The organism is Arthrobacter sp. 49Tsu3.1M3, from assembly GCF_900168135.1.
GTDB lineage: Bacteria > Actinomycetota > Actinomycetes > Actinomycetales > Micrococcaceae > Arthrobacter.
Genome location: NZ_FUZD01000002.1, coordinates 282,884 through 340,554 on the forward strand (window position 1 = coordinate 282,884; position 57,671 = coordinate 340,554).

Sequence of the window (57,671 nt, forward strand, 5' to 3'; positions counted from 1 at the left end):
GGCATCGAATCCTCCTGCGACGAGACCGGCGTCGGCATCGTCCGGGGGACCACCCTGCTGACGAACACCGTCTCGTCCTCCATGGACGAACACGTCCGCTTCGGCGGCGTGATTCCCGAGATCGCCTCCCGCGCCCACCTCGACGCGTTCGTCCCCACCCTCGAGGAGGCCCTCGCGGAGGCGGGAGTGACGCTCGCGGACATCGACGCGATCGCCGTCACCTCCGGACCAGGCCTGGCAGGTGCCCTCATGGTGGGGGTGTGCGCGGCCAAGGCGCTCGCCGTCGCCACCGGCAAACCGCTCTACGCCATCAACCACCTGGTGGCGCACGTCGGCGTCGGGCTCCTGCAGCAGGGCGCCGGCGCGCCGTCGCCGCAAACAACGCCGCACGCCCTGCCGGAGAACATGGGCGCGCTCCTGGTCTCCGGCGGTCACACCGAGATCCTGCGGATCCGGAGCATCACCGACGACGTCGAGCTGCTGGGCTCCACGATCGATGACGCCGCCGGCGAAGCGTATGACAAGGTGGCGCGGCTCCTGGGCCTGGGCTACCCGGGCGGTCCGGCCATCGACAAGCTCGCGCGCACGGGCAACGCCAAAGCCATCCGTTTCCCGCGCGGGCTCACCCAGCCCAAGTACATGGGGACCGCCGAGGAACCCGGGCCGCACCGCTACGACTGGTCCTTCAGCGGGCTCAAGACCGCCGTCGCCCGCTGCGTGGAGCAGTTCGAGGCCCGCGGCGAGGAGGTGCCCGTGGCGGACATCGCCGCGGCCTTCCAGGAAGCCGTGGTGGATGTCATTACCGCCAAGGCGGTGCTCGCCTGCCGCGAGAACGGCATCACGGAGGTCCTCCTGGGTGGCGGGGTCGCCGCCAACTCGCGGCTGCGCCAGCTCACCGAACAGCGCTGCAGTGCGGCCGGGATCCGGCTGACGGTGCCGCCGCTGCCGCTGTGCACGGACAACGGCGCCATGGTGGCCGCGCTCGGGGCCCAACTGGTGATGGCCGGCGTGGAACCGAGCGGGATCGGCTTTGCGCCGGATTCCTCAATGCCGGTCACCACGGTCTCCGCCTGAGGCTTCGACAGACGGAGGCAGCGTCCGCCTGACGCCAGGACAGCCGGGGGCTTCGGCCGCCTGCGTGGCGGCTGTTGGGCGCCGGAGCTAGGCGTCCGGGCCCTGGCGCATCTGCTTGACCAGGTCCAGGACGACGGCGCGCAGGTCCCCGCCGTGCTCGGCTGCGACCCGGCGCTGCCGCTGGTAGCCGGCGCCGCGCTCGATGATCTTCTCGACGTCGGCCAGTTCGGCGCTGCAGCCCAGCTTCGCCGCCACCGGCTCAAGCCGCTTGAGCGTCTCGCGCAGGTGCTCTGTTACGAGCTGCTCGTTGCCGTCGGCGTCGAGGATGATGATCGCGTCCAGGCCATACCGGGCCGCGCGCCACTTGTTTTCCTGCACATGCCACGGGGGCATCGTGGGAATGGTGCCGCCGTTTTCCAGCGTGGTGGAAAATTCGTCGACAAGGCACTGCGTCAGCGCCGCGATCGCCCCGACGTCCTCGAGGGTGGCCAGGCCGTCGCAAATGCGCATCTCGATGGTGCCAAGCGCCGGGACGGGGCGGATGTCCCACCGGATCTCGGAGAGCGTGTCAATCACACCGGTGGTGAACATGTCCTGGACGTAGGACTCGTAGTCCTCCCAGCTGGCGAACTGGAACGGCAGCCCGGCGGTGGGCAGCTGCTGGAACATGAGGGCCCGGTGCGAGGCGTATCCGGTGTCCTCGCCGCCCCAAAACGGGCTGGACGCGGAGAGCGCCTGGAAGTGCGGGAAGTAGTTGACCAGGCCGTCCAGCACTGGAAGGACCTTGTCCCGGCTGTCCAGTCCGACGTGCACATGGACGCCGTAAATGACCATCTGCCGGCCCCACCACTGGGTCCGGTCAATGAGCTTGGCGTAGCGTTCCTTGTCCGTGACGGGCTGCAGCTGGGGCGGGCTGAAGGGGTGGCTCCCGGCGCAGAAGATCTCCACGCCCATCGGATCGGTCACGTCCCGGACAGCCGCGAGCGAGCTGTTCAGGTCAGCTTTGGCCTCCGCGACAGTGGTGCAGATGCCGGTGACGAGCTCCACGGTGTTCAGCAGGAGCTCCTGCTTGATGTGCGGGTGCTCGTCGTCCTCGTTGAGTTCGGGATGCCGGGCAGCGACGCCGCGCAGCACCTGGTTCGCCACGGAAGCCAGCTCGCCGGTCTCGGCGTCGACGAGCGCCAGCTCCCATTCCACGCCAAGAGTCGACTGCCTGGATGAAGCGAACTCGATCTTCATGTGGTCCCTTCACTGTTTTGCTGTCGCTGGCCGTGGTCCTGGTGGGGAAATGCGCGGGCAAACATCCGCGGACATGCCTCTGGACATGGCACCGGCGGTGTCACGTGCAATTTCCCACGCACCAGTGCGCCGGCCGGGCGGCCGGCAGGGCTACGGGTGGTCCAAGTCTAGTGCAGGGGCGGCCCCGGGACGGTGTCAAAGTTGCCGTTGGTGCGTGAGTGTATTCACAACGCCGCTGGTCAGCGACGGCGCGCGGTTGCGCGTGGAGCTGCGGGTGGCCGGAGCCATCCTGGCGTTTAATGGAGCTGTGCCCATTCTGAACAAAGACATGACCCTGTGTATCTCGCTCTCGGCCCGGCCCAGCAACAACGGGACGCGCTTCCACAACCACCTGTACGAACAGCTGGGCCTGAACTGGATCTACAAGGCCTTTGCCCCCACCGACCTCGCCCAGGCGATCGCCGGGGTGCGCGGCCTCGGCATCCGCGGCTGCGCGGTGTCCATGCCTTACAAGGAGGACGTGATCGCCCTCGTTGATGTCATGGATCCGTCGGCGAAGGCCATCGATTCGGTCAACACCATCGTCAACGACGGCGGCCGGCTCACGGCGTACAACACCGACTACACCGCAATCGAGCAGCTCCTGCAGAGCAATGCAGTCCCCACGGACTACTCGGTGCTGGTCCTGGGCTCCGGCGGCATGGCCAAGGCCACCGTGGCCGCGCTGCGGGATGCCGGGTTCAAGGACGTGACCGTCGTGGCCCGCAACGAGGGCTCCGGCCGCGCCCTGGCCCAACAGTACGGCTTCGCCTGGAGCGCGGACCTGGACTCTGCGGGATCCGGTACCGGCACGGCCGACATGCTCATCAACGTCTCCCCCATCGGGATGGCCGGCGGCCCGGACGCCGCCGCGCTGCCCTTCCCGCAGGAGGCCATCGACGCCGCCAAAGTGGTGTTCGACGTCGTCGCCCTCCCGGCGGAGACACCGCTGATCAAGGCCGGCCGCGCGGCCGGCAAGACCGTCATCACCGGAGCCGAGGTCGCCACGATCCAGGCGCTCGAGCAGTTCGTGCTGTACACCGGCGTCCGGCCGACCGACGAACAAATCCGGGCAGCCGAGGAGTTCACGCGGGCCCAGTAGCGCGACAGCCCAGTGACCGGCCGCCTCGCTGAGATCCGGCGCCGGGCACTGCGCCGCGGGGCACTGCGCCGGCGGGATGCCGCTGGCGGGGCTAGACGGGCTCCACCGAGATGGCCACCCGGTCCTCGCCGATCCTGGTGAGGACCAGGGTGGCCGATTTTTTGTCCTTGTGCTTTGCGCTGCCGCCGGGCAGGAGTTGCTTGCGCAGCTCTTCGGGCGTGACGGCCGTGCCGCGCTTCTTGATGTCCAGGACCCCGATGCCTTGATCCTTGACCCAGGCCTTGAGTGCCTTGACGTTGAACGGCATCACCTCCAGGACCCTGTACGCCTTGGCGAACGGGGTGTCATGCAGTTCCGGGGCGCAGATGTAGGCGATGTGCTCGTCCACCAGGTGCCCGCCCAGCTGGAGGGCGACGTCGGCCACCAGGCCGGCGCGGATCACGGCGCCGTCTGGCTCGTACAGGTACCCCTCCACGGGGCCAACGGGCGCCACCGGACCGGCACCGAAGTCCTCGCCGCTGGTGAGCTCAGCTGAACCAAGGGGTCCGAGTACGAGGGCGGCGCGCCGCACCCCGGGACGCCGCACCGCGTTGAACCACAGGGCCACCTCGGTCACGTCCCCGCCTACGGAGACCCACTGTGCCTCGCATCCGGCCGGCACGGAATCGTGCGGCATGCCCGGTCCCATCTTCACGCCGACGGCGCGGCCGGAGCCGGCGAGTGACTCCACGAAGGACAGCGGCGGGGAGAAATCCTCCGGATCCCAGATCCGTTTGGTTCCCGAGGTGGACGTCGTGCGCCGGGCCGGGTCGAGCCAGACGCCGTCGATCCCCTCGAGCGATACCGACGTGGCGTCGGAATGGACCACTGTGGCATTGCGGAAGGGGATCAGGTTCATCGTGGCGCAGGCGGCCGTGGCCTCGTCCATTTCCACGGCGGTGACCACCAGGTCCAGGGATGCCAGGGCCATGGAGTCCGCCCCGAGCCCGCAGCCAAGATCCGCGACGTGGCCGATCCCGGCCTCCGCGAACCGCTGCGCGTGCCGTGCCGCCACCGTGAGCCGGGTGGCCTGTTCCAGGCCGGCCTTGGTGAAAATCATCTGCCGGGCGAATTCGCCGAATTTGGCCTCGGCCTTGGTCCGCAGCCGGGACTGGGTGAGCACGGCCGAGACCAGTTCGGGGGAGTGGCCGGCCTTGCGCAGCGACGCTGTGAGGCGGAAGGCCTCCTCCTCGCGGTAAGGGCCCAACGACGCCAGCAGCTCCCAGCCCTCGGGGGTGAGGATCGGGGCAATATGTTCCTGCGGTGCGTCAGTCATGGCATCCAGCGTAGTTGAGGTCCGCGGGCGCGCTGTGACCGGACGGCGGGGGCTAGGCTTGATGGCATGGAAGACAGCGGCACAGGCGACAGCATCTCAGCGGACACGGCCGGGCAGGACACGGTCGGCGACGACGAGGCCAGGCAGGGGCGCAGGCACCCGCAGGGGCTGGCCCGCTACGCAAAACCGGCGCTGATCGCCGGCGCGGTCATCGCCGTCGTGGCCATCGCACTTTTGGTGATCATCTTCTTCCTCGACTCCTTCAACGCCACCGTATATTCCGTCGGCGGCAAGAACGTCCAGGACGCCACAGACGAGGCCCGGGCCATTCGCGAGACCTACACCGCGGCCCGGCTCGGCGGCATCATCTTCCTCATCGCCGGCATTCTGCTGGCCGCCGCCGGCGCCGTGCTGATGTTCCGGCACCGGAATGACGAAGGCCAGAACACGGACGAAGACGACGGCGAGGACGTGGACTTCGACGACCTCGCAGGCCAGTAGCCAGAGAGTAGGAGCGCCAGTAAGCGCCGCTGGTAGGCCCGCAAATGGGCTGGCGCCCGCACCGCCACGCAGTGCCAACGGCCACGGGCCACCGGACATGCCCAGCCTCCTGCGTCACGAATGGACATGTCCTCCCGGGCGGCCCACACGCGTTGGGCATGTCCATCTCTCAGCGCGGGCAGTGAGCATGATGCCCAAGTGTCCCCTGGCCGCGGCGAAAAATGGGCATGTCTTCCCCGGGGAAATGTTCACCCGAAACGAATTTCTGGCACTCGCCTTGACCGAGTGCTAACCATTTACATAGAGTCGTCATTAGCACTCTCCCTAGGAGGGTGCTAACACATGAAGCGCGTTCCGCCAGGCACGCTGCCGGCACCGCGACGACGGTCTGTGCGCCTTGGCATCACCGCTTCATAGTCCACAAATTTGCTGACGAAAAGGAGAGGTCCGAGTGTCGGTCTCTATTAAGCCTCTTGAGGATCGTATTGTTGTCCGCCCGCTCGAAGCCGAGCAGACCACGGCTTCCGGCCTGGTTATCCCGGACTCCGCGCAGGAGAAGCCGCAGGAAGGCGAAGTTGTTGCAGTAGGCCCCGGCCGCTTCGATGACAATGGCAACCGCGTTCCCGTTGACGTGGCCGTTGGCGACGTTGTCATCTACTCCAAGTACGGCGGAACTGAAGTTAAGACCGGCGGCACCGAGTACCTCGTGCTCTCCGCCCGCGACGTTCTGGCGATCGTCGTAAAGTAACTCTCTTGGACCCCCGCGCAGCAGATCCTTCGTCATGAACGGATCAGTTGCGCGGGGTTCTGTCTTGAAAGGACAAAACCATGGCAAAGCAGCTTGCGTTTAACGACGCTGCACGCCGGTCGCTTGAAGCCGGCATCGATAAGCTCGCCAACACCGTCAAGGTCACGCTGGGCCCGCGCGGCCGCAACGTCGTACTGGACAAGAAGTGGGGCGCCCCCACGATCACCAACGATGGTGTGACCATCGCTCGTGAAGTCGAGCTGGACGACCCCTACGAGAACCTTGGCGCTCAGCTTGCCAAGGAGGTCGCCACCAAGACCAACGATGTTGCCGGCGACGGCACCACCACCGCCACCGTCCTGGCCCAGGCCCTGGTCAAGGAAGGCCTGCGCAACGTAGCGGCAGGCGCCGCACCGGGCGAAATCAAGCGCGGCATCGAGGTTTCGGTCGAGGCCGTTGCCGCCCGCCTGCTGGAGAACGCACGCCCGGTTGAAGGCACGCAGGTCGCCAACGTGGCCGCAATCTCCGCCCAGAGCGACGAGGTCGGCGAGCTCCTGGCCGAGGCGTTCGGCAAGGTCGGCAAGGATGGTGTGATCACCATCGAGGAGTCCTCCACCACGCAGACCGAGTTGGTCCTTACCGAGGGCATGCAGTTCGACAAGGGCTACCTGTCCCCGTACTTCGTCACCGACGCGGAGCGCCAGGAGGCCGTCCTCGAGGACGCCCTGATCCTGATCAACCAGGGCAAGATCTCCTCGGTGCAGGATTTCCTGCCGCTGCTGGAAAAGGCTCTGCAGAGCTCCAAGCCGCTCTTCATCATCGCCGAAGACGTCGAGGGCGAGGCCCTGTCCACGCTGATCGTCAACCGTATCCGCGGCACCCTGAACGTCGTCGCCGTCAAGGCGCCGGGCTTCGGTGACCGCCGCAAGGCCATGCTGCAGGACATCGCGACCCTCACCGGTGCGCAGGTTGTCTCCGCGGAGCTGGGCCTGAGCCTGGACACCGTTGGCCTTGAGGTGCTCGGCACCGCACGCCGCATCACCGTCACCAAGGACAACACCACGATCGTCGACGGCGCCGGTTCGGCCGAGGACGTCGCCGCCCGTGTTGCCCAGCTGCGCGCCGAGCTGACCCGCACCGATTCGGACTGGGACAAGGAAAAGCTGCAGGAACGCCTGGCCAAGCTGGCCGGTGGCATCGGCGTGATCAAGGTCGGCGCTGCCACCGAGGTTGAGCTGAAGGAAAAGAAGCACCGCATCGAGGACGCTGTGTCCTCCACCCGCGCTGCCCTTGAAGAGGGCATCGTGGCCGGCGGTGGCTCCGCCCTCATCCACGCGCTGAAGGCGCTCGACGAGGACGCTGCCGTCCAGGCCCTCGAAGGTGACGCGGCTGCCGCCGTCGGCATTGTCCGCCGCGCCCTGACCCAGCCGCTGCGCTGGATCGCCCAGAACGCCGGCTTCGATGGCTATGTCGTCGTTGCCAAGGTCGCCGAATCCGCCGTGAACCAGGGCTTCAACGCCAAGTCCGGCGAATACGAAGACCTGATCGCCGCCGGCGTAATCGACCCCGTGAAGGTGACGCGTGCGGCTCTGCGCAACGCGGCCTCCATCGCGGCGCTGGTCCTCACCACGGAAACCCTCGTGGTGGAGAAGCCGGCTGACGAAGACGAGCACGCAGGGCACAAGCACTAGGCCCTGCCCGCAGGGGGACGGTCCGGCATCTGCCGGGCCGTCCCTTTTTCTGTCGAGTCACTGCTGCAGTTCTGCCGTGTTCGTGGCCGCAAATTGCCGTGATTCTGGCAGAGTTAACCCATCAGGCGCCGCTCCAGCGTCCCGGGTTCACTGGAAACTCCCACGTTGGCATGCCTCAATGGGGAGCAGTGGCCGCCGTGACGATTGGCCATCAAAATTACGTTTTGGTAACATGGAGGCTTTGGTTATCTGGTTGAGGGGTAGTTCTATGACACAGCAAGGAACCTTGCCCCGGCCTGCCCGGCCTGCCCGGCCTGCCCGGCACACTGCCGCGGCGGGGCACGATCCCGCAGCCAAGTCCGGCCGAAAATCCACCTTCAGGCCCGAAATCCAGGGACTCCGGTCCCTCGCTGTGCTGATGGTCATGAGCTATCACATCTGGCTGGGCCGGGTTTCCGGCGGCGTGGACGTCTTCCTGCTGATCTCGGCCTTCCTCATGACGCTGCAGTTCGTGGGCCGCTACGAGCAGGGCCGGTCCATGGCCCTCATCAAACACTGGCTGCACCTTTTCCGGCGCCTCGTCCCGGCCGCAGTCACCGCCCTGGTGGCCATCCTTGCCGCAACTGTCCTCTTCCTGCCCCGGACCCGGTGGATGGAAATCATCAACCAGGGCTGGGCCTCCCTGGGCTATGCCGAGAACTGGCTCCTGCAGACCCAGGCGACGAACTACTACGCCGCGGACCACAGCCAGGCCAGCCCCTTCCAGCATTTCTGGTCCCTTTCGATCCAGGGCCAGGTCTTTATCCTGTGGCCGCTCATTTTTGTGGGGGCAGCGGTCGTCGCCAGGCGCTTCAGGCTCCGCTATCGCGTGCTGCTGTGCTACATCTTCGCCGTGATTTTCGTTGTTTCGCTGCTCTACTCGATCGTCTTCACCCAGGCGAGCCAAACGGAGGCGTACTTCGACACCTGGGCCCGGCTGTGGGAGTTTGCCCTGGGCACGCTCGTGGCTTTGGCCCTTCCTGCCCTGCGGCTTCCGCGGGGCTGGCGGATCGGGCTTGGCTGGCTGGGCATTGCGGCCATGCTCAGTTGCGGCCTCCTGCTCAACGTCCAGGCCTCCTTCCCCGGGTTCGTGGCGCTCTGGCCCACCCTGGCGGCCGCCTGTGTCATTGCGGCCGGGCAGTCGGGCAGCAAGCTGGGCGTCGACCGGATCCTGAGTTCGAAGCCTTTGGTCCGGCTGGGCGACATTTCGTATGCCCTGTACCTGTGGCACTGGCCGGTTCTGGTCATCTCCCTTGCCGTGATGCACAGGGAAAAAGCGGGTCTGATCACGGGCGCCGTCATCGTCACTGTTTCGCTGGTGCTCGCCTACCTCACCACCCGCTTCATTGAGAAGCCCTGGCGTGAGTGGCAGTGGCCGGAGGTGCGGCGGCGCCGCGCCCTCGTTGCCATCGCCGTGGCCGTGGTCACCGCCGCCGTGCCGCTGGCCGGGATTCAGATCCAGCAGCACCTCGAAAGCGAAGCAGTCCTCGCCCAAGCCCCGAAGAACAACCCGGGCGCCTTGGCGCTGACGCCGGGCTTTGTGGACCAGGCCGACGCCAACGCCGTCCTGCTCCCCACCCCGCAGACGCTGCCGCAGGACTGGGCCAGCCTCCCGAATCCGTGCTCCGGTGACCTGCAGCCGCAGGACCCGGTCCTGCAGAAGGACTGTTTCCAGAACAATCAATCCGACGCAGGAGCGAAAAAGGTCCTCGTGATCGGGGATTCCCACGCACAGCAATGGCTGGGCTCGATTGGTCCCCTCAGCGATGAGAAGGGCTGGCGGCTCTACGCCATGCTCAAGGGTGCCTGCAAACCCAACATAGCGCCGCAGCACGTCTCGGCGGATTGCGACAATTTCAATGCGGCCGTCGCATCGGAAGTGAAGAACAACCCGCCGGACGCCATTATCATCGTGGGCACTGAGGCAGCGCCGTCGTCGCCACAGGAGAGCGTGATCCCGGGCTTCGAAGCCACCGCGAAGGCTTGGACGGACGAGGGCATCAAGGTCGTGGCCCTCCGGGACAATCCGCGCTTTACCTTCAACATGGCAGAGTGCGTAGCGACCAAGGGTGCCGACGCTCCGGACTGCAGGCCGCGCGAGCAGGGCCTCCTTGCGGCAACGAACCCCTTGGCCGCGCTGGATGGCAAGCTGCCTGGCGTCTCGTTCATGGACATGACTGACCTGATCTGCAACGGCACGGAATGCCCGGGTGCGGTTGGCAACACCTACGTCTACCTGGACAACAACCACCTCAGCCGGAGCTATGCGGCCAGCATGGCCCCCATGTTCAGCGAGAGGCTCCTCGCCGCGACCGGCTGGGGCCCCTAAGCCCCACGGTCCCCGGCCGCGCACGACGACGGTCCCGGGACTGCGGGCCGTGGCGGGCACCTGGGGCGCCCGCGGGTCAGGGCTGGGAGCGGTCCGCCCTGCGCCGCAGCTGGCGGGCGGTGTCCGGTGCCAGTCGCCTGGTCACCAGCCGGTAGAACAGCAGGACCCCGACGGCGGCCACCACGATTCCGACTAGGTTCAGGAACAGCTGCAGGGCGGAGCCGGCTGCCTTCTGGTACTCGCCCAGGACCAGTGCCACGGCCACGAAACCGGCTGCCGGCACCGTCGTGACGGAGATGAACACCCCGATCAGCGCCGCCGAGCGCCGGCTGATGACCGACAGCATCCCGGCTGTTCCGGCGAGGACGGCGACGATCAGGGAATAGGGGCCGGGGTGGTAGATGAATTCGACTGCCGAACCGTGGTCCAGCGCGTCCGCGGGGAACAGCCCGAGTGGCACGGAGAGCCACGCTGTCAGCGCGGCGGCCAGCATCGCGACGGGAAAACCGACGCCGAGGGCCAGCGCCGCGTCACGTCCGAGCCGCCGCTGGCGCCGGACCAGGGCCACGGCCAGGGCAGCCAGCGGGCCGAACTCCGGGCCCACGGCCATGGCGCCGACGATCGCAATGGTGGAGTCCGTCACGATGCCGATGGCCGCCAGCTGGGTCGCCAGGACCAGGAACGCCAGGAAGCTCCACGTGAGGCGCGAATCCTCGCCGGTCTGCCGCGATACCTCGTCCCAGATCACGGCGTCCGCACCCTCACCTGGAGCCTCCGCCTCCGCCTTGTCGGCGCGGTCCGAGAGCACAAGGTCCGGTGCGATGACCGTAATCGATCCCCGCTGCTGGACATCGAGGGCGTGCAGCTTCTCCACGAGCCCCTCCACGGATTCCCGGGCCAGCAGAACCTCGATAACGTCCCCGGGCGGCGTGACGGAAGAGGCCTTCGCGAGCGCCACTTCCGAGACGCCGACGTGGTTTGTACAACTTTCGAGAACAACTCCGGACAATTCACCCGGAACACAAATGCGCACCTGCACGATCACGTGGCGGCCTCCTCAGACTCCTACCAGCCTAGCTTCCGCCCCGCGGCCGAGGCGCCGGACGGCCCCCGGGTGCGCCGCCGGCCAGGCGCGTGAAGGACGCCGCCGGGCCCGTGTGATTGGCAAAGAAAGTTACGTTTCGGTAACATTGATGTTTTGGAAACGGCCGGAAGGGATCTTTGTGTCGAACGAGCGAACCACCGTCACCCCGCCGCGGGCGGATGCAGGTTCTCCGGCGACCCGAAAAACAAGCTACCGCCCCGAAGTCCAGGGCCTTCGCGCCCTCGCGGTCCTCATGGTGGTCACGTACCACGTGTGGCTGGGCCGGGTCTCCGGCGGCGTGGACATCTTCCTCCTCATTTCAGCCTTCCTGATGACACTCAGCTTCACGCGGAAAGTCGAGAGCGGCGCGCCGCTGCGGCTGCTCAGCCACTGGCTGCATCTGCTCAAGCGCCTGCTGCCCGCCGTCGTCGTGGTGGTCCTCGGCGTCCTCGCCGGCACCTGGGCCATCCTGCCGCAAAGCCGCTGGCCCGACGTCCTTGAACAGGCCTGGGCGTCCCTGCTGTACCGGCAGAACTGGCTCCTGGCCGACAGCGCCGTGGACTACTACGCCCAAGACCATTCGGGGGCGAGCCCGCTCCAGCACTTCTGGTCCCTCTCGATCCAGGGCCAGGTGTTCGTGCTCTGGCCGCTCGTCTTTGCCGGCACCGCACTTCTTTCCCGCCTGCTCCGCCGCCGGACCGGCCAGGGCCACCTCCTGCTGCGTTACCGCTCCCTGCTGGCCGCGGCCTTCGGCGCCATCTTCGCCGTGTCCCTGGCCTACTCGATCCAGCAGACCGCAACGAACCAGGCCCACGCCTACTTCGATACCGGCGCCCGGCTCTGGGAGTTCGCGCTCGGCTCGCTCCTGGCCCTCGCCCTGCCGTACCTGAAGCCGGGCAGGGTCCTGCGCGTCGTGCTCGGCTGGGCCGGCCTCGTGGCCATGCTCTCCTGCGGGCTCCTGCTGACCGTGGACCGTTCGTTCCCCGGGTTCATCGCGCTGTGGCCCACGCTGGCCGCCGCCGCGATCATCACCGCCGGTCAAAGCGGCAGCCGCTTCGGGGTTGACCGCTTCCTTTCCTGGAAACCCCTGGTGGCGCTGGGGGATAACTCCTATGCGCTCTACCTCTGGCACTGGCCGCTGCTGGTCCTGGCCCTCGCCGGGGCGGGCATCACTGCACCCAACCTGTTCCAGGGGCTGTGCATCGTTGCCGCGTCCCTCGTCCTGGCCGTGCTCACCACCCGTTTCGTCGAGAAGCCCCTGCGCGAATGGCACTGGCCCAAGCGCCGCGCCTGGCGGACCGCCGTCGTGATTGCCGCCTGTGGTGCCCTGCTGGCGGGACCCGTCGCCGTGTGGCAGAGCCAGCTCCTGGCCGACGAAGCCGAAGCGGCGTCCCAGCCCAAGGAACTGACCCCGGGCGCGGCCGCCCTGGCGCCGGAAAACGCCGGCAAGCCCACGCCGGAAGCCAAGATCATCCCCGCGCCGGCGGCGATGAAGAACGAGTGGGCTGACATCGACGGGCTGTGCACGGACGCCAACGTCCCGGCCGACCCCCTGCTGCAGGGCTGCCTGCAGAACAACAAGCCGGACAAAGTCACCAAACGGATCGTGGTGCTCGGTGACTCCCATGCCCAGCAGTACATGGCGGCGCTGGGCCCCATCGCGAAAAGCCACGGCTGGGAAGTTGTCACGCTCCTGAAGGGCAACTGCCGCTTCGGCGGGGAGTCCCCGGAGCGGGACGCGGACTGCAACGCCTTCAACCGGGCCAGCGCGCAGTACGTCCTGGACCACCGCCCCGACGCCGTTTTCACGGTTGCGTCCCTGACCCACAAGGAAGCGCCGTTCGAGACCGAAGTGCCTGAGTACCTGGCGGGCATCAAGCCCTTCACCGGCGCCGGCATGGACGTGGTGGGCATCCGCGACAACCCCCGCTTCACCATCAATATGCCCGAGTGCGTCCAGAAGAACGGCCCGGACGCCTCGGAGTGCAACGTGCCGGAGCAGGAATCTCTCGCAGGGTCCTCGCCGCTGGACGCATACCGCGGCCAGGTGCCCAGGCTGCACCTCATGGACATGAGCGATTTCATCTGCGCCAACGGAACATGCCCCGCGGTGGTCGGCAACGTGTATGTCTACAAGGACGACAACCACCTGACAAAGACGTACGTCCAGACCATGATCCCCATGTTCGAACGGCGGCTGCTCGCCGCGACCGGCTGGAAGTAGGCCGGCGCCCACCGGCTGGAAGTAGGCTGCTCGCCCACCGGCCGGAAGTAGGACCGGCCGGCGGGGGAGCCCTCCGGGCATGGGGCGGCTCACATTGAAAACCGGACGTTACCGCCCGGAATATGGCTATCGCCGCCAAGGTTCTACTATTTATTGAGGACTTCTGCACGAATCATCTGCACGAACCTTCTGCATGACCTTCTGCACAGGCCAGACCCGTAATGACGGGCTGGTCATCTGTTGCAACCCCTACCCGTGACCCCGTAACCCAAGGTAAGAGGCGCACTCATGACCCAGCCCGAACACGATCCCTTCGGCTTCATCGGCCTGACGTACGACGACGTCCTGCTCCTGCCCGGCCACACCGACGTGATCCCCTCGGAAGCGGACACGTCGTCCCGGATCTCCAAGCGCATCACGGTCCAGACCCCGCTGCTCTCCGCCGCGATGGACACCGTCACGGAGTCCCGGATGGCCATCGCCATGGCCCGCCAGGGCGGTCTCGGCGTCGTGCACCGCAACCTTTCCATCGCCGACCAGGCCGACCAGGTGGACCGGGTTAAGCGCAGCGAATCCGGCATGATCACCAACCCCCTGACCATCGGCCCCGAGGCCACGCTGGCCGAGCTGGACGAAATCTGCGCACGCTACCGCGTCTCCGGCCTGCCGGTCGTGGACGAGGGCAACAGGCTGCTGGGCATCGTCACCAACCGCGACACCCGCTTCGTGCCCGAATCCGACTTCCCGCTGCGGCTGGTCAGCGATGTCATGACCAAGATGCCGCTCGTGACCGGACACGTCGGCATCAGCCGCGAGGAAGCCTCGCACAAGCTGGCCACGAACAAGATCGAGAAGCTCCCGCTCGTTGACGAGCAGGGCCGGCTCAAGGGCCTGATCACCACGAAGGACTTCACCAAGGCCGAGCAGTACCCGCTCGCCACCAAGGACGACGAAGGCCGCCTGCGTGTCGGTGCGGCGATCGGCTTCTTCGGCGACGGCTGGGAACGCGCCATGGCGCTGATCGACGCCGGTGTGGATGCCCTCTTCGTGGACACCGCGAACGGCCACTCCCAGGGTGTGCTGGAAATGATCCGCCGGCTCAAGTCCGATCCCGTTGCCGCCCACGTGGACATCATCGGCGGCCAGGCTGCCACCCGCGAAGGCGCCCAGGCCCTGATCGACGCCGGTGCCGACGGCATCAAGGTCGGCGTCGGTCCCGGGTCCATCTGCACCACCCGTGTGGTGGCCGGCGTCGGCGTCCCGCAGATCACCGCCATTTACGAGTCGGCGAAGGCCGCCATCCCGGCCGGCGTGCCGCTGATCGCCGACGGCGGCCTGCAGTACTCCGGTGACATCGGCAAGGCGCTCGTCGCCGGCGCCGACACCGTGATGCTCGGCTCCCTCCTGGCCGGTTGCGACGAATCCCCGGGCGACCTGATTTTCGTCAACGGCAAGCAGTTCAAGAGCTACCGCGGCATGGGCTCCCTCGGCGCCATGCAGACCCGCGGCAAGAACACCTCCTACTCCAAGGACCGCTACTTCCAGGCCGACGTCTCCGGCGATGACAAGCTCATCCCGGAAGGCATCGAGGGCCGGGTCGCGTACCGCGGTCCGCTGTCGTCGGTGGCGTACCAGCTGGTCGGCGGGCTCCGCCAGACCATGTTCTACACCGGCGCCCCGACCGTGGCGGAGCTGAAGGCGCGCGGCAAGTTCGTCCGCATCACACCGGCCGGGCTCAAGGAGTCGCACCCGCACGACATCCAGATGACGGTCGAAGCCCCGAACTACGGGTCGCGCTAAGACCCGCCCGAACCGGGTGAGCCCGCCGAAACCACAGTTTCGGCGGGCTCACCCGGCTTAAGGGCGCCCCGATTCCCAGCGGCAGTGCCGCTCACGCCCCGGTTCCGGGTCCCGGAACTAGGCTGGAGGCATGTCCGAACTCCTGCCGGCACGCGCGCCCAAACGCAAGCTCGCGCTCAAGCCCTACGCCCGCGCCGTGGCACAGGTGCTGCGGGTGAGCTTCCGGGCCTCGCCCGCCGCCGTCGTCATGAAGGTCCTGGGCTCGCTGATCTCGGCCCTGCTGCCGCTGGTCACGACGTACTTCGCCGCCCTGACCACCACGGCGCTGGCCGCCGCCTACGCGGGCGACGCCGACGCCGGCGCGCAGGCCGTCGTGTACGTCATCATTACCGCGGCACTCGGGCTCTTCTGGGGATCGTTCAGCAGCGTGGACCGCTACATCCAGCAGCTCATGAGTTTCCGGGTCGGCGCGATCGTCGGTGACCTGATGTACGAGCGCTTCCTGACCCTGGACTTCTGGCGCTACGACGACAAAGAGACTGTGGACCTGTACGACCGGGCGAAGCGTTTCTCCGACTCCTACGCCCGCGTCCTGGACCGGATCGCCGCCATTTTCACCCAGCTCGTGTCCGTGCTGCTGGCGATCGGCGCGCTGCTGCTGGTCAGCTGGTGGATCGCCGTGATCGTCCTGGTTGCGATCGTCCCCAGCGTCTACCTGCAGTTCAAGCTCTCCCGCGAACAGATCGCGCACTGGAACACCCAGGTCGATTCGCGCCGGCAGCGCCGGATGATCGAAACCAACCTCCTGCGTCCGCAGCACATCGCCGAGATGCGGCTTTACGGGATTGTCGGCTACCTCATGGGCCTGCGCTCCCGGCTGCGGGACGCCGATGAAAAGCGCCGGCTGGACTTCCAGAAGCGCTACATCCCCAAACAGCTCGCGGCCGATGCCCTGCAGTACGGCGCCGAAGTAGTCTCGCTGATCTGGGTGGTGGGCCAGATCATCGCCCGGGCCCAGCCGGTGGGGCAGTTCCTTTATGTCCAGCAGATTGTCAGCCGCGCCCTCTCGACCGCCAACAGCCTCGTCTCCTCACTGAGCTCGATCGACGAGGACCTGGCAAACCTCACGGACTACGAGCTCTTCATGGCCCTGCCCGTGCCGTCCGGCCAGGCCCCGCCGCTGTTGCAGGCGCCGAAGACGGTCGAACTGCGGGACATCCGCTTCACCTACACCGGCAGCGAACTGGAGGTGATCCGCGGCATTTCGATGACCATCAGGCAGGGCCAGCACATTGCGATCGTGGGGGAGAACGGCGCCGGCAAGTCCACCCTGATCCGGATCCTGGCCGGGCTGTACCGTCCCGACTCCGGGCAGGTGATGCTCGACGGCGTGGACCTCGCCGCCGTCGACGTCACCTCCTGGCACCGGCACCTGGCGGTGCTCAGCCAGGAGTTCCTGAAGTATGAATTCGCCACCGCGGCGGAAAACATCTTCTTCGGCGACGTCGATTCGCCCCGCGACGACGGACGGGTCCGGCGCTCCGCCGCGGATGCCGAGGCCCTCGAATTCATCAACAAACTGCCCAATGGCCTGGACAACCACGTCAGCAACTGGATGGAGGACCCGCGCGGGCGGAAGGGCTCCGGCCTTTCCGGCGGGCAGTGGCAGCGGCTGGCGATGGCCCGGAACTTCTACCGCGGCGCATCGTTCATGGTGATGGACGAGCCGACGTCGGCCATCGACGCGCTGGCGGAACACCGGATCTTCACGCGGCTCTTCGCTGACCGCAGCAGCACCATCATCGCGATCAGCCACCGCCTGGCCACGATCGAGAAGGCCGATATGGTCTACATGCTCGAGGACGGCCGCATCGTGGAACAAGGCACCCACAGGGAACTTGTGGCGCGCCGCGGCCGGTACTTCAGGATGTTCGAGTCCCAGCTCACCGTGCCGGACACCGAGAACGTCAGCGGCGAGTAAGCGGAGCGCCCTCGATGGTCGTCCGCACCCGGGCCAGGCTGGGCTCGGGCGGGACGCTGCTGAAGCCGAAGCCGACGGCGGGGCGGACGGCGGCGAGCGGGCCGGCGTCGGCGCCGTCCCAGCTGACGGCCGCGGAGTCGATGCGGTGCAGATCCGTGACCCCGTAGCATTCCCGCCGGCCGCCCTTGGCCGTGCCCGCAGTGCGCACGCCGGGGAGGATCCTGCCGGCAACGGGACTGACCGCACGCAGCCAGTTCGGATGCACCGCCAGAGCCCCGGGAACCAGCCGCGCCAGGGCGCCCAGCCGGGTGCGGGACCCGAGCCGGGCGCGGATCCGCAGCGGCCCGGCGTCGACCGCGAGCTGCCCCGCCTCATGCTCTGATGCCAGGGGCACGATGCAGGTCTCGTCGAAGTTATAGACCGCGCCGATGAAGTCGGCGGCCTCGACGCTCGGTGCCAGCAGGATCCGGTGGCCGGAGGGCAGCTGGACCATCGCGTCAGTGAAGGACCCGAACGGGGACTGTGTCCACAGGCCCACTACCGCGCGCAGGCCCGAGCCCGTGCCGAGCCCGGCAATGTGTCCGTCGAATATCCAACGCTGTCCGTTACGCCAAAGCATGACGCCACAGTACGCCGAAGCGGCGCCCCGCGTCCGCTGGGATAACCTAGAGCAGTGACTTACGAGATTGAGATTGGCCGAGGCAAGCGTGGGCGTCGTGCCTACTCCCTGGATGACATTGCGATCGTCCCCAACCGGCGTACCCGTGACCCCAAGGACGTCTCCGTCTCCTGGCAGATCGATGCCTACAAGTTCGACATGCCGGTCATCGCGGCGCCGATGGATTCGGCCATGTCGCCGGAGACCGTCATCGCCCTGGGCCGCCTCGGCGGACTCGGTGTGCTCGACCTCGAAGGCCTGTGGACCCGGTACGAGGACCCGCAGTCCGTACTGGACGAAATCGCGGGCCTGGCCGACGAGACCAACAGCCCGGCCGTCACCCGGCGCATGCAGGAGCTCTACCAGGCGCCGATCCAGCCTGAGCTGATCACCTCCCGCCTTGCCGAGATCCGCGCCGCCGGCGTCACGGTGGCCGGATCCCTGACCCCGCAGCGCACGCAGGAACACTACAAGACCGTGGTGGCCGCCGGCGTCGACATCTTCGTCATCCGCGGGACCACTGTCTCGGCTGAGCACGTCTCCAAGGACCACGAGCCGCTGAACCTCAAGCAGTTCATCTACGAACTCGACGTCCCCGTGATCGTCGGCGGGGCGGCCGGCTACACCCCGGCCCTGCACCTGATGCGCACCGGCGCCGCCGGCGTGCTGGTCGGCTTCGGCGGCGGAGCCACCACCACCACCCGCCGCGCCCTGGGCATCCACTCGCCCATGGCCTCCGCGATTTCCGACGTCGCGGCAGCCCGCCGGGACTACATGGACGAGTCAGGCGGACGCTACGTCCATGTGATCGCCGACGGCGGTATGGGCTCCTCCGGCGACATCGTCAAAGCCATCGCCATGGGCGCCGACGCCGTGATGCTGGGCAGCGCCCTGGCCCGCGCCGACGAAGCCCCCGGCAAGGGCTGGCACTGGGGCCAGGAAGCCCACCACCTCGAACTGCCCCGCGGCGACAGGGTCAACGTGGGAACGGTCGGTCCGCTCGAAGAGGTCCTGTTCGGGCCCGGCCACCACACCAACGGCACCTCCAACCTTGTCGGCGCGCTGCGCCGTTCAATGGCGACCACCGGCTACTCGGACCTGAAGGAATTCCAGCGCGTCGACGTCGTCGTCTCGCCGTACGCCGGCAACTGAAACCGCGCGCGGGCCGTTGAGGGCCCTGCCCATCCGGGAAACTTGGACGTAGTCTGGTGCCCTACGAGGTTTGATCCGGATGGAGGCGTGACATGAACAGTTTTCCCGGCGGTTCTGCCGAGGCCGGAGGTGCCCTCGGGCCAGCGGCCCGCGAGGCTTCAATCACTGTGCTCAGGGGCAGCACCGCCCCCGGCAAAGAGCTCGACATCCTGATCGTGGGCGGAGGCATCGTGGGTGCCGGCGCCGCCCTCGACGCCGTGACCCGCGGGCTCAGTGTGGGCATCGTCGAGGCGAACGACTGGGCCGCGGGGACGTCGTCGCGGTCCTCGAAGCTCATCCACGGTGGCCTCCGGTACCTCGAAATGCTCGACTTCGGCCTGGTCAAAGAGGCACTGCATGAGCGCGGCCTCATTCTCTCCGTCCTGGCGCCGCACCTGGCCCGGCCGGTCCCGTTCCTGTACCCGCTGCACAAACCGTTCCTGGAGCGGCCCTACGTCGGCGCCGGAATCGCCCTGTACGACGCGATGTCCATCACCGGCGGGCACAGCCGCGGCGTCCCCTTCCACAAGCACCTGACCCGGCGCGGAACCCTGCGGGCCGCCCCCAGCCTCAAGGACGACGCCTTCGTCGGATCCATCCGCTATTACGACGGGCAAGTCGACGACGCCAAGTACGTCGCCAACCTCGTGCGGACCGCGGCGCACTACGGAGCCCACGCGGTCAACCAGATGTCGGTTGTGGACTTCGTGCGCGAGGGCGAGCGCGTGGTCGGCGCCAAGGTGGTCAACCACGAGGACGGCTCCAGCTTCAAAATCCGGGCCAAGCAGGTCATCAACGCCACCGGGGTCTGGACCGACGAGACCCAGGCCATGGTGACAGACCGCGGCCAGCTCAAGGTGCGGGCGTCCAAGGGCATCCACCTCGTGGTGCCCCGCGACCGGATCCAGTCCACGGTGGGGCTGATCCTGCGGACCGAGAAATCCGTGCTGTTCGTGATCCCCTGGGGCAGGCACTGGATCATCGGTACCACTGACACCGACTGGCACCTCGACAAGGCCCACCCCGCGGCCTCCAGCAAGGACATCGACTACCTGCTCGAGCACGTCAACAAGGTCCTCAAGCGCCCGCTGACCCGTGAGGACGTCGAGGGCGTCTACGCGGGGCTGCGGCCGCTGCTGGCCGGGGAAAGCGATTCCACCGCGAAGCTCTCCCGCGAACACGTGGTGGCCCACCCCGTGCCGGGTCTCGTGGTGGTGGCGGGCGGTAAATGGACCACCTACCGGGTCATGGCCAAAGACGCGGTCGACGAGGCGACGCGCAGCATGGACGAGCGCGTCCCGGCCAGCTGCACGGAATCCGTCCCGTTGCTGGGGGCGAGCGGTTTCAAGGCCGCGTGGAACCAGCGGAACCGGATGGCGGAGGAGACCGGCGTCCACGTTGCCCGGATCGAACACCTCCTCAACCGCTACGGTGCCATGACGCCGGAGGTGCTGGCGCTCATCGCCGACAACCCGGAACTGGCCGAACCGTTGCCGGGCGCTGACGACTACCTGGCCGCCGAAGCCGTCTACGCGGCCACGCACGAGGGCGCCCGGCATGTCCAGGACGTCCTGACCCGCCGCACCCGGATTTCGATTGAAGCGTGGGACCGCGGTGTGTCCGCCGCTCCGGTAGTCGCTAAACTAATGGGAGACGTTCTCGGCTGGAGTGATGCGCAGCGCGAGGGCGAAGTCAAGCACTATCTGGCCCGGGTTGATGCCGAGCGCCTGAGCCAACAGCAGCCGGACGACGAATCCGCCGATGCCGCACGGCTGGGCGTGGAGGACATTGTGCCCCTGCGCTGAGACTCAGCGCCGGCCGGCAGTGCAGGTTTACAACGCTAGTCATTGGACTGCCGGCCGGCGTCACTGACGCCACTTCGAAGGGATATCTCTTGGCGGAACCACTGGACCGGTACGACGCCGAGCTCACCACACCCGAGATGGTGATCCTCGAAATGGATGCCACGGACAAGCTCGACGCCACTGCCCAGCTCGCGGAACGCATGCATGCTGCCGGACGAATCTCCGATCTCGAGGGCTTCCTCAAGCAGGTCAATGCCCGGGAGCACCAGCTCGCCACCGGCCTGCCCGGCGGTGTCGGCCTGCCGCACGCCCGCAGCGAGCTCGTGTCACGGACATCCATCGCGGTCGGCATCACGAAGTACGGCAGGGCGCTGGACTTCGGCGCAGCCGACGGCCCGGCCACAGTGATTCTGCTCATCGCCACCCCGGCGAGCTCCTTTTCCGATCACCTCGAAGTGCTCGCGACGCTGGCACGCTCACTGTCGAAAGAGTCCTTCCGCGAATCGCTCCGCCGCGCCTACGACGCCGAAGTGATCGCCGAACTGATCAATTCCAGCCTGGTGTTCTTCGACCACTGAGATTGGGGCGGGCCCCTTCGTGTCGACTTCGTCGCCACGCGGGGAGCCTGCCGCCCCACTCTAGGGGCGGGCCCCTTCGTGTCGACTTCGTCGCCACGCGGGGAGCCTGCCGCCCCACTCTAGGGGCGGGCCCTTTCGTGTCGACTTCGTCGCCACGCAGGGACCCTGCCGCCCCACTCTGGGGGCCCGTTTCGCTGTTCTACACAGGGACGAAGTACCTTTAAGGGGTGCTGAAAACTGCCCTCAAACCCCGCTGGATCGCAGGACTCGTGTTCGCGATCGCCATTTCCGGGGTCTTTGTGCTGCTCAGCCAGTGGCAATTCGGCCGTTCAACGCAGGCCGAAGCCCCGGTCTCCACCACAACGGAGCAAACGCGGCAGCTCACTTCGGTCCTGCAGCCGGGCGGGTTCTTCCCCGGATCCGTGGCTGACCAGATGGTCTCCGCCACCGGCAGCTACGACCCCCAGAAGCAGGTCCTCGTCCCTGGCCGGCTCAATGACGGGGCGAAGGGCTACTGGATCGTGTCGGCCTTCGCCGTCAAGGACGCCCCGGCCCTGAAAGGCGGCGGGGCCACACCGCAGACCTGGATTCCGGTCGCACGCGGCTGGGTGGCGGATCCCGCGGACGCCGTGGCGCCGCCGTCGGGCACCATCGAACTGACCGGGCGGCTGTTGCCGTCCGAGTCCCCGCTGCCGCGGACGGATCCCGGACCCGGCCGCGCCAGCGCCGTCTCGGTTGCCGAACTCATCAACGACTGGAACGTCAGCAGCTACCCGGGCTTTGTCGCAGCGACCACCGAATTGGCCGGCGGCACCGACGTCGGGGCCGCGGCTGCCGGCGGCGACGTCAAACCCCTCCGGATCGGCCCGCAACCGCCCGCGCAGCAGGTCAACTGGCTCAACCTCTTCTACTCCGTGGAATGGGTGGTCTTTGCGGGCTTCGCGTTGTTCATCTGGTGGCGGCTCGTCAAGGACGACTACCGCCGCGACCTCGAAGACGCGCTCGACGAGGAAACGGCCGAGGAACACCCCTCAGCCGACCGCCACGCGGCCCACCACGATGCAGTCCACCACAATGCGGCCCACTTCCAGGGGGCCGAAGCGCCCACCGACTCCCAACCCACAGCCCCCCAACCCACAGACCCGAGAGTGCAATCATGATCGAGCCCCAGCCCGCCATCCAGCCGCAGTCCACCAACGGCACGGGGAAAGCCGGGAAGAAGCGCCGCTTCGGCGGTACCGAGGCCCAAATCCGGTCCGCCCTGAAGTTCTACAAGGTGCTCGCCTACCTGACGGGCACCATGCTGCTGCTGCTCTGCGCCGAACTGATCGCCCGATACGGCTTCGGTCAGTACCTCTTCGCCGGCGGCACCAACGCCGTCACCGGCCAGCCGTTCGGCCTCGGATTCGCCGACGCCGAGCCGCCAGGGGTGGTCGGGGGCGTCAACCTCTCCATCACGGTCCTGATCGTGCACGGCTGGATGTACGTCGTGTACCTGATTTCCAACTTCCGGCTGTGGTCGCTCATGCGCTGGCCGTTCACCAAGCTGGTGGTTATGGCCCTGGGTGGCGTCGTGCCGTTCCTGTCCTTCTTCGTCGAGAAGAAGTTCCACGCCGAGGTCGAGGCCGAACTGGCAGCAAACCCGCAGGCGCCCCAGCGGTACTGAACCCCTTCTGACCCGGCACCCGTCCTGAGCAGTGCCTTCCGGAGCAGTACCGTCCGGAACAGTGACACGACGCCGGCGGCCGCCGTCGGGCATGTGAGTTCGCTTACCTCAGCCCGCGATTCGGGCCCGCACCGGCTTCTCAATGTGCGGGCGGGCAGCGGCGCAAAGTAGGCTAGTGGGGTGACTACTCCCACTGCATCCCAGACGTCCCACAGGCCGGTTCTGGTTGTTGACTACGGTGCCCAGTACGCGCAGCTGATTGCCCGCCGCGTCCGGGAAGCGAATGTGTATTCGGAAGTGGTTCCGCATACGTACAGCACCGAGCAGCTGCTGGCCAAGAACCCCGCCGCGATCATCCTCTCGGGAGGGCCCTCGAGCGTCTACGCCGACGGCGCCCCCAGCGTCGGTGCCGACCTCTTCGAGGCTGGCGTCCCGGTCTTCGGCATCTGCTACGGCTTCCAGGCCATGGCCAACGCCCTCGGCGGCAAGGTGGCCCAGACGGGCCTGCGCGAATACGGTGCCACCGAGACCACCACCCTCGGCGAGGGCCGCTCGATCCTGGCCGGCATGCCCCAGCACCAGAGCACCTGGATGAGCCACGGCGACTCCGTCCACGAAGCCCCCGAGGGCTTTGAGGTCTTGGCGACGACGGCGGGAGCCGACGTCGCGGCGTTCGCCAATGAGGACAAGCGCCTCTACGGCGTCCAGTGGCACCCCGAAGTCAAGCACTCGGCCTACGGCCAGCAGGTCCTGGAAAACTTCCTCTTCAAGGGCGCCGGGCTCGAACCGAACTGGACCACCGGCAACATTCTGGAAGAGCAGGTCCAGCGGATCCGTGACCAGATCGGCGACGCCCGGGTCATCTGCGGCCTCTCCGGCGGCGTCGACTCGGCTGTGGCCGCTGCCCTCGTGCAGCGGGCCGTCGGCGACCAGCTGACCTGTGTCTTCGTGGACCACGGGCTGTTGCGCGAGGGCGAAGCCGAACAGGTCGAACGCGACTTCGTGGCCGCCACCGGCGTCAAGCTGTATGTCGCCAACGAGCAGGAGCGCTTCCTGAGCGCCCTTGCCGGCGTCAGCGATCCCGAGACCAAACGCAAGATCATCGGCCGCGAATTCATCCGCGCCTTCGAGGAAGCCGAACTGGCGATCATCGCCGAGGCAGCGGCGCACGGGGAGAAGATCAAGTTCCTCGTCCAAGGCACCCTGTACCCCGACGTCGTCGAATCCGGCGGCGGCGAAGGTGCGGCCAACATCAAGAGCCACCACAACGTGGGCGGGCTCCCCGAGGACCTGCAGTTTGAACTGGTTGAACCGCTGCGCGCCCTGTTCAAGGACGAGGTCCGCGCGGTCGGTGCCCAGCTCGGCCTGCCGCAGGAAATCGTCGGTCGCCAGCCGTTCCCTGGCCCGGGCCTCGGCATCCGGATCGTCGGCGATGTCACCAAGGAACGCCTGGACCTGCTCCGCAAGGCCGACGCGATCGCCCGCGCCGAGCTGACCGCGGCCGGACTGGATGACGAAGTGTGGCAGATGCCCGTGGTGCTGCTGGCGGACGTCCGCAGCGTGGGAGTCCAGGGCGACGGCCGCACTTATGGACACCCGATTGTCCTGCGCCCCGTGTCCTCCGAGGACGCCATGACCGCCGACTGGTCGCGGCTGCCCTACGATCTCCTGGCCCGGATTTCCAACCGGATCACGAACGAGGTGGAAGGCGTCAACCGCGTGGTGCTGGATGTGACCAGCAAGCCGCCGGGAACCATCGAGTGGGAATAGCAATCTGAATGGCCGGCCTTTCGAGGCCGGCCATTTCATTTTGTTCCTGACAATGTTTCTGACAATTCAGCCTGAATTTCACACCGCCCAGTGTTGCGGCCCCGCACCTGCGGGGGATTCGGGCTACCCTCGAAAGCATGCCGGTATGGTCCAAGGCGTCCCGCGCGAGCCTGGCAACCGCGAGCACACAAGATGCGGCCAGGGAAAGCGCGGACGCAACACAGACGAGCGTTGATACGACGAACCCGCTAGAGTCGAGCCCGCCGCGGTCCGGCACAGAGAAGTCGAGCACAGAAAAGAAGGCAGCAGTGTCAGTTGGTCAAGGCCACCCCGAGGGCTCCGAGGAGTTCAGGAAATGGCTGTCGGGGCTCAAGCCCGTCACCGGTGCAGATACCATGCTGCGCTTCACCAAGACGCCCGAAGGCTCAATTGACCTGACTCATGCCCATCCCTCGGGGCTCGCCCAGCTGATGGCAGGGCGGCGCACCCGGCTTTCGACCCTGATCCGCGACCGCCAGCAATTCGTTGTCGCGGCCCGGGCATCGCGCAACCTGCGCTCGAAGATTTTCGAACTCGCCAATGACCGCGGCATCGACGCGGGGTATTTCTCTGCCGGCACGGTCGTCTGGACGTCCGCCGTCGGCGGTAAGCCGCAACGGATCTCGGCCCCGGTCATGCTCACCGCCATATCCCTCACGGTGCGCCCAGGCGAGGACGACTACGAGCTGCAGCTCACCGAACAGGCGCAGATCAACCCGGCGCTGGTCCGGCACCTCAAGACCGTCCACGGGATCGTTTTCGACGTCAACGCGGTGACGCGGATGGCGTACAGCACGGCCCGTTACGACCCGCAGCCTGTTTTGGACCGCCTGGGCACCCTCGTCCAGCCGATTCACGGCGCGGAGGTCGAACACAACCTGCTCGTCTCCACCTTTGCTGACCTCTCCGGCAACCTCGATGATCCGTGGATCAACCAGAACAACCCCCTGGTCACCGCGCTGGCCCGGTCCGGTTCCGGTGAACTGCTGGACGTGCCCGGGCTGGAACCCGGCCGCTTCCCCAGCACGGACGACCGTGACCCTGCCGACGAGCTTCTGCTGCTCGACGCCGACACGGACCAGCAGTATGTGGTCGATGCCGTCCGGGCGGGCGACTCGCTGGTGGTCAGCAGCCCGCCGGGCACGGGCCAGACCCAGACCGTCATCAACACCATCGGCGCCCTCGTGGACGAGGGCAAGTCCGTCCTGGTGGTTGGCGACAGGCGCGCCAGCCTCACCGAGATCTCCGGACAGCTCGATGGCCTCGGCCTGGATTCGGTCCTCTTGCACCTCACGGGCAGCGCCAGCCCGCTGCAGCTGAAGGGCCAGCTGGTCCGCGCGATCGTCCGCAACGAGAAGTCGCTGCAGCCGCAGCTGAGCAACCTGCACGCCACACTGACCGGGCACCGCCACGCCCTGATGGACCACGTAGCCTCCCTGCACAACGTCCGGGCGCGCTGGGGTTGCTCACCGTATGAGGCCATGCAGTCCCTTGCAGAGCTGACCTCCATCCAGCCGGCACCGGCGACGACCGTCCGGCTCAAGCGCAGCGTGCTGGACAATATCCGGGACCGCGAGGAGCTCGCAGGCCGGCTCCGCCGCGCCGCCGAGCTCGGCAGCTTCAGCCGCGCGTCGACCACCAGCCCCTGGCACGGCGCGCGCCTGCTGACCCGCAAGGAGACCCAGGAAGCGCAGGGCGTTGCCCAGTCCGTTGCGGAAAAACTGCCGGTGCTGCGCGGGCGCATGGATGCCGTGGCGGAACACGCAGAGATCCGGCTCGGCCGGACCTTCGCCGAATGGGGCGAGCAGATCGAACTTCTCGTCGCCGTCCGCGAAAGCCTGGACAAGTTCACTCCCGACATCTTTGACCGGCCCGTCCACGACCTGATCTCGGCCACCGCATCCTCCGCCTGGCGCCGGGAACGCGGGATCGAAATGCCGTCCATGCAGCGCTCACGCCTGCGCAGGGTGGCCAAGGAGTACATCCGGCCCGGCGTGCACATCGCGGACCTGCACAGCTCCCTGGTCCTCGTGCAGGAACAGCGCGCCGCCTGGTCCGGCTTTGCGACCACGCAGCGGCACCCGGCCGTGCCGTCCGGGCTGGCTGAAATCACCGGCCTGTACCGGGAGCTCGCAGCGGAATTGGCCGAACTGGGCCTGGCGGTCAAGCACACCGCTGCCGGCGGCGATTTGGACCGCGCACCCTACGACGAACTGCTGCCCCGGGTGCGGCGGCTCGTGGCCGACACCGCGACCCTTGAAACCCTTCCGGAGCGCACGCTGCTCGTCGAGAGCATGCGTGAGCACGGCCTGGGCGAGCTCCTCGCCGACCTTGCCGAGCGCGAGGTCCCCGAGGGGTCGGTGACCGCCGAACTCGAGCTGGCCTGGTGGCAGTCGGCCCTGGAGGCCATGATCAGCGGCGATGACTACCTCGCCATGTCCGACGGCGACGCCCTGCGCCAGCTTGAGGCGGAGTACCGTCTCGCGGACAACGCCCATATCGCCAGCGGCGCCGCCCGGCTGCGCTGGAACCTGTCCGAGCGCTGGCGCGCTGCCATCGCGGCGTACCCCCGCCAGGCCGAGCTGTTGCGCAGCCTGCTGAAGGACGGCCGGGTGACCCTGGCAGCCCTGAGCGGCCAGGCGCAGGAGCTGCTGCCCACCCTGGTCCCGGTGTGGTCCGTCAGCCCCTACCTCATGACGGGCCTGCTGCCGATCGAGCAGACCTTCGATGCCGTCGTGATCCTCGACGCCGAGACGACCTCGTTGCAGGCCGTCCTCCCGGCGATCGCCCGGTCCCGGCAGGTCATCGCCTTCGGCGACGAACAGATTGCCAGCCCCCGGACCTTTACCGTGGGCGTCGAACGGCTCGCCGCGGGGGAGAGCTCCTACCAAAGCGTGGAGAGCTCGTACCGGGCACTCTCTGCCGTGCTTCCGGTCTGGAACCTGAGGACCGTGTACCGTGCGGTCGATGAAGACCTGGTGCGCCAGCTCAGCAAGGGTTTTTACGGCGGGGAACTCACCCGCCTCCCGGAGGGTCAATCCGCCACGGGGCTGGACCGTGCCCTCAGCGTGGAGTACCTCCCCGACGGCACGGGGCTGCCCAGCGCCGACCACGACGGCGTCGAATCGGTTGTTGCCGAGGTCAACCGCGCGGTGGAGCTGGTCTTCGAGCACGCCCGGCTCCGCCCCCGGACGTCGCTGGCCGTGGTGACCGGCAGCCTTCGCCATGCCGCCCGGATCGGCGAGGCCATCAGGGCGCAACTGCCCAACTACCCCATGCTTGGCAGCTTCTTCACGGCGGGGGATGAGTCTTTCCGCGTGGTGGACCTGGAACGGGCCCAGGGCCTGGTCCGCGACCACGTCATTTTTTCCCCGGGCTATGGCCGCACCCCGCATGGGCGCACCCTCCACAGCCTCGGGCCGCTTTCCGCCGAAGGGGGCCGGGCAAAATTCGCCCTGGCGATGACGCGTGCCCGCCGGTCCCTGCACGTGCTCAGCTGCTTCCGGCCCGAAGACCTCGATGTCAGCCGCCTCAGCCACGGCGCCGTGGACTTCTACGAACTCCTGGACCGGGAGATCGCGGGCAACACGGATCTTGGCAGCCCCGCCTCCCGGGCCGCGGCCAGCGAGCAGGCGCTCGGTGCCGATCCGCTCGTGGCCGACCTGGGCGACCGGCTCCGGGCCCGCGGGGCACGCGTGTGGCACCAGTACGACGGCGTCCTGAACATGGTGGCGGCCGCCGATCCGATGACCACGATCGGCCAGGACGATGCGGAGATTCCCCGTCCGGTGGCGATCGAGTCGGATGGCACCAGCCACTACCGGCGGATGAGCGTCCGGGAACGGAGCAGGCTCCGGCCGCAGCTCCTGGAGCGGCTTGGCTGGCGGTACATGCCCCTCTGGACCATAGAGGTCTTCACCGACCCCTCGGCCTGCGCCGACCGGATTGGCGGCTACCTCGGGTTGGAGAAGCCCGTCGTGTCCAGCCGGCTGCGGACATCGCACGGGTTCTTCGACGACGGCATTGAGCACCTGGCGATCGACGAGGCGCGGGCCGCCGAGTACCACGTGGCGGCCGAACCCGCGGGACAGGTGTTCCGCGGCCACGAGAGTGCCGGCCAAGAATTCCGCCGGCAGGCACCAGCATCAGCAATGACAGGCAATACAGGCAGTAAGGAGGCCGGCGGCATGAGTGCGGACGGCATCACCGGCAATACGAACGACACTGGCAACACCGGCGCCACCAAGGACACCGGCGCCCACGAAGCCGGCGCGACGGGGGCCGCGGCCGACACCGCAGGGCCGAAGCCCGGCGAATCGACCGGAGAATCGACCGGGGAATCGACCGGGGAATCGACCGGGGAATCGACCGGCGACGGGGCGGCCCAGGAGGCCGCCAGGGAGACGTCCCGCCGTTCGGAGGCACAGGCCACCGTTCCGGAGGGTGTGCTGCCGAACAAGGCGGCGGAGGACGACCCCCGGCGCTGGGGTGACCAGCCTGACAATTACGATCACGACGCCTGGCTCCAGGAGCAAAAGCCGCCGCACTGGGGCTGACGTGGCCGCCCGCAGCCCTGAGCCTGCGGGCGCAACCCGCGTCGGAGCAAGCTACCCGGGCCCTTGGCCCGGCGGAAACGCCCGGCTGGCTGGACAGCTAGCCCGGCGGTGACGCCACAAGCACGAAAAACAATTTGCCCTGGGTAGACGCGCCCGCCAGCCGTCGGGCCTGATCGGCCGTCGCTGCCACCACCACCATCCCGTCAGTCTCCGCAGTGGCGGGCCAGGGGCCGGCCTTGCCGCCCTGCGCCGACGTCCAGAGCACCGGCACGGCTTCGGCCAGGATTTGGCTTTCCCCGGGTTGTTCCAGGCCGTTGCCGGCAGTGAGCACCACGTTGACGAGCTGCCCGGGGGAGACCAGCTGGATGGAGGCCGGATCTGCCATCCTCAGCGGCACGGCCGCAGAGCCGCGGGGGCTTCCGGCGAGCAGGCCCGGTCCGAGGATCTGGGCGTCGGTGAGGAGCTGGCCCTCGCGCAACGGTGCGGCCAGTTGTTTTCCCTCGAACGCGGTCTCGCTGTCGGGGCTGCCCGCAGGAATAAGGCCGGGTGGCACGCTGATCCTGCTGAGATCGCCGGGTTCCAGGGACTTTCCAGCGGGTAGGTCGGTCGCGGCGGCGAAGGCTGTGACAGTGTCAGTGGGCGCGGGAGTCAGTTGCTGAACCGTCAGCCCGGCGGGGATGCAGAACAGGAGGGCCGCGATAAGCCGCCGGTTCCGGTTAAGCCAGCCGCGCAGGCGGCGCCACGACGGACGGCCGCGGGGCGGCCGCCGGCGGGGTTTCGCGGGACCGGGCCGGCTCCGGAACGGAAGGCCTGCGGTGGAAAACGTGGCGGCAGGATGGCTCGCGGGGCGGATCCCGGAACGGGACCAGCGGCCGCGGCCCATTTCAGGCATTGCGGCGCGGAACGGCCTGGACGAAGGCGTGGAAGATGGCCTGGACGCCGCCGGGGCAGCCGTCGTGAGCGAAAGCGGGAAAAGCGCCGTAAGGAAAGGTTCCATGCCGCCACGCTACGGATCCGCGCAGAGCGGCGGGAGCTGCGGAACGTCCTATGTGGACAACGGCCACATCGGCCACAGCCGCTACAACGGCCAGCCATTCGGGCAGCGCCCGGACTCAGACGGCCCAGCCGGCGGCCTACGCCAACCCGGCAGGAGGTGGCTTAGCTGGCTGCGGCGGCGGGCGCGGGGGTGGCCGCGGGAGCTGCAGGAGCCGGGGAAACCGTGCTGCCCTTGGTGTCGCGCGAATCGGTCCGGTAGAAGCCGGAGCCCTTGAACACTACGCCGACGCTGTTGAACTTCTTGCGCAGCGTGCCCTGGCACTCGGGGCAGGACGTCAAGGAGTTGTCGCTGAACGACTGCACGATCTCGAAGGCGTGGCTGCAGTCCTTGCAGGCGTATGCATACGTGGGCACTGGAAATCCTCCTCAGGGGCAAACGAGCAGGTCCCGTGATGCCGGGGCCGGATCATCGCCGATATGTCTATCGACCGGTTCCGTCCTTAGCAGTCGCAGGGCCTGAGTGCCAATTCTATCACCTTGGCGGGAACCCTGATCAGGCGGGCCGGGATCGGCCGAGCCGGATGATCCCGCCCGGGGTCAGCGCCGTGTCGACTTTCCGGTCGAACGACTCCGCGGGGATGCTGCCTGCGGGCAGCACCTCCGTGTCATAGACGACGGCGGCAGTCGGCAACGCGACAGCGTCGGCCGCCCCGTCGGCCGCCCCGCGGGACGTGGAGGACATGGCAGCCAGGGCGGCAAGGAACTTGTCGTAGTAGCCGCCGCCTTGCCCGATTCGGTTGCCCGAGAAATCCACCGCGGTGGCCGGCACGAAGATTGCGGTGGCGTCCCGCATGATTTCGGTGCCGTGGCGCTCTCCGACAGGCTCCTGGATGGGCGCGTACCGGCTGCGGACAAACCCGGACCGGGGAGTCCAGTACACCCAGCTGAGCTCGATGTCGGGCTCGCAAACGGGCAGCAGCACCCGGTGCCCGGCCTCGACCAGGGCAGCCAGCAGTGGCAGTGTGGGCGGTTCGGCGCCCACCCCGAGGTACGCCGCGAAGGTGCCCTGCCGGCCGCGGGCAAGCCCGGAGGCCCACTCGAGTCCATGGCTGGCGATACCCGCCGCGGCGGTGTCCTGTGCGGCCAGCGGGAGTGCGGAACGCCCCGCCCTGTGGCTGGAGCGAATTTCCTCTTTCGACGCCATCTTGGCCCGTCCTCTGCCTCTTGCGGCCGCGCTGCACCGGCGGGCCCGGCGGGCGGTTCGCATAATGATTACGCAATGATTGGTCCCTCCGTTAGATTAGTCGTGTGAATACACCCAACGCTTCCGTCCGCAAGGCCGTTATCCCCGCCGCGGGCCTTGGTACCAGGTTTCTCCCGGCCACAAAGGCCATGCCCAAGGAAATGCTGCCTGTCGTTGACAAGCCGGCCATCCAGTACGTCGTCGAGGAGGCCGTGAATGTCGGCCTGAACGACATCCTGATGATCACCGGCCGCAACAAGCGGGCGTTGGAGGACCACTTCGACCGCGTCCCCGCGCTGGAGTCCACCCTGGAGGCGAAGGGCGACACTGCGAAGCTCGAATCCATCCAGGCCGCCAGCAACCTCGGTGACATCCACTACGTCCGCCAGGGCGATCCCATGGGCCTCGGCCACGCCGTCCTCCGCGCCAAGCAGCACGTCGGGCAGGAGCCGTTCGCCGTCCTCCTGGGAGATGACCTCATTGACGCCCGCGATGAGCTCCTCAGCACCATGATCGAGGTCCAGGCCAAGACCGGCGGGTCGGTGGTCGCTCTGATCGAGGTGGACCCGTCCCAGATCAGCGCGTACGGCTGCGCGGACGTCGAGGCAATCGGCGGTGAGGACTACGTCCGCATCAACCAGCTCGTGGAGAAGCCGGATGTCGCGGACGCCCCGTCCAACCTGGCCGTGATTGGCCGTTACGTGTTGCACCCGGCCGTCTTTGAAGTGCTGGAGCGCACCGCGCCCGGACGCGGCGGGGAAATCCAGCTCACGGACGCCCTGCAGGAACTCTCGGCCGGTACCGGCGAGGGCTACGGCGTGTACGGCGTCATCTTCCGCGGCCGCCGCTACGACACCGGCGACAAGCTCAGCTACCTCAAGGCCTGTGTCCAGCTCGCCTGCGACAGTGAGGACCTCGGCCCGGGCCTGCGCGAATGGTTGCCCGGCTTCGCGTCCAGCCTGGCCCCCAGCCTCGCCAAATAACTCCCGTGGGGGGCAGCTTCACCTGGCCGGTGACCTTGGAGAGCGGCGACATCGTGTTGCGCCCGATCCGGTACCGGGACCGCAAGGAGTGGACGGCGCTCAGGTCCCGCAACTGCGAGTGGCTGGCCCCCTGGGAGGCATCGAACCCGGTCCCCGGCGGCGGACTGCCGGACTACCGGCAGATGGTGCGCTCGCTCAAGGTCCAGGCCGCGCAGGCCACGGCCTTGCCGTTCGTGATCGCGGAATGGACGCCAGGCCATCAGGCGCCCGTGATCGTGGGGCAGCTGACGGTGTCCTCGATCGTCTGGGGATCGGCCATGATGGCGACGCTTGGCTATTGGGTCGACAAGGAACGGGCCGGCCGGGGGATCGCCCCGACCGCCGTGGCCATGGCGACGGACTACTGCTTCGGCACCCTTGGCCTGCACCGCATGGAGATCAACATCAGGCCCGAGAACGCGCCAAGCCTGCGCGTGGTGGAGAAACTCGGGTTTCGTGACGAGGGATTCCGGCCCAGGTTCCTGCACATCAACGGTGAATGGGCGGACCACCGGACCTTCGCGCTCACGGCTGAGGAAGTGCCGGAAGGCCTCCTCGCGCGGTGGCTGAGAACCCGCCGGTCCTGAAGCCCGAGACAGCCGCCTGACCAGCCACAACGCCCCGACGCCGGCCCGTCGCCGCCGCGCGCGCGACACACCCCTGACAATGCGGGGCAGCACCCCATATACCTCATACGGTTTTGAGTGTGGACTTCCCTCTTAGCAGCTCTGTGATCCTTGTCATTGCTGTTGCGCTCTGGATCGTGTGGGTGGCGCCCTACGTTCTCCGGAACGGACGCCACCAGCTGCAGCCTGCAGGCGAATTCCTGGCGGACGTCATTGATATGGAACCAGCAGATCCACATGCGGGGAAGGTTATGAAAATGGCGGCGCAGCAGGAGAAACCCATGACCAGCACTCAGCGCGCAGAACCGGCCGGCGGCACATCTGGGCCCGGGGCAGGCAAAGCGGCGACCCCTCGGGTGAGCCCGATTGCTGCGGCGGGCTCCCAGGCGTTCCGGATTCGTTGGGGGCGGCTGGTGCTGGCGGTAACCGGGCTCCTGGCCCTCCTCACGGCAGTGGTGTCCGGAGCCCTTCGACTTTTCGGTATCGGTTCAGGCTGGCTGCCGGTGACCGCTCTCCTGGGCGCCGTCGCCGCAGTGGCGCTGCTTCGTCGCCTTGCCGTCCGTGATCGCCGTCGGAAGATGAACGCTGCATTCCGTGCCGCCATGGGCAGCCCGGAACGCACTCCTGCGCGTCCGTCCGTGCCCGAACAGACCCCCTCCCTTCCCGACGGCCGCCCCGGCGCCCGGCCGGAAAGCCCGCTCTTCGACGCCGAAGCGGGCCGCGACGCGCCCGAGCCCGCGCCGAAGCCGCTGACCGCACTGGAACTCCGCCAGGCCGCCCTCGCTGAAGCCGTCGCCTCTGGGGATGCCTCGGCGGCTGTGGCAGCCGATACGGGTGCAGTAGCGGAGGGCACGAGCTGGGAGCCCGTCGAGGTTCCCAAGCCCACCTACGTCGAAGCCCCGAAGGCCGAACGTGCAGCCCCCATGCCCCTCGACCTTCCCGAGGCGCCGAAGGCCGTAGGGAAGCCGTCCCTCAAGCAGGCCTCGGCGCGACCGGCAGCGTCCGATCCGCAGACCGTCGACGACTCTGAGACCAAGCAGCTCAGCAAGGCCCAGAGCGCTTTGAGCAACCTGGATGACGTCCTCCAGCGGCGGCGCGCCTGATCCGACCCGCCCTTCCGGAAATTACCCCGGGCAGCCAGCGATGGCGGCCCGGGGTTTTTCGTTTCCCCGCAGCGTCGCCGGCGGGCTTCGCTGCGGTAGCCTCGGGTCATGACAAGGATCTGCGTTGCCGGTGGAACCGGCCAAGTGGGCCGCAAAGTGGTGCGCCTGGCCGTCGACGCCGGGAACTCCGTGGCCGTCCTCAGCCGCAACCCGCCAGAGGACGGCACCGCCGGCAACATTCGGGGCGCGGAATACTTCCGCGCGGACGTCACGACGGGGGGGGGGGGGGGGATAGCGGCCGCCCTCGCCGGCGCCGACGTCGTGATCGATTGCCTGGAAGGACGCGCCGGGAAGGCGCGCAAGAACTTCGCCGACGGCGGTGCGCGGCTCCTGGCCGCCGCCCAGGACGCGGGAACGGCCAGGGCCGTCATGCTGTCCATCGTGAACTGCGATCGCAGCAACTCCTCCTTCTACCGGTCGAAAGCTGCCAAAGAACACGCCTACGAGCTGTCCGGACTCGAGACCGTGGTGGTCCGGGCCACCCAGTTCCACTCGTTGCTCGCCATGTTGTTCGGCGCCGGCTCGAAGCTGCGGATCATCCCCGTGGTCAGAGGTGCCCGGTTCCAGCCGGTATCGCCGGCCGACGCAGCCGCGGTGCTGCTGGAGACCGCCCTTGACCCGGCGCCCGTTCCAGCCGCGGGCCCGCGGCACCGGGTGCTGAACCTCGGGGGCCCGGAATCCAAAGACATGGCCGACTTCGCCCGGGAATGGCAACGGGTCACCCGCGCAAACGGTCGACTCGTGCGCCTCCCACTGCCCGGCGCCATGGGCCGCTACCTGCGCGAGGGGTTGAACCTGGTACCGGAAGCGCGACACGGCACCGAGACTTTCCGGGGCTGGCTGGAAAACCGCGCAGATAGTTTGTAGCCTAGGGACACCGGCAACGCCGTTCCGTCAGGACCGGCGTTGCTTCGGGGCTATAGCTCAGTTGGTAGAGCGCTTCGTTCGCATCGAAGAGGTCAGGAGTTCGAATCTCCTTAGCTCCACAGATTTCGAGGGTTTTTGAGCCCTTGAGTACGTGAATGCGTGCGTGAATGACATTGCCGGCCGCCCGGGGCGTCCTGCCTGGCTCCAGGGCGATGCGATGGTGCGCAGTACTGCCCGCCGACGAGGAGCAAACATGGGAGCCGGAACGATGGGCACCCGGCCGGCGTCGAACGTCAGCCTCCACGTTGGCGCACCGGGATCCGCTGTGGCCAGCGAAACGGCAGCGCTCCTCAACGAATCCCTCGGCTCCGGTTTCACTCAGCCATCAGCTTTGGCGCAACTCACAGCTGATGGCGGGGGAGTCCTCATCCGTGCCCGCGGCCGTGGCGGCGGGCTCCTGGGCGCGGCGACCGCCCGCGTCCTGGACCAGGGGTCCCAGGCCGTACTGCGGGACCGCCTGCGCATCACCGGGGTCGACGCCGGCCTGGACGGCCGCCGGGTGGGGGAGCTGAAGTCCATCGTCGTCGGGCCCGCAGCCAGGGGTACGGGCATCGGCTCGATCATGCTCGCGGCCAGCCTGGACTTTCTGAAGGCCCGCGGCTGCCACGAAGTCGTGTCCGCGTCCTGGGTCTCGGCCGATCCACGGCACTCTTCGCTGGGGATGCTGGAGCGGGCCGGCTTTGCACAGGTGGCCACGATCGCCGCCTTCTGGGCGGACGACCAACAGGCAGCCGGCTACCTCTGCCCCCTCTGCGGCGACGGGTGCGTCTGCGCGGCCGTCATCCTGGTGCTGCCACTCGAGGGCAGGGACAGCCGCCGCTAGAGCGCTTCCTTGGCCAGGGCCGCAGCGCCGGGAGGAGTCGTGCGGCCGAGCCGGTCGTCCAGTCTGACGCGCAGCCTGGCGGCGGCGACCCGAACCCGGTGATGCGAGAGGGCCGCCGGGCCGGTAACCTGCGCAGCGACGTGCTGCCCGTTGCCTGTGCTTTCCACGGCCCCGTCCACGGACTCCCACGCGATGTCCAGAAGCTCAAGCTCCTCGCTGCGGGCCAACTCGCTGCGGGCGAGCACATCCAGCGCCGCCAGCCCCAGGGCTTTGCTGTCCCCATCCTCGTCCAGGGCACGGTCCAGCGCCCATTGGGTCCGTTTCCACCACTCGGCCCGGTCGTCTGCGACGGCCTTCTGGTGCAGAGTCCGCCAGGCCATGAACGCTCCCACGGCTGCCGCTACAAGTACCGCAACAGGGGCAAGCGCGGCAACGATCTGCCACCACTCGGCGGGAGCTGTGTGGAGGAGGACTTCAACCGGAACCGGAGACGGGGCAGGTGTTGGCGGCATGCGACCAGCCTAAGCCGCGGCCCGGACAGTGGCAGGCGGCGCGGTTCCCGCGGCGTGGTGCGGCGCTCCTGGCAGGTCACCGGTACGGAACGCCGGCGATTTCATGAGATGGTGTGAACCTGCGTGAACGGCGCCGTGGCCGCGCCGGCGCAGCAATCCGCGCGGCAAAACCCAACCTACTAACAGCGGCCAGGCAGCCGAATCCAGCGCAGGAATCCAAGATAAACACCCAGCGCAGACAAGGCCACCATCGATGAAGAACACCACCGCGATCGCCCTGGCCCTGCTGTCTGTTCTGCTGACTGCTGCCTGCTCCGCCTCCCCGAGTCCCGAGCCGTCCGCCGGGACCCCCACGGCGGGCCTGCCGGCGTCGCTGCCCAAGCCTGACCAGACCCAGCAGGAAACGCTCCTGGCCGCGCTCGCCAAGATCAACCCCCGCCTGCCGGATGGCCAGGCAGTCGACAAGGCCCGCCGCCTGTGCGGCCGTCTGCTGGGGCAATCGACGGCGGACCAGCTCATCGCTGCCGCGAAGACCGAGTTCAGCGGGGACGTCCCTGCCCTCTCGGACGAGGACGCTCAGCGGATTATCTCGGCGATCGGGGCCAACGGGTTCTGCCGCTAGCCTTGTTAACAACACGAGGAGAACTATGACCACCCTGAAAGAACGCCTGCACGCCGACGTGGTGAGCCACATGAAGGACCGCAACAAGGTTGCCCTGACCACTGTGCGCAACGTCCTGGGCGAGATCGAAACCCGGGAGAAATCGGGCAAGACGCCAATCGTGCTGGACGACGCACAGGTGACCGCGCTCCTGCAAAAGGAAGCCGCCAAGCGCCGCGACACGGCCCGCATCTACACCGAGGCCGGCGAAGCCGAGCGCGCCGCCGCCGAGATCGCCGAGGCCGAAGTGATCGAGGCGTACCTGCCCAAGCCACTGACCGCGGCGGAAGTCGAGGCGATCGTGGACGAGGCCATCGCGGCGCTCAAGGCCGACGGCGTCGAGCTGTCCATGCGTCAGCTGGGGGCAGTGATGAAGCCTGTCACCGCCACGGTGGCCGGACGCTTCGACGGCAAGGCCGTCAGCGAAATCGTCCGCAACCGTCTCGCGCAGCAGTGAGTCTGGTCCGGCTGCACGACGTCAGCGTCCGCTTCGACAACACACAGATCCTCCGCGAGGCGTTCTTCCGCCTGGAGCCCGGGGACCGGGTGGGCCTGATCGGCAAGAACGGCTCCGGGAAGACTTCCATCCTCAAGCTCATCCTGGACCATGTTTCCCCGGACACTGGAACGGTCACCGTGGAGCAGGGGACCAGGGTGGGGTACTTCTCCCAATTTTCCGAGCTGGACGGCGAGGCAACCATCCTTGCGGTCCTTGACGGACTGTTCGTCCAGATCAAGGCTGCCGAGGCCGAGCTGGCAGCCATCGACGCCGCCATTGCGGCTGACCCCGCCGAGGCAGAGCTGGACCGGCTGATCCGGCGCCAGGCCGAGCTGTTCGAGGACATGGACCGCCTCGACGGATGGGATTACAAGCGGCGCATCGACACAGTCCTGACCACGCTGGGGTTCAACGACGCCCACCGCACGTGCGCGATTGACGAACTCTCCGGCGGGTGGCGCAACCGCGCCGCCCTGGCCAAGATCCTGTTGGAGGGCCCGGACGTCCTGCTGCTGGATGAACCCACCAACTACCTCGACGTGGCCGGTGTCGAATGGCTCGAAAACTGGTTCCGCGACTACCGCGGCGCCGCGATTATCGTCTCGCACGACAGGAAGTTCCTCGATGCGGTGGTCACCCGGATCATCGAAGTGGAAAACTTCCACCTGCACGAGTACCCCGGAAACTTCGCCGAGTACGTGGTCCAGAAGCAGTTCCGGCTCAAGACGCTCGAGGCCCAGTTCGTCCATGAGTCCGAGCTGCTGGCTTTTGAAGCGGAGGGCATCGCCGACCGCCGGGAGGCCGCCAAAGCCGCCAGCCGTGGGCTGGGGAACCAGCTGGCCAAGATCAAGAAAGCGCGGACACCCCGTCCCGTGGACCAGATCGTCACCGAGATCTACGGCGGGCTGCACGTGAAGGATGTCCTCTGCCGGGTTGAAGGGCTGGGCAAGTCCTATGGCGACAAGGTCCTGTTCGAAGACCTGAGCTTTGAGATCCGCAAGGGCAACAGGATTGTGGTCCTGGGCTCCAACGGCAGCGGCAAGTCCACGCTGCTGAAAGTGCTGACCGGGGATGAACCCGCGGATTCCGGTGAAGTGGTCTGGGCGAAGGGGCCCGGTTTTGTTTCCTACAACAAAATGCTGGAAGAGCTCGACGACGCCGACACCGTTTCGCACGCGGTCAACGCGCTGCCGGACAGCCTGGCCTTCAGCGCCACGAAGAAGTCCGTCAACAGGTTCCTCGCCATGTTCCAGTTCTCCGAGGCCGACCTCAAACAGAAGATCGGAAACCTTTCCGGCGGACAGAAGGCCCGCGTCGCCATGGCCCAGTGCCTGCTGTCCGGGGCCCCGGTGCTGCTGCTGGATGAGCCCACCAACCACCTGGACATGTCCAGCACCCAGGTCATGGAGCGGGCACTGCTCCACTTCCCCGGGGCCGTCGTCGTGGTCAGCCACGACCGCTTCTTCAGCGAGAAAGTCGCCAACCGTCACCTGGTCTTCGGCAGCGACGGCGCGGAACCCGGCGAGGTCGACGTGCGCGCCGCGTAGAGCCGCTTGACGGTTGCCCCGAGGCTCAGGGTTTGGTCAGCATTGGCTCAGGATGTGCCCTAAACGGCAGAAGGGCCGGCCAATGTTCGATTGCGGGCGGTAATGTGGCGCTGGCTGCCGGCCGGGGGGACGGCAGCGGTCTCATACCCGCTTTGAAAGGAATCTCCCGTGGCAGGAATCATCGGCTGGCTCAGTGCGCTGGGCACTACCGGCAAGGCAGTAGTAGTCGCCTCCGTCGTCATCACTGGCGGTGCGGGCGCGGCGGCCGCCACCGCGACCACCAATCTCCCGGCTGACCCGACGTCGACCACGCCGGCGACCGGCACAGCAACCTCTGAACCGGCCGACTCGGCGGATCCGTCCGATCCGGCCGAGTCGGAGACGCCGGGAGTGGACGACCAGGAAGCCGCTGATCACGAATCGTCTGAACCCGGCGATCCGGTTGAGCCGGGTGTCCAAGAGTCGGACGATCAGGGTGCCGATGATCAGGGTGCGGATGATGAGGGCACAGCCGCGGCCACCGATGATCAAGGCGCGGAAGACCAGGACGCGGACGGTCAGAGTGCCGAAGAGGGCGCGGACGCGCAGGAGCCTGCTGACTCGGCTCCGGCCCCGGCTGCCCCCGCTCCGGCCCCGGCTGCCCCCGCGGCGCCGGCACCCGTTGTTCCGGAATCCCCGGCACCTGCAGACGATGATTCGCAGGACTCCGCCGACGCGCCGGAAGCCGAGGTGTCCCACGTACCGAACGGCAACAGCGGTTGGGCACACCAGAACGCCGCCGATCACCGCGCCGCCGGCCAGGCCAACGCCGTTGAACACCGTGCCGCGCCGGCCGGGCGCGGAAGCGAACACACCGGCGAGTCCGACGGGCACAGCAAGTCCAACGAGCACGGGGACTCTCGCGGGCATGGCCACAACAAGTAGCCAACAGCTCTGCAATGACGGGGCCCGGACCACTGGTCCGGGCCCCGTCGTCGTGACAGCCCGAAATGTGACGGCAGGAAAATCTTCCACCGCGAAAAACTCACATCGGATCGGTCCCGGCGGCGCGATGATCAGGTCCGCGGGATAATGGAACCATGACCAATCAGCAGCAGGACCGCGACCCGTGGGAGGAGTTCGACAAGCTCCAGCCCGCCGGTCCGGACCGGGTTGCCGGCTACCCCGGTGGGGAACCGCAGGGCTTCGGCTTCCGCACGGGCGTCCGCAGCGCCAGGGTAGCCCTCGGATTTGCCGTCTACTCCCTGGCGCTGGGGAGCCTTCTGGTCCTCACCGGGGCCATTGTTTTCATCAGCAGCGGGAAGTGGCTGCTGCTCGGGCTGATGGTGCTGATCGAGGTCGTCTTCGTCCTGGCGTTCCGCCGGCTCATGGTCCAGGTCCGGAACCGCCGCGCCGCCGGCTAGAGCCAGCCCTTCTTCTTAAAGATGGCGTACATCAGCGCCGCCGTGCCGGCCATGAGCGCGATTGCCATCGGATAGCCAAGCGTCCAGTGCAGCTCCGGCATATTGTCGAAGTTCATGCCATACAGTCCGGCCACAAACGTCGGCGCGAAGAAGATCGCGGCCCACGACGAGATCTTCTTCACCTGTTCGTTTTGCTCCGCGCTGGCCTCGTTCTGGCGGTTGGCGGTCAGGGTTCCGTCCAGGGTAAGCGCATTCTGCAGCAGGTCACGGAACGAATCGGCGCGGGAAATCAGCCGCTCCACGTGGTCCTCGACGTCGCGCAGGCTGTGCTGCAGCTCGATGTCCACCCGGTACTTCTCGAAACCCCGCCGGAGCTGTTGCATCATTGCCGGGAGCGGGTGGATGGCGCGCTGGAAATGGATGACTTCGCGGGCGAGCTCGTAGATCCGGCGGGACACCAGGGGGTCGCCGCTGAAGAGCTGGTCCTCGATCTCGTCGATGTCGTTTTCCAGCCCGGCCACCACGGGACCGTAGTCATCCACCACCTGGTCCATGAGTGCGTACAGGACGGCCTCAGGCCCGTGGCGCAGCAGATCGGGGCGGCCCTCCATCCGGCGCCGGACCTTGCCCACAACTTTCGTCTCGGCGTGCCTGACGGTGACCACGAAGTTGCGCCCCGTGAAGACGTGGAGCTCGCCGAACTCCACGGTTTCAGTCTCGTCCAAGTACCGGGCAGGGCGGAGCACAGTGAACAGATTGTCGTCGTAGCGTTCCAGTTTGGGGCGCTGATGGGCAGAGATCGCGTCCTCCACCGCCAGCCCGTGCAGGTTGAATTCGGCCGCCACGGCCGCCATTTCCTCAGAGGTCGGCCGGTACAGGCCGATCCAGGCCATGCCCCCGTGCTCGGTCAGGGTCTCAAAAGTCTGCTCGAGGTTCCGCGGCTCGGCGCTGCGGATGCCGTCAACGTAGACGGCGTTGTCGATGATAGTCACCGGGACATTATCCTTTGTTCACCTGGAATTCGGCGGACCCGGCCCGCCGCGACGGGGACCGGCCGGGAGCCAGCGCGTTGCCTTGGGCGAGCCGGCTGATCAGCGGTTCGGTTCGGTACGGGATATGGGTGTGCAGCGCCAGGACGGTCTCGGTGCGGATGACGCCCTTGACCCGAAGGATCGACCGGAGGGCCGCCTGGAGATTGTGCGTATCCGTCGCCACCACCCGGCACCAGACGTCGCCGCGCCCGGAGATCTCGTGGACTTCCAGGACCTGGGCGATCAGCCGCAGGGCACCCACGACGCCGTCGAGTTCCCGGTGGTTGACCTCGATCGTCACGAAGGCGACGACGTCGTACCCCACCGCCTCCAGATCGATTTCACGGCCGCCGTCGTGCAGCACGCCGGAGCGCAGCATGCGCCGCACGCGCGACTGGGCGGTGTTCCGGGCGATGCCCAGGGCGTCGCTGAGCTCGCCGATCTGGATCCGCGGATCCCGGATCAGCTCCAGCAGGATCTTCAGGTCGGTGGGGTCCAGACTGTTCAAATCATCACTCCGGTTCACTTGGACAGCCAGAGAATGACTGTTTTGCTCAATTTTGACACAAATTTTGGCCATGTGGATCACTGGTATTGCATTCTGTACATACCAATCTTTCAACCGGGCCGGGCGGTTCCCCCACAACAGGGAAAGCCCGGCCTGCACTTTGCAAGGACACGGCCATGACAGTCTTTAGCGAACTCCGCATGCGCCCGGCCACAGCTGACCGCTGGGGCTGGGACGCCTCCACCACCGCACGTCTCGTGATGGCCGGGGTTGTGATCTTCACGCTGCTCGTCGGCGCCAATCTTGCGACGCCGCTGTACCCGCTGTTGCAGGCAAAACTCGGAATCACGGCGCTCGATGTCACGGTGGCGTTCTCGGCCTACGTCCTGGCGCTCGTGGCCACCCTCGTCCTGGCCGGCCACTGGTCCGACCACATCGGCCGCCGCGCCGCCCTCGTGCTGGCTGTGCTGGTGGGCCTGGCCGGCGGCTTTGTCTTCGCCACCGCGGGCAACCTCGTGGCGCTCTCCGCCGGGCGCGCCCTTCAGGGCGTCGCCGTAGCGCTGGCCACCGGGGCCAGCTCGGCTGCCCTGCGCGAGCTGCTGCCCAGCCGGCCGGAGTGGGCCTCACGGTTCACGCTCCTAGCCTCCGCCGGCGGGGTGGCCGCCGGTCCCGCAATCGGCGGAATGCTGTCCCTCCTGCCGGGCCCGACGTCGACGCCGTACTACCTGCACTCCATCGTCCTCGCCGCCGTGCTGGTGCCCCTGTACCTGCTCAAGGCGCGGCCCGCCATCAGCCTGCACGCCGGTCCCCAGACCCTGCGGGTCCTGGCGCCGCGGCGGCCCTCGGTCTCCAGCGACGCGCGCGGCGCCTTCTGGCTGGCGTCTTCCGTGGGCTTCCTGAGCTTCACCGTTTTTGGCTTCTGCCTCTCGCTCGCCCCCGGCTATTTCGCCCAGATTGTCCACGCCGATTCGCGGCCGCTGATCGGCCTGCTGGCGGGTCTGACGCTGGGTTCCTCAGCCCTGAGCCAGCTGCTGGCCATCCGGGGACGGTTTGCCGTTTCCGCCGGCCTGGCCGTCCTGGGCGTCTCCGTCCTCCTGATCGCCGCGGCCGCCGCCTGGAGCAGCCCGTGGCTGCTGATTCTGGCCAGCATTACTGCCGGCGTCGGGCAGGGCGTGGCCTTCCGCACCGTGTTCAACGACGTCGCCGGCAGGGTGGAAGCCGCCCGGCACGCCCAGATCATCAGCACCGTCTATGTGATCACGTACCTTGGCAGCGCCTTCCCGGTGATCGGGTTGGGTCTTGCAGCCGGGATCGTCGGGCTGCAGAGCGCCGTCGCCGGTTTCGTCACGGTGTGCGCCGCTGCCGCACTGACGCTGGCGGCCGTCACGCTGCGAAGCGCGCTGCGCCGGGTCTAGCTGCGCCGGGTCTGGCTGCGCCGGGTCTGGCTGCGCCGGGTCTGGCTGCGCCGGCCGGGCCCGTTAGGGCAGCGGGCCGTGGTTGCCCTGGATGTGGTCGAAGACCAGCGTGGTTTCGGTGTGGCCCACCACGGGGTCGGTGGCCAGGTTGTCCAGAACCCAGTCCCGGAGGTCCTCGGTGGTGGCGACGGCGATGTGCAGCAGGTAGTCCACCGACCCGGACGTGTGGAAGGTTGAGAGCACTGCCGGCAGTTTGGGCACCCGGGCAGTGAAGCGGTCGATCTGCTCGCGGTCATGGGCCCGGAGCCGGACCGCAATGAGCGCCTGGACCGAACGCCCGATCGCGGACAGGCTCAGATTGGCCTCGAAGCCCTCGATGATGCCGCGCTCGGACAGGGCGCGGGTGCGCATCAGCGCGGTCGACGGCGCGATCCCCACGAGCTCTGCCAGCTGTTTGTTCGAGATGCGGGCGTCCGCGACGAGGGCAGCGAGCAGGCGCTCGTCGATCGCGTCCAGCGGCTCGATGGCCCCCGGCCGAACATTCTTCGCACTGCTGCTCACGGATCCTCCTAGTAGTGTTCTCCGTTCATCATAAACGGCGTTATCCGACAGTTCCATTCAGAACCCCTACAAAAGCGCGAATTATTGCCAGATACTTGCGGAATTCAATGGTGAATATTCGTAAGGAGCTAGGGTGCTTTCTCAAGATTCATTGGCGGTCCACGCAGGCCGGAGCGGGCTCACGGAACTGGGCGTCCACGCGGTGCCCATCGATCTGTCCACGACGGCGCCCCTGCCGTCCGTGCACGACGGAGGCCTTGCCTACGAGCACATGGCCACCGGCGGGTCCCATGTGGAGGGGCAAAGCACGGTCTACCAGCGGCTGTGGAACCCCACGGTGGCGCGCTTCGAAGAAGGCGTCGCTGTCCTGGAAGGCACGCCCGAGTCTGTCGCCTTTGCCACCGGAATGGCGGCGCTGAGCGCGGTGCTCCTCGCGGTTGTCGCGGCGGGCAAGAAGCACGTTGTCGCCGTGCGTCCGCTGTACGGCGGCAGCGACTACCTTCTGGCCTCCGGCGTCCTTGGCAACGAGGTCACCTTCACGACGCCGGGGGGCGTCGGCGCCGCCCTGCGGCCGGACACCGGCCTGGTGATCCTGGAGACGCCGGCCAACCCCACCCTCGAGCTGGTGGACATCGCCCGCGTGGCAGCCGCTGCCGACGGCGTGCCGCTCCTGGTGGACAACACGTTCGCCAGCCCGGTCCTGCAGCAACCCTTCAAGCATGGCGCGGCCATGGTGCTGCACAGTGCCACGAAGTTCCTGGGCGGCCACGGGGACGCCATGGGCGGCGTGGTGGCCGCAGGCTCTGAATGGGCGGTGCGCCTGCGCCAGATCCGGGCCGTGACCGGCGGCATCCTGACCCCGTGGCCGGCGTACCTGCTGCACCGCGGGCTGGCAACGCTGCCGGTCCGGGTCCGCGCCCAGCAGGCTGGTGCCGAAAAAGTCGCGGTTGCCCTGGCAGGGCACGGGCTCGTGAGGCGGGTTTACTACCCGGGACTGGCCGAATGCGACCCGCAGGGCCTCGTGGGCACGCAGATGGCCGGGCCGGGATCGCTTATGGCCTTTGAGCTCGCCAGTGCCGAGCACGCCGAGCGGATCCCGGCCGCCGTCGGCATGATCACCCACGCCGTGTCTCTCGGCGGGATCGATACGCTCATCCAGCACCCGGCGGGCCTGACCCACCGGCCGGTCGAAGCCGCGGCCAAGCCGCACGCGAACCTGCTGCGGGTCTCGGTGGGGCTGGAGGACCCGGCCGACATCGTCGCCGACCTCGTGCAGGCGATCGAGGCAACGCGGTAGCCCGCGGGTCCGACGCCTAGCCCGACGCCGTGACCCTGCCGGCGGCTGCGGTGCCGGTTGCAGGCACCGGCGCGGGATGCGCGACGGCGGTGATTGCCGCCGTCGCGCCGGCCAGTCCGATGACCGTCAGCGCAAGGGCCGTCCAGCCGAACCGCTGGAAGACCAGGCCGCCGGCCCAGCCAAGCACGCTGGAGCCGAGGTAGTAGGCCAGGTTGTACAGCGAGGCGGCCTGCGCCCGGCCCGTCGTGGCGACCAGTCCGGTCCAGCCGGAGCCGATGCTGTGTGCCGCGAAGAAGCCGCCCGTGAACAGCAGCAATCCCGCCAGGATCGCGGCCAGCTGTTCCGTGAGCGTCAGAGCCAGGCCGCCTGCCATCAGTGCGGTGCCGGCGATCAGGACGGTGCGCCGGCCGAACCGCGACGTCAGGCCCGCTGCCCAGCGCGCCGAGACGGTTCCGGAGAGGTAGGCCAGGAAGATCAGGCTGATCGCGGTGGCGGGCAGGCTGAACGGTTTCCCCGAGAGCCGGAATCCGAGGTAGTTGTAGACGGCCACGAAACCGCCCATGAGCAGGAATGCCTGGACGTACAGGGCCAGGAGCCGGGGATTGCGGCCATGGCCTGCCAGCGTGCGCCAGGCGCCGCGGAAGCCGCCCGCGGCCGCGGCGGTGAAGCCCTTGGCCCGGGGCACCAGAACCAGGAACAGGACTGCCGCTCCGGTAGCCAGAACGGAGACCGCCAGGGCCGCGGCCCGCCAGCCCCACAGTTCGCCCGCAGGCCCGGCGACCAGCCGGCCGGCCAGCCCGCCCAGGGTGGTCCCGGCGACATAGCTCCCGGCGGCGAGGGCGGCATGGGCCTTGTTGACTTCCTCGTTGAGATACGCGATCGCTATCGCCGGGATGCCGCCGAGGGCCATTCCCTCCAGCATCCGCAGGCACAGCAGTACGGGGAAGCTGGGGGCCAGGGGGACCAGCAGGCCCAGGACGGTGGCGGCGGAGATGCCCCACATCATTGCCCGGACGCGTCCGATCCGGTCGGCCAGGAAGGACCACGGGAGCACCGTCAAGGCCAGCCCCACCGTCGCCAGGGAGATGGTCAGAGCGGCCTCGGCGGCCGAGACGCGAAGATCCGCCGCCAGCAGCGGAAGCACCGCCTGGGTGGAGTAGAGCTGCGCGAACGTTGCGACGCCGGCAAAGGCAAGCCCGGCGAGGATCCGGCGGTAGGCCGTGGAGCCCTTCGGATGGCCCGCCCATGCGGCAGCGTCAGCCGCAGGATCAGTTGCGAGATTGGCTGCGTCCCCGGCCGCGGGGCGTGGGCCGGTGCCGGTGGGTGTGGAAATGCGTGGCATGCCTTCAGGCTAAAGCCTGCCCGAGGGATGCTTCCAATGCATGATTTCCATAGAATAGATAGCAAATATGGATCAGTCTGCTGGAGGGGAACATGGACGTCGAACACAGGCAGCTCGTGCAGCTGCTGCCCCTGCTGCCGCTGCTGGCAGAACTGGGGCGGACGGAGCACATCACCGAGACGGCCGAGCTCCTGGGCCTGCCGCAGTCGACCGTGAGCCGTGCCATCGCGCGGGCCAGCGCCATCGTGGGGACGGAGCTGCTGGTCCGGGACGGCCGGGGCGTGCGGTTGACGCCCGCGGCGAAGGCGCTCATGCCCCACATCGAGGCCGCCCTGGCCGAATTCCAGACGGGGCTGGACAGCGTCAGGCACGAGTCGGAGGTGGTCCGCGGCCGGATCGCCGTGTCGTTCCAGCACACCTTCGGCGAGGCAATGCTGCCGCTGCTCATCAGTGCGTTCCGGAGCAGGCACCCGCAAACCGCCTTTGACCTCAGCCAGGGTGCACGGGACGGCTGCCTCGCGGAACTCGCCGCGGGCTCCGCCGACGTGGCGCTCACGGCACCCGTTGCCACACCCAGCAAGCGAATCGGATCGGCCGCGCTGTACCGCGAACCGTTGCGCCTGGTGGTCCACCACCGGCACGCCCTGGCCGGCCGCAGTCGGGCCAAGGTTGCCGAGATCCGGCAGGAGCCCTTCGTGGCGATGGGGTCCGGCTACGGCATGCGCTCGCTGACCGACGCGTTGTTCCGCGAGGCGGGGTTCCGCCCGCGCATTGCCTTCGAGAGCCAGGACTCGCACACCGTCCGCGGCCTCGTCTCGGCCGGGCTCGGCGTCAGCATCCTGCCGCCCGGCGGCTCCGCGCCCGGCCGAGCCGCACAAAACAGCCACCATCCGTCGCGGGGCACCGAATCCGACGACGGCGGGCCGGGCTGGGTGGAGATTCCCCTGGATTCAGACCTGGCGTTCCGCGAGATCGGCCTGGCGTGGCGGGAGCCTGTTTCGCGGAATGCCGTGGCCGATGCCGAGACCGACCCCGTGCGCTTGTTCCGCGAATTCGTGCTCCGCGACGGTCCGGCGCTCCTGGCAGGCTTCGTGCGCGAACGCTCGGCAGGCTGAGCCGGGCCGATGGGCTGAGCGGGGCCGGTGCACTCAGGTCGCCGGATAGCCCCGAGGTCGCCGTAAGGTGACGGCGGTTTGGCACGTTGCCGGCGGCTGCGGGGTCGGGCAGGGGTTCGGACGGGGTCCGCGGCGGTCAGCGGCGGTCAGCGGCCGGCGAGCAGCCCTTGCACGACGCCGGCCACGGGTCCGGCCTGTGCCTTCCGCCAGCCCGTGCCCGCCCACAGGTTCAGGCGTTCCGCGTCGCCGGCTGCGGTGGCCGCGGCCCGGATGGGCGCCGTGAGGTGGTGGACGGCAGGGTAGGCCTCCGGCGCCTCGGGGTGGTCGCGGACGAATTCGTTCTCCAGGGCCCGGGCCTGCCGGCCGGTGAAGGCGCGTGTCAGCCGGGTTCGGGTGAAATGCGGATCCGCCAGGGCATCTTTGTGCAGCTGCTTGGCGCCGCTTTGGTCAGTGCGGAGAAACGCGGTGCCGAGCTGGGCGGCGACGGCCCCGGCACGCAGCACGGCGTCCAGCCCGGCCGCATCCATGATGCCGCCCGCAGCCACCAGCGGGAGCTCGACGGCGGACCGCACCTCGGCGAGCAGCTCCGCCGTCGTGCCGCCAGGTTCCGCCGTCGTGCGGCTTGGCTGCTCCTTCGTGCCGCCCGGTTCCGCCGTGTAAGCCGGTTGCGGCTCCGGGGCCTGAAGGAACGCCGCGCTGTGTCCGCCGGCGCTCGCGTGCTGCACGACAAGGGCGTCCACGCCTTGGGCTGCCGCCTGCACGGCCTCGGCCGCGGTGGTGACAGTGGCCAGCACCGCCGATCCCGCCCGCTGCAGGGCCCGAACGACGTCCGGGCCCGGCAGCCCGAAGGCGAAACTGACCAGCTCCACGGGGTCTGAGAGCAGGGCATCGATCTTTCCCTGCCATTCGTCGTCGTCGTCGAGCCGTAACTGCGGAAGCTCCACGCCGTAGCGCCGGGCGTCGGTGCGCAGCTGCAGCCGGTAATCCTCGAGCTCCGCCAGCATCGCTGCGGAGGGCGGCAGCTGGGCCGGATCCGGGACAAACACATTCATGCCGAACCGCGCGCCGGACTCCCGGACAGTGCGGATTTCCGCCTGCATGGCCGCCACGCTCTTGTAGCCGGCCGCGAGGAAGCCCAGACCGCCGGCCCGGTGCACGGCCTCGACGAAGGCCGGTGTGGAGGTGCCCCCGGCCATGGGCGCAGCGATGACGGGTGTGCCGAAAAGATCGTGGGGCATTGCGGGCTCCTTGCAGCGATTCAGTAACCTGTTCCAGTGACTAACACTGACATGCCGCCGGCGGCGGACTCCGTTCCATCTTCCACCACGCCATCTGGCACGGCGAGGACGGGGGCCGTGATCGGTCTGGACATCGGCGGCACCAAAACCCGGGGCGTCCGGTTCGAAGACGGCGCGCCCGTGGCCGACGAATCGGTGGGCAGCTCCAATGTCCAGAACGTCAGCCCCGAGGACGCGGCCCGCAACCTGGCGGAACTCTTCGGCAGGATCGGCGGGGGAGCAGTGGGCCAGGTTTACGTCGGAGCCGGCGGCATCGACACCGACGACGACGCCGCGGCGCTCGGGGCACTGATTGCCCCGCACGTGCCCGGTGCGCGGATCACGGTGGTCCACGACACCCGGCTGCTGCTCGCTGCAGGCGGCGCCAGCACCGGCGTCGCAGTGATCGCCGGCACTGGCTCGGCCGCGTGGGGCCGGAACGGAGACGGCGAGGAAGCGCGGGCCGGGGGCTGGGGCTACCTGCTCGGCGACGAGGGCAGCGGCTACTGGCTGGGCCGGGAGGCCGTCCGCCACAGCCTGCGGCGGATGAACCAGGGGCTGGAGCCGGACGAGCTCACCAGCGCCCTGCTGGCATCCTGCGGGGTGGATGACCCGAACATGCTGATCGCCATGTTCCACTCGCCCGAGACCGGGCGCCGGTTCTGGGCCCAGCAGGCCCGCCTCGTGGTGGAGGCTGCAGACGCCGGGCATGCGCCGAGCCGGGCCCTCATGGAGCAGGCCGGGCGCGACCTCGCCGACCTCGCCGCGCAGACCGTCCGGCAGCTCGGCATCGAGGGCCCCGTCATCCTGGGCGGCGGACTCGGCATGAACGTGCCGACGCTCCAGGAGTCGTTCCGCACGGCACTGGCCGCCGCGGGGATCACCGATGTCCGGGTCCTGGCGCAGGAGCCGGTGTTCGGTGTGCTGCAGTTGGTGGCGGAACAGGGCTAGACGGAGGCGAACCTCCGGCCACTACGCTGGAGGGATGAGCATGCAATTCGACACCCGGCCCGCCGCCTACGCCGTCATCATCCGCGATGCCGGGATCCTCCTGGCGTACTGGAAGCAGGACGGCAGGGAGGGCTGGACGCTGCCCGGCGGCGGCCTGGACCTGGCCGAACACCCGGTGGATGGGTGCCGCCGCGAGATCCACGAGGAAACCGGCTACGACGCCGAGGTCGGCGCCATGCTGGGCATCGACGTCGGGCACTGGCCGTCCGAAGTGCGGCTCGACGGCGGCGTGCGGGACTTCCAGTCGCTCCGGCTGGTCTACGAGGCGACGATCACGGGCGGGGAACTGCGTCACGAAGTGAACGGCAGCACCACCCACGCGGCCTGGATTCCGCTGGATGAGGTGGCGCAGCTGAACCGGGTCTCGCTCGTGGATGCCGGGCTGCGTCTGTACCGTGAGCGGCCGCTGAACGGAAAACTTTCCGGCTAAACGGCTAGCCAGGCACGGGCACCATGGCTATTCTGTAAAAACCGCCGGCCGTAGCAGGCCGGCTATCTACGGGGAGGTGGAAGCAATGAATGCGATATTTCTGAGCGCGCAGCGCACCGATACAAGCCATGTCATTACGCCTGCCCCGTCCCACGGCGCAGCCTAGCCATCGAGCGCTAGTCTCCGCGCGCGGCATCCCAAGCCGCCGCAGCGCGCACGCGCCACACCACGGGGCCCCACCAAAGGGTTTTCGTTGACCATTCATCCTGCATCCCGGGGCGCCGGTGGCGCCCTCTTCACCGATTCATCAGTACCTCATTCATCCGTACCTCATTCATCTGTACCTCCTTCGTCCGGGCCATCCGATGAGTCCGGCCCCGGAGGTCCTGTGCTCTACGGCTACACGGCCGGCGTCGCCGAGCGGTTCGCGGCCCAGCCGGTGCCGGGAGGCGACCGCCCTGGCCGCGTCATCCGGGTCGACCGCAACCTCGTCCTCGTGGCCGACGGCGGCGGAACCGCCCACCTGCCCTACCCGCGCGGCGGGGAGCTTCCCGCCACCGGGGACTGGGTCTGGCTGGGTCCGAACGCGGCGGGGGAGCCCGCGATCGTGGGGATCCTGCCCCGCCACTCGGAGCTGAGCCGCAAGCGTGCCTTCGATGCCTCGTCCGAGGCGCAGGTCCTTGGCGCCAACATGGACGTCGTCGGCATCGTCGTTCCGGTGGATCGTCCGCTCACGCACAACCGGCTCGAACGGACCCTGGTCGCGGCGTGGGACTCCGGTGCCACACCGCTCGTGATCATCACGAAGGCGGACATCGCGGACCTCGCGGACGACGTCGTGGCGACCGTCGTGCGCCAGGCAGCCGGCGTCGACGTCATCACCACCTCTGCCGAGAACGGCGATGGCCTCGACGAAGTGCTGGGCCATCTGCCACCCGGCGGCACGCTGGTGCTGCTGGGGCCCTCGGGCGCCGGAAAATCCACGCTCATCAATGCCCTCGCCGGCGTCCCGGCGCAGGAGACGGGGGCCGTGCGCGCGGGCGACGGCAAGGGCAGGCACACCACGACGTCCCGCGCGCTCGTTCCCCTGCCCGGCGGCGCCGTCCTGATGGACACACCGGGGGTGCGCGGATTCGGGGTCTTCGACGCCGAGGGAGGAATGGAGGAGATGTTCGGCGACCTCGAAGAGCTCTTCGAGCACTGCCGCTTCTCGGACTGCGCGCACGGCCGGGAGCCCGGCTGTGCCGTGCAGGCCGCGCTCGCCGACGGCGTACTGGAGGACCGCCGGTGGGCCAGCTACCTGAAGCTGCAACGCGAACTCGCCGCCCTCGCGCGCCGCCACGACGCGGCGGCACGGCGCGCCTACCAGCGCGAATGGCACCAGAAGATCGCCGTGGCGGGCAAGAGCCAGCGGGCGGCCGAACGGGACAACCACGAAAACGCGCACGGCCACGGCAGTGGCAAGAACAACGGAAAGGGCGGTCACGGCAGAGATAACAGTGGCGCGAAGGGTGCGCGGCGTCCCCGCTGAAGCACGCCGCCGGGTGAGACAAGGGCCGCGGTGGCGCGCCGGAAGAATTTCCGGCGCGCCACCCATCCAAAATCGTTGTGCTTCCGAAGCCTTACGGGAGCCCCGCGCCGCTGACATAGTCCGGGGTGCTGGTTAGTCTATGAGCTAACTGCTTTATGGCCAGCACACTGACGAACAGTGCGCCGGCCCGACCAATGTTGCCGCCAACAGTTAGGTAAGCCCGGAAATGGCCGAAGCCATGATCGAGTTCCAGAACGTCACCAAGCAGTACCAGGGCGGTCAGGCCGCCGTTGACGGGCTGACCATGTCCATCGATAAGGGCGCCATCACTGTCTTCGTCGGGCCCTCCGGCTGCGGTAAGACCACGTCCCTGCGGATGATCAACCGCATGGTGGAGCCCACGTCCGGCGTCATCACCGTGGACGGGGCCGATGTCACTTCAATCCCTGCCGCACAGCTGCGGCGGTCCATGGGCTACGTCATGCAGTCCTCCGGGCTGATGCCGCACCGCTCCGTGCTGGACAACATCGCCACCGTTCCCCGGCTCAACGGCGTGTCCAAAGCCGACGCCCGCAAGCGCGCCCAGGAACTGCTCGACGTCGTCGGACTGGCCTCTTCGCTCGGCAAGCGGTACCCGTCCCAGCTTTCGGGCGGACAGCAGCAGCGCGTGGGCGTGGCCCGGGCACTCGCGGCCGACCCTCCGGTGCTGCTCATGGACGAGCCCTTCAGCGCCGTGGACCCTGTGGTCCGCGATGAACTCCAGAAGGAGCTGCTCCGGCTCCAGCATGACCTGGCCAAGACGATCGTCTTCGTCACCCACGACATCGACGAGGCCACCGTCCTGGGCGACAAAGTGGCCGTGTTCGCCGTCGGCGGCAAGCTGGCGCAGTACGCCGCCCCGGCGGAGATCCTGCGGGCCCCGGCAAACGAGTTCGTGGCCTCCTTCGTGGGCCGTGACCGCGGGTTCCGGCACCTTGCGTTCAGCCCCTCTGACGGTGTCACCATCCACCCCGTCCCCACTCTCACGCCCGATCAGCTCAGGGCTGAGGGCAGCTCCGATGAATGGCAACTGGTGGTCGACGACTCGCTCCGGCCCCTGGGCTGGGCCGGGCCCCGCGGCGCCACCGGAACCGCCCCGGCGATGGTTCCCGGAGGCTCCCTGTTCCGCAAGGGGGACACGCTCCGCCGGGCACTGGACGCGGCCCTGTCCTCACCCTCGGGCCTTGGCGTCGCCGTGGACGACGACGGCCGGGTGGCCGGGGTCATCGCAGCCGCCGAAGTCCTCGCCGTCATCGAGTCAGACCGCAGCGTCCGGCACGGAGGGCTCTGATGGAGTGGTTCCTGGCCAACAGGGCGGAAGTCTTCAGCCTCGCCGGCCAGCACCTCATCCTGGCCATCCTGCCGATGGTGTTCGGGGTCCTCATAGCCGTTCCGCTGGCCCAGCTCGCCCGGCAGAGCCGCGGTCTCCGGTCCGTGGTGCTCACCGGGTCCTCGCTGCTGTACACGATCCCGTCGCTGGCGCTTTTCATCATCCTGCCGACCATCCTCGGAACCCGGATCCTGGATCCGGTCAACGTGGTGGTGGCTCTGACCATCTACGCCGTCGCCCTGCTGGTGCGCGCCACGCTGGATGCCTTCGACTCGGTGGACGAGGACCTCCGGCAGGCCGCCGTCGCCATGGGGTTCAAACCCGTCGCCCGCTTCATGCAGATCGACCTGCCGCTGTCCTTGCCGGTGCTGTTCGCCGGGCTGCGCGTGGTCTCGGTCAGCAATATCTCGCTGGTCAGCGTCGCGGCGCTGCTCGGCATCGGCAACCTCGGAATGCTCTTCACCTCCGGCCTCCAGCGTGACTTCGTCACCGAAGTGGTGGTGGGCATCGTCGCCATCCTTATCCTGGCGCTGCTGATGGACGCCGTCCTGGTGCTGCTTGAACGGCTGCTGACGCCGTGGACCCGGGCCGCGGCGGCCACGGGTGCCGGCGCCGGTTCAGATGCGGGACCGGACAAGACTGCCCCCGCCGTCGCGGCGATGCGGTTTTCGCGTCCCAAGACCGGAGGGGGAAACGCGTGAATAACGTCGTCACGGACACCTTCGCCTGGCTCAGCGATCCGGAGAACTGGTCCGGCAGTGCCGGAATCCCGGTGCGGCTGGCCGAACACCTGTTCTACACGGGCCTGGTGATGGTGATCGCCATCGCGATCGCCGTCCCCATCGGACTGTTCGTCGGGCATACCGGCCGCGGGCGGGTTGTGATCGTGTCAGTCGCGGGCGCGCTGCGCGCCCTGCCCACCCTCGGCCTGCTCACCTTGTTCGTCCTGCTCGCCGGCATCGGGCTGATGCCGCCGATCTGGGCGCTCGTGATCCTGACCGTGCCGCCGTTGCTCGCCGGCACCTACGCCGGAATCTCCAGCGTCGACCGCAACGTGGTGGATGCCGCCCGCGCCATGGGCATGACCGAGTGGCAGGTCCTGTTCCGGGCTGAATTCCCGAACGCGCTGCCGGTGATGTACGGCGGGTTCCGGACCGGGGTGCTCCAGGTGATCGCCACCGTCTCCGTAGTCGCCTACATCAACCTGGGCGGCCTGGGCCGTTATCTGTTCGACGGGCTCGTGCTCTCCGACTTCCCGCAAATGCTGGGAGGCTCGCTGCTGATCGCCGCCCTTGCGATCAGCGTCGACCTCATCCTTGCCCTTATTCAGAGGCTGTTCCTGTCACGGGGCGCCTCATCCAAGCCGAACCGCAGCCAGCAGGCTGCGGTTGATCTCACAGACCCCGTGATCGCGGAGACTGTTGTTCAAGGAGGTACGTCATGAAGGAATCCCGCCAACGAGGCCTTGGCCGGCGCGCATTCGGCGGCCTGGCCGTCGGCGTCGGCCTGGCCATGGCCCTGTCCGCCTGCGGAGGCTCATCAAACCCGCTGAGCTCGGCCCCGGCCAGCAGCGGTGCAGCCTCCGGTTCCGGCGGTGCCCTGGTGATCGGGTCGGCTGATTTCCCCGAGAGCCAGATCCTGGCCGAGGTCTACGCCGGCGCCCTGAACGCCGCGGGCGTCACCGCCAGCACCAAGCCGAACATCGGCTCGCGCGAGGTCTACATCAAAGCAGTCCAGGACGGCTCGGTGGACGTTGTCCCCGACTACAGCGGCAACCTGCTGCTGTATGTAAACAAGGACGCCACCGAGGTGTCTGCCGAGGACATCGCGAAGGCACTCCCGACCAAGCTCCCGCAGGGCCTGGCGGTGCTCGATGCCTCCAAGGCCGAGGACAAGGACGCCATGGTGGTCACCAAGGCCACGGCCGAGAAGTACCAGCTGAAGTCCATCGAAGACATGGCGAAGGTCTGCGGCGACCTCGTCATCGGCGCCCCGGCGACCTTCGCCGAGCGCGCGTACGGCCTGCCGGGCCTGGCGAAGAACTACAACTGCGTGCCCAAGAAACTCGAGCCGTTCAGCGACGGCGGCGGCGCCGTCACGCTCAAGGCGCTGCTCTCGGACCAGGTCCAGGTCGCGGACATCTACACCACCACCCCGTCCATCCCGGACAACGACCTCGTGGTGCTGGAGGATCCGAAGAACAACTTCATCGCCCAGCAGGTGCTGCCGCTGTACAACTCGGCCAAGATGACGGACAAGGCGAAGGAAACGCTCAACGCGGTCTCCAAGGTCCTCACCACGGAAGACCTCATCAACCTCAACCGTGCCGTGAGCGGCAGCCAGAAGCAGAACCCGAAAGATGCCGCCGACGCGTGGCTGAAGGAAAAGGGCCTCGCCCAGCAGTAGACCGCTGACGACCCTGCGACGCCGGGGTCCGGGCATTCAGCCCGGGCTCCGGCGTCGTTGTTGTTACTGCGGCGCCCGGCTGTGAGTCATGTCTCAGCGGAAGTACATCCTCCATATGGCATATTTGATGAATGGCAGAATTCAAGCAGTCCACCAAGCTTCATAATGTCCTTTACGACATCCGTGGACCGATTCTTCAGGCCGCCCAGCAGATGGAGGCGGAGGGTCATCGCATCCTCAAACTGAACATCGGAAACCCGGCCCCGTTCGGGTTTGAAGCGCCGGACGCGATCCTGGTGGACATGATCCGCCACCTGCCGCATGCCCAGGGGTACAGCGACTCGCGCGGCATTTTTTCGGCCCGCACCGCCGTCTCGCAGTACTACCAGACCCGCGGGATCCAGAACATCCACGTGGATGACATCTACCTCGGCAACGGCGTCAGCGAACTGATCACAATGTCGCTCATGGCCCTGCTCGACGACGGCGATGAGGTCCTCATCCCCACCCCGGACTACCCGCTGTGGACGGCCTCGGTTGCCCTGGCCGGCGGGAAGCCCGTGCACTACCTCTGCGACGAGGAATCCGGCTGGCAGCCCGACCTCGAGGACATGGAAGCGAAGATCACGCCGCGCACCAAGGGCATCGTGGTCATCAACCCGAACAACCCGACAGGTGCGGTGTACCCGAAGGCGACGCTGAAGAAGATCGTCGCCCTCGCGGAGAAGCACGGCCTGGTGCTGTTCGCCGACGAGATCTACGAGAAGATCCTCTACGAAGACGCGGTACACGTAAACCTCGCCTCGCTCACCGGCGACGATGTCCTGTGCCTGACCTTCAGCGGGCTCTCCAAGGCCTACCGGGTCTGCGGCTTCCGGGCCGGCTGGATGGCCATCTCCGGGCCGAAAAAGGCCGCCGCGGACTACCTCGAGGGCATCAACCTGCTGGCCAACATGCGCCTCTGCGCCAATGTGCCCGCCCAGCATGCCATCCAGACCGCCCTCGGCGGCTACCAGAGCATCAATGACCTGATCCTGCCCGGCGGGCGTCTCCTGGAACAGCGGAACAAGGCCTATGACATGCTCAACGCCATCCCGGGCGTCAGCACGCAGCAGGCGCGCGGGGCGATGTACCTGTTCCCGAAGCTGGACCCCGAGGTCTACCACATCCGCGACGACGAGAAATTTGTCCTGGACCTGCTCCGCGAGCAGAAGATCCTTCTGTCCCACGGAAGGGCGTTCAACTGGGTCCGGCCGGACCACTTCCGGATGGTGACGCTGCCGAACGTCAAGGACCTCGAAGAAGCAATCAACCGCATGGCGGACTTCCTGAGCCGGTACAAGGGGAACTAGGCTTCGGTCAGCAGCGCAACGGGGCTCCTGCTCCGCCTACTGCGGCTGCGCCAACCGGAAAGAGGCATTGATGGCAGGCTCCGCGACATTCGATGACCACCCCTCGAAACTCCTGAAGGTCGGGAAGGGCTTTAGCCTGGAGTCGGTGGACCCGGGCTCGACGCCCGGCTACGAC

At 68.0% G+C, this 57,671-nt stretch carries 51 protein-coding genes and 1 tRNA gene (2 of these 52 running past the window's edge); 39 read left to right on the forward strand and 13 right to left on the reverse strand.

Features of this window, described 5'->3' with window-relative positions; genetic code table 11:
- A protein-coding gene (gene tsaD / locus B5X90_RS04270) for a tRNA (adenosine(37)-N6)-threonylcarbamoyltransferase complex transferase subunit TsaD (protein WP_079550206.1) crosses the window boundary here: on the forward strand, window positions 1-1,074 show its 3' portion. 27 nt of this gene lie to the left of the window's left edge; only the last 1,074 of its 1,101 coding nucleotides appear in the window; its start codon lies off the left edge, out of view; the stop codon is at window positions 1,072-1,074.
- A gap of 87 nt (window positions 1,075-1,161) precedes the next feature.
- Here the strand turns inward: tsaD and B5X90_RS04275 are convergent, their stop codons facing one another.
- A complete protein-coding gene (locus B5X90_RS04275; RefSeq protein WP_079550207.1) occupies window positions 1,162-2,313 on the reverse strand; it encodes a glutamate--cysteine ligase in 1,152 nt (383 codons plus the stop codon).
- 307 nt (window positions 2,314-2,620) lie between these two features.
- Between B5X90_RS04275 and B5X90_RS04280 the strand changes: the two genes are divergently transcribed.
- Entirely contained in the window at window positions 2,621-3,454 is an 834-nt protein-coding gene (locus B5X90_RS04280; RefSeq protein WP_256860059.1) for a shikimate 5-dehydrogenase, read from the forward strand.
- Between the two features lie 91 nt (window positions 3,455-3,545).
- On the opposite strand, the gene B5X90_RS04285 is transcribed toward B5X90_RS04280, so the two are convergent.
- Window positions 3,546-4,769 (reverse strand): class I SAM-dependent methyltransferase, encoded by a 1,224-nt coding sequence (locus tag B5X90_RS04285; RefSeq protein ID WP_079550208.1) that lies wholly within the window; start codon window positions 4,767-4,769, stop codon window positions 3,546-3,548.
- Between the two features lie 66 nt (window positions 4,770-4,835).
- Between B5X90_RS04285 and B5X90_RS04290 the strand changes: the two genes are divergently transcribed.
- The 4 genes from B5X90_RS04290 to B5X90_RS04305 all read left to right on the forward strand — a co-directional run bounded on the left by B5X90_RS04290 (window position 4,836) and on the right by B5X90_RS04305 (window position 10,077).
- Window positions 4,836-5,270, forward strand: a complete 435-nt coding sequence (locus B5X90_RS04290) for a hypothetical protein (protein WP_079550209.1) — start codon at window positions 4,836-4,838, stop codon at window positions 5,268-5,270.
- A 451-nt stretch (window positions 5,271-5,721) separates the two neighbouring features.
- Window positions 5,722-6,018, forward strand: coding sequence for a co-chaperone GroES (gene groES, locus B5X90_RS04295; protein WP_028275747.1), 297 nt, complete (start codon window positions 5,722-5,724; stop codon window positions 6,016-6,018).
- An 80-nt stretch (window positions 6,019-6,098) separates the two neighbouring features.
- Window positions 6,099-7,709, forward strand: coding sequence for a chaperonin GroEL (gene groL / locus B5X90_RS04300; protein WP_079550210.1), 1,611 nt, complete (start codon window positions 6,099-6,101; stop codon window positions 7,707-7,709).
- Between the two features lie 268 nt (window positions 7,710-7,977).
- Window positions 7,978-10,077, forward strand: a complete 2,100-nt coding sequence (locus B5X90_RS04305; RefSeq protein ID WP_079550211.1) for an acyltransferase family protein — start codon at window positions 7,978-7,980, stop codon at window positions 10,075-10,077.
- A 76-nt stretch (window positions 10,078-10,153) separates the two neighbouring features.
- Here B5X90_RS04305 and B5X90_RS04310 read toward each other — a convergent pair whose 3' ends face one another.
- Complete coding sequence (locus B5X90_RS04310; protein ID WP_256860044.1) at window positions 10,154-11,035, reverse strand: DUF389 domain-containing protein; 882 nt, start codon at window positions 11,033-11,035, stop codon at window positions 10,154-10,156.
- 265 nt (window positions 11,036-11,300) lie between these two features.
- On the opposite strand from B5X90_RS04310, the gene B5X90_RS04315 reads away from it, so the two are divergent.
- The 3 genes from B5X90_RS04315 to B5X90_RS04325 all read left to right on the forward strand — a co-directional run bounded on the left by B5X90_RS04315 (window position 11,301) and on the right by B5X90_RS04325 (window position 17,166).
- A complete protein-coding gene (locus B5X90_RS04315) occupies window positions 11,301-13,385 on the forward strand; it encodes an acyltransferase family protein (protein ID WP_079550547.1) in 2,085 nt (694 codons plus the stop codon).
- 288 nt (window positions 13,386-13,673) lie between these two features.
- Window positions 13,674-15,185, forward strand: a complete 1,512-nt coding sequence (gene guaB / locus B5X90_RS04320) for an IMP dehydrogenase (RefSeq protein ID WP_079550212.1) — start codon at window positions 13,674-13,676, stop codon at window positions 15,183-15,185.
- A gap of 130 nt (window positions 15,186-15,315) precedes the next feature.
- Window positions 15,316-17,166: an ABC transporter ATP-binding protein gene (locus B5X90_RS04325; RefSeq protein ID WP_079550213.1), complete on the forward strand. Its 1,851-nt coding sequence runs from the start codon at window positions 15,316-15,318 to the stop codon at window positions 17,164-17,166.
- Here B5X90_RS04325 and B5X90_RS04330 read toward each other — a convergent pair.
- Window positions 17,153-17,785, reverse strand: coding sequence for a hypothetical protein (locus B5X90_RS04330; RefSeq protein ID WP_079550214.1), 633 nt, complete (start codon window positions 17,783-17,785; stop codon window positions 17,153-17,155). The two genes, B5X90_RS04325 and B5X90_RS04330, sit on opposite strands and share 14 nt — an antisense overlap.
- A gap of 54 nt (window positions 17,786-17,839) precedes the next feature.
- Here B5X90_RS04330 and B5X90_RS04335 point away from each other — a divergent pair, with 54 nt between their 5' ends.
- The 7 genes from B5X90_RS04335 (at window position 17,840) to B5X90_RS04365 (ending at window position 29,429) form a co-directional block, all read left to right on the forward strand.
- Entirely contained in the window at window positions 17,840-18,976 is a 1,137-nt protein-coding gene (locus tag B5X90_RS04335; RefSeq protein ID WP_079550215.1) for a GuaB3 family IMP dehydrogenase-related protein, read from the forward strand.
- A gap of 92 nt (window positions 18,977-19,068) precedes the next feature.
- Window positions 19,069-20,820 carry a glycerol-3-phosphate dehydrogenase/oxidase gene (locus B5X90_RS04340; RefSeq protein ID WP_079550216.1) on the forward strand — a complete coding sequence of 584 codons (1,752 nt, stop codon included), beginning with the start codon at window positions 19,069-19,071 and terminating at the stop codon, window positions 20,818-20,820.
- Window positions 20,821-20,909: 89 nt separating this feature from the next.
- A complete protein-coding gene (locus tag B5X90_RS04345; RefSeq protein WP_079550217.1) occupies window positions 20,910-21,398 on the forward strand; it encodes a PTS sugar transporter subunit IIA in 489 nt (162 codons plus the stop codon).
- 227 nt (window positions 21,399-21,625) lie between these two features.
- Window positions 21,626-22,558, forward strand: coding sequence for an SURF1 family protein (locus B5X90_RS04350; RefSeq protein ID WP_079550218.1), 933 nt, complete (start codon window positions 21,626-21,628; stop codon window positions 22,556-22,558).
- Window positions 22,555-23,064 carry a DUF3817 domain-containing protein gene (locus tag B5X90_RS04355; RefSeq protein WP_079550219.1) on the forward strand — a complete coding sequence of 170 codons (510 nt, stop codon included), beginning with the start codon at window positions 22,555-22,557 and terminating at the stop codon, window positions 23,062-23,064. The genes B5X90_RS04350 and B5X90_RS04355 overlap by 4 nt, the downstream gene beginning before the upstream one ends.
- Window positions 23,065-23,244: 180 nt before the next feature.
- Window positions 23,245-24,834, forward strand: coding sequence for a glutamine-hydrolyzing GMP synthase (gene guaA / locus B5X90_RS04360; protein WP_079550220.1), 1,590 nt, complete (start codon window positions 23,245-23,247; stop codon window positions 24,832-24,834).
- A 308-nt stretch (window positions 24,835-25,142) separates the two neighbouring features.
- A complete protein-coding gene (locus B5X90_RS04365) occupies window positions 25,143-29,429 on the forward strand; it encodes an AAA family ATPase (protein ID WP_079550221.1) in 4,287 nt (1,428 codons plus the stop codon).
- Between the two features lie 97 nt (window positions 29,430-29,526).
- Here B5X90_RS04365 and B5X90_RS04370 read toward each other — a convergent pair whose 3' ends face one another.
- From B5X90_RS04370 to B5X90_RS04380, 3 genes are all read right to left on the reverse strand, one after another.
- Complete coding sequence (locus B5X90_RS04370) at window positions 29,527-30,426, reverse strand: RcpC/CpaB family pilus assembly protein (protein ID WP_256860045.1); 900 nt, start codon at window positions 30,424-30,426, stop codon at window positions 29,527-29,529.
- Between the two features lie 161 nt (window positions 30,427-30,587).
- Entirely contained in the window at window positions 30,588-30,839 is a 252-nt protein-coding gene (locus tag B5X90_RS04375) for an FmdB family zinc ribbon protein (RefSeq protein ID WP_079550223.1), read from the reverse strand.
- Window positions 30,840-30,978: 139 nt separating this feature from the next.
- Window positions 30,979-31,629, reverse strand: a complete 651-nt coding sequence (locus tag B5X90_RS04380) for a 5-formyltetrahydrofolate cyclo-ligase (protein ID WP_079550225.1) — start codon at window positions 31,627-31,629, stop codon at window positions 30,979-30,981.
- 104 nt (window positions 31,630-31,733) lie between these two features.
- Between B5X90_RS04380 and galU the strand changes: the two genes are divergently transcribed.
- The 6 genes from galU (at window position 31,734) to B5X90_RS04410 (ending at window position 36,229) form a co-directional block, all read left to right on the forward strand.
- Window positions 31,734-32,651, forward strand: a complete 918-nt coding sequence (gene galU, locus B5X90_RS04385; protein WP_079550227.1) for a UTP--glucose-1-phosphate uridylyltransferase GalU — start codon at window positions 31,734-31,736, stop codon at window positions 32,649-32,651.
- Between the two features lie 5 nt (window positions 32,652-32,656).
- Window positions 32,657-33,277 carry a GNAT family N-acetyltransferase gene (locus B5X90_RS04390; protein WP_079550229.1) on the forward strand — a complete coding sequence of 207 codons (621 nt, stop codon included), beginning with the start codon at window positions 32,657-32,659 and terminating at the stop codon, window positions 33,275-33,277.
- A 143-nt stretch (window positions 33,278-33,420) separates the two neighbouring features.
- Window positions 33,421-34,419, forward strand: coding sequence for a hypothetical protein (locus B5X90_RS04395; RefSeq protein WP_079550231.1), 999 nt, complete (start codon window positions 33,421-33,423; stop codon window positions 34,417-34,419).
- A 108-nt stretch (window positions 34,420-34,527) separates the two neighbouring features.
- Window positions 34,528-35,346 (forward strand): SDR family oxidoreductase, encoded by an 819-nt coding sequence (locus B5X90_RS04400; protein ID WP_079550233.1) that lies wholly within the window; start codon window positions 34,528-34,530, stop codon window positions 35,344-35,346.
- Window positions 35,347-35,392: 46 nt separating this feature from the next.
- Window positions 35,393-35,465: transfer RNA gene (locus B5X90_RS04405), tRNA-Ala, on the forward strand.
- A gap of 134 nt (window positions 35,466-35,599) precedes the next feature.
- Window positions 35,600-36,229 (forward strand): GNAT family N-acetyltransferase, encoded by a 630-nt coding sequence (locus B5X90_RS04410; protein ID WP_179129047.1) that lies wholly within the window; start codon window positions 35,600-35,602, stop codon window positions 36,227-36,229.
- On the opposite strand, the gene B5X90_RS04415 is transcribed toward B5X90_RS04410, so the two are convergent.
- The gene (locus B5X90_RS04415; protein WP_179129048.1) at window positions 36,226-36,741 is read right to left on the reverse strand and encodes a hypothetical protein; all 516 of its coding nucleotides are present in this window, start codon (window positions 36,739-36,741) and stop codon (window positions 36,226-36,228) included. The two genes, B5X90_RS04410 and B5X90_RS04415, sit on opposite strands and share 4 nt — an antisense overlap.
- 253 nt (window positions 36,742-36,994) lie before the next feature.
- Between B5X90_RS04415 and B5X90_RS04420 the strand changes: the two genes are divergently transcribed.
- The 5 genes from B5X90_RS04420 to B5X90_RS04440 all read left to right on the forward strand — a co-directional run bounded on the left by B5X90_RS04420 (window position 36,995) and on the right by B5X90_RS04440 (window position 40,851).
- Window positions 36,995-37,363: a hypothetical protein gene (locus B5X90_RS04420; protein WP_079550237.1), complete on the forward strand. Its 369-nt coding sequence runs from the start codon at window positions 36,995-36,997 to the stop codon at window positions 37,361-37,363.
- Between the two features lie 25 nt (window positions 37,364-37,388).
- Window positions 37,389-37,859, forward strand: coding sequence for a GatB/YqeY domain-containing protein (locus B5X90_RS04425; RefSeq protein WP_079550239.1), 471 nt, complete (start codon window positions 37,389-37,391; stop codon window positions 37,857-37,859).
- Window positions 37,856-39,448 (forward strand): ABC-F family ATP-binding cassette domain-containing protein, encoded by a 1,593-nt coding sequence (locus B5X90_RS04430; protein ID WP_079550241.1) that lies wholly within the window; start codon window positions 37,856-37,858, stop codon window positions 39,446-39,448. Before B5X90_RS04425 ends, B5X90_RS04430 begins: the two co-directional genes overlap by 4 nt.
- Before the next feature lie 168 nt (window positions 39,449-39,616).
- The gene (locus tag B5X90_RS21210; protein ID WP_079550243.1) at window positions 39,617-40,372 is read left to right on the forward strand and encodes a hypothetical protein; all 756 of its coding nucleotides are present in this window, start codon (window positions 39,617-39,619) and stop codon (window positions 40,370-40,372) included.
- A gap of 155 nt (window positions 40,373-40,527) precedes the next feature.
- The gene (locus tag B5X90_RS04440; protein WP_079550245.1) at window positions 40,528-40,851 is read left to right on the forward strand and encodes a hypothetical protein; all 324 of its coding nucleotides are present in this window, start codon (window positions 40,528-40,530) and stop codon (window positions 40,849-40,851) included.
- Here B5X90_RS04440 and corA read toward each other — a convergent pair.
- Complete coding sequence (gene corA, locus B5X90_RS04445; RefSeq protein ID WP_079550247.1) at window positions 40,848-41,843, reverse strand: magnesium/cobalt transporter CorA; 996 nt, start codon at window positions 41,841-41,843, stop codon at window positions 40,848-40,850. The two genes, B5X90_RS04440 and corA, sit on opposite strands and share 4 nt — an antisense overlap.
- Before the next feature lie 7 nt (window positions 41,844-41,850).
- Window positions 41,851-42,390, reverse strand: coding sequence for an Lrp/AsnC family transcriptional regulator (locus tag B5X90_RS04450; RefSeq protein ID WP_079550249.1), 540 nt, complete (start codon window positions 42,388-42,390; stop codon window positions 41,851-41,853).
- Between the two features lie 176 nt (window positions 42,391-42,566).
- Here B5X90_RS04450 and B5X90_RS04455 point away from each other — a divergent pair, with 176 nt between their 5' ends.
- Window positions 42,567-43,805, forward strand: a complete 1,239-nt coding sequence (locus B5X90_RS04455) for an MFS transporter (RefSeq protein WP_079550251.1) — start codon at window positions 42,567-42,569, stop codon at window positions 43,803-43,805.
- A 63-nt stretch (window positions 43,806-43,868) separates the two neighbouring features.
- Here B5X90_RS04455 and B5X90_RS04460 read toward each other — a convergent pair whose 3' ends face one another.
- Complete coding sequence (locus B5X90_RS04460; protein WP_079550253.1) at window positions 43,869-44,366, reverse strand: Lrp/AsnC family transcriptional regulator; 498 nt, start codon at window positions 44,364-44,366, stop codon at window positions 43,869-43,871.
- Between the two features lie 133 nt (window positions 44,367-44,499).
- Here B5X90_RS04460 and B5X90_RS04465 point away from each other — a divergent pair, with 133 nt between their 5' ends.
- Window positions 44,500-45,663, forward strand: a complete 1,164-nt coding sequence (locus B5X90_RS04465; RefSeq protein WP_179129049.1) for a trans-sulfuration enzyme family protein — start codon at window positions 44,500-44,502, stop codon at window positions 45,661-45,663.
- Window positions 45,664-45,679: 16 nt separating this feature from the next.
- Here the strand turns inward: B5X90_RS04465 and B5X90_RS04470 are convergent, their stop codons facing one another.
- On the reverse strand, window positions 45,680-47,005 hold the full coding sequence (locus tag B5X90_RS04470) for an MFS transporter (RefSeq protein WP_079550257.1): 1,326 nt from the start codon (window positions 47,003-47,005) through the stop codon (window positions 45,680-45,682).
- Between the two features lie 92 nt (window positions 47,006-47,097).
- On the opposite strand from B5X90_RS04470, the gene B5X90_RS04475 reads away from it, so the two are divergent.
- The gene (locus tag B5X90_RS04475; RefSeq protein WP_079550259.1) at window positions 47,098-48,120 is read left to right on the forward strand and encodes a LysR family transcriptional regulator; all 1,023 of its coding nucleotides are present in this window, start codon (window positions 47,098-47,100) and stop codon (window positions 48,118-48,120) included.
- 146 nt (window positions 48,121-48,266) lie between these two features.
- On the opposite strand, the gene B5X90_RS04480 is transcribed toward B5X90_RS04475, so the two are convergent.
- Entirely contained in the window at window positions 48,267-49,358 is a 1,092-nt protein-coding gene (locus B5X90_RS04480) for a nitronate monooxygenase (protein WP_179129050.1), read from the reverse strand.
- A 51-nt stretch (window positions 49,359-49,409) separates the two neighbouring features.
- Here B5X90_RS04480 and B5X90_RS04485 point away from each other — a divergent pair, with 51 nt between their 5' ends.
- The 9 genes from B5X90_RS04485 to B5X90_RS04525 all read left to right on the forward strand — a co-directional run.
- Window positions 49,410-50,348, forward strand: coding sequence for an N-acetylglucosamine kinase (locus B5X90_RS04485; protein WP_079550262.1), 939 nt, complete (start codon window positions 49,410-49,412; stop codon window positions 50,346-50,348).
- 34 nt (window positions 50,349-50,382) lie between these two features.
- Window positions 50,383-50,838, forward strand: a complete 456-nt coding sequence (locus B5X90_RS04490) for an NUDIX hydrolase (RefSeq protein WP_028275721.1) — start codon at window positions 50,383-50,385, stop codon at window positions 50,836-50,838.
- Between the two features lie 388 nt (window positions 50,839-51,226).
- Window positions 51,227-52,369 carry a ribosome small subunit-dependent GTPase A gene (gene rsgA, locus B5X90_RS04495; protein ID WP_079550264.1) on the forward strand — a complete coding sequence of 381 codons (1,143 nt, stop codon included), beginning with the start codon at window positions 51,227-51,229 and terminating at the stop codon, window positions 52,367-52,369.
- A gap of 226 nt (window positions 52,370-52,595) precedes the next feature.
- Window positions 52,596-53,699, forward strand: coding sequence for an ABC transporter ATP-binding protein (locus B5X90_RS04500; protein WP_079550266.1), 1,104 nt, complete (start codon window positions 52,596-52,598; stop codon window positions 53,697-53,699).
- Window positions 53,699-54,439, forward strand: a complete 741-nt coding sequence (locus B5X90_RS04505) for an ABC transporter permease (RefSeq protein WP_079550268.1) — start codon at window positions 53,699-53,701, stop codon at window positions 54,437-54,439. Before B5X90_RS04500 ends, B5X90_RS04505 begins: the two co-directional genes overlap by 1 nt.
- The gene (locus tag B5X90_RS04510; RefSeq protein WP_079550270.1) at window positions 54,436-55,182 is read left to right on the forward strand and encodes an ABC transporter permease; all 747 of its coding nucleotides are present in this window, start codon (window positions 54,436-54,438) and stop codon (window positions 55,180-55,182) included. Before B5X90_RS04505 ends, B5X90_RS04510 begins: the two co-directional genes overlap by 4 nt.
- Entirely contained in the window at window positions 55,179-56,144 is a 966-nt protein-coding gene (locus tag B5X90_RS04515; RefSeq protein ID WP_079550272.1) for an ABC transporter substrate-binding protein, read from the forward strand. Before B5X90_RS04510 ends, B5X90_RS04515 begins: the two co-directional genes overlap by 4 nt.
- 131 nt (window positions 56,145-56,275) lie before the next feature.
- Window positions 56,276-57,496, forward strand: coding sequence for a pyridoxal phosphate-dependent aminotransferase (locus tag B5X90_RS04520; RefSeq protein ID WP_079550274.1), 1,221 nt, complete (start codon window positions 56,276-56,278; stop codon window positions 57,494-57,496).
- 70 nt (window positions 57,497-57,566) lie between these two features.
- Window positions 57,567-57,671, forward strand: partial view of a polyphosphate kinase 2 family protein gene (locus B5X90_RS04525; protein WP_079550276.1) — the start only. 750 nt of this gene lie beyond the right edge of the window; 105 of the gene's 855 nt are visible here — the first part of the coding sequence; the start codon lies at window positions 57,567-57,569; the stop codon falls past the right edge of the window.

Coding starts and splice junctions, on each gene's coding strand:
- B5X90_RS04470 (WP_079550257.1), bottom strand. CDS start 47,005: ATGCCACGCATTTCCACACCCACCGGCACCGGCCCACGCCCCGCGGCC.
- B5X90_RS04505 (WP_079550268.1), top strand. CDS start 53,699: ATGGAGTGGTTCCTGGCCAACAGGGCGGAAGTCTTCAGCCTCGCCGGC.
- B5X90_RS04415 (WP_179129048.1), bottom strand. CDS start 36,741: ATGCCGCCAACACCTGCCCCGTCTCCGGTTCCGGTTGAAGTCCTCCTC.
- B5X90_RS04305 (WP_079550211.1), top strand. CDS start 7,978: ATGACACAGCAAGGAACCTTGCCCCGGCCTGCCCGGCCTGCCCGGCCT.
- B5X90_RS04355 (WP_079550219.1), top strand. CDS start 22,555: ATGATCGAGCCCCAGCCCGCCATCCAGCCGCAGTCCACCAACGGCACG.
- B5X90_RS04290 (WP_079550209.1), top strand. CDS start 4,836: ATGGAAGACAGCGGCACAGGCGACAGCATCTCAGCGGACACGGCCGGG.
- B5X90_RS04275 (WP_079550207.1), bottom strand. CDS start 2,313: ATGAAGATCGAGTTCGCTTCATCCAGGCAGTCGACTCTTGGCGTGGAA.
- B5X90_RS04400 (WP_079550233.1), top strand. CDS start 34,528: ATGACAAGGATCTGCGTTGCCGGTGGAACCGGCCAAGTGGGCCGCAAA.
- B5X90_RS04410 (WP_179129047.1), top strand. CDS start 35,600: ATGGGAGCCGGAACGATGGGCACCCGGCCGGCGTCGAACGTCAGCCTC.
- B5X90_RS04380 (WP_079550225.1), bottom strand. CDS start 31,629: ATGGCGTCGAAAGAGGAAATTCGCTCCAGCCACAGGGCGGGGCGTTCC.
- B5X90_RS04425 (WP_079550239.1), top strand. CDS start 37,389: ATGACCACCCTGAAAGAACGCCTGCACGCCGACGTGGTGAGCCACATG.
- B5X90_RS04420 (WP_079550237.1), top strand. CDS start 36,995: ATGAAGAACACCACCGCGATCGCCCTGGCCCTGCTGTCTGTTCTGCTG.
- B5X90_RS04490 (WP_028275721.1), top strand. CDS start 50,383: ATGAGCATGCAATTCGACACCCGGCCCGCCGCCTACGCCGTCATCATC.
- B5X90_RS04515 (WP_079550272.1), top strand. CDS start 55,179: ATGAAGGAATCCCGCCAACGAGGCCTTGGCCGGCGCGCATTCGGCGGC.
- B5X90_RS04520 (WP_079550274.1), top strand. CDS start 56,276: ATGGCAGAATTCAAGCAGTCCACCAAGCTTCATAATGTCCTTTACGAC.
- guaB (WP_079550212.1), top strand. CDS start 13,674: ATGACCCAGCCCGAACACGATCCCTTCGGCTTCATCGGCCTGACGTAC.
- B5X90_RS04455 (WP_079550251.1), top strand. CDS start 42,567: ATGACAGTCTTTAGCGAACTCCGCATGCGCCCGGCCACAGCTGACCGC.
- B5X90_RS04475 (WP_079550259.1), top strand. CDS start 47,098: ATGGACGTCGAACACAGGCAGCTCGTGCAGCTGCTGCCCCTGCTGCCG.
- B5X90_RS04480 (WP_179129050.1), bottom strand. CDS start 49,358: ATGCCCCACGATCTTTTCGGCACACCCGTCATCGCTGCGCCCATGGCC.
- B5X90_RS04485 (WP_079550262.1), top strand. CDS start 49,410: ATGCCGCCGGCGGCGGACTCCGTTCCATCTTCCACCACGCCATCTGGC.
- B5X90_RS04340 (WP_079550216.1), top strand. CDS start 19,069: ATGAACAGTTTTCCCGGCGGTTCTGCCGAGGCCGGAGGTGCCCTCGGG.
- B5X90_RS04325 (WP_079550213.1), top strand. CDS start 15,316: ATGTCCGAACTCCTGCCGGCACGCGCGCCCAAACGCAAGCTCGCGCTC.
- B5X90_RS04440 (WP_079550245.1), top strand. CDS start 40,528: ATGACCAATCAGCAGCAGGACCGCGACCCGTGGGAGGAGTTCGACAAG.
- B5X90_RS04500 (WP_079550266.1), top strand. CDS start 52,596: ATGGCCGAAGCCATGATCGAGTTCCAGAACGTCACCAAGCAGTACCAG.
- B5X90_RS04330 (WP_079550214.1), bottom strand. CDS start 17,785: ATGCTTTGGCGTAACGGACAGCGTTGGATATTCGACGGACACATTGCC.
- B5X90_RS04285 (WP_079550208.1), bottom strand. CDS start 4,769: ATGACTGACGCACCGCAGGAACATATTGCCCCGATCCTCACCCCCGAG.
- B5X90_RS04370 (WP_256860045.1), bottom strand. CDS start 30,426: ATGGAACCTTTCCTTACGGCGCTTTTCCCGCTTTCGCTCACGACGGCT.
- groL (WP_079550210.1), top strand. CDS start 6,099: ATGGCAAAGCAGCTTGCGTTTAACGACGCTGCACGCCGGTCGCTTGAA.